This is a genomic window from Flavobacterium tagetis, assembly GCF_016735615.1.
In the GTDB taxonomy this organism is placed as follows: domain Bacteria; phylum Bacteroidota; class Bacteroidia; order Flavobacteriales; family Flavobacteriaceae; genus Flavobacterium; species Flavobacterium tagetis.
On the sequence record NZ_JAERSF010000002.1, the window covers coordinates 807,400 to 865,070 of the forward strand.

Genomic DNA, 57,671 nt, shown 5'->3' on the forward strand with positions numbered 1-57,671 from the left:
AAGTTTCCAAATCTACAATCGGAGACGATACGCAGTCTGAATTAAAACTTTTATCGCAAGAAGACCGAATTATAGAAATAGCCCAAATGTTATCGGGAGCAAATATCTCTGATTCAGCTTTAAATCATGCAAAAGAATTATTGAATTAATTATAGAAATGGAGAGTTTGAGTTTTTACGAAAATCAGTTTATAAAAGCAGATTCACTAATTTCTGAAGGAAATTCGGCAGATGCAAAAGAGCTTCTAGAAGAAATCTTGTCTCAATATCCTGATTTTGGGAAAGCTCACAATCATTTGGGTTGGATTTATTATAATAAATTGAGTGATTATGAAAGAGGAATATATCACTACAAATTGGCTATGAAGTTTGATTCTAAATATTCAGCTCCGTATTTAAATTATACTTATTTACTGATTGATATTGGGCGTTATGCTGAGGCAAAAGAGCATGTTAATTTTACATTGGTTACTTTAGAAAATGCTGATAATTCTTCTTATAACAGTGAATTAGGAAGAATGGCTGAATATGAGAACCAATATATTGAAGCCTATAAATTTTATAAAGAAGCCAAGAAAAATGCATTGAACCCAAATTTTATTGACAATATGAAGGCTAATATGAAAAGGGTTAAGGATAAAATGTCTATTTTTGAAAAATTAAAACTGAAATTGAAATAATACAAAAAAAATAATTGCAAGATGATTATAGAACCTAGAATGAGAGGATTTATTTGTTTGACTGCCCACCCAACGGGAGCTGAACAAAATGTAAAAAATCAAATCGAATACGTAAAATCTAAAGGAGAAATCGCTGGTGCTAAAAAAGTTTTAGTAATCGGTGCTTCTACAGGTTTCGGACTGGCTTCAAGAATTACTAGTGCTTTTGGTTCTGGTGCATCGACAATTGGGGTGTTTTTTGAAAAACCACCAGTTGAAGGAAAAACAGCTTCTCCGGGATGGTATAATTCTGCAGCATTCGAAAAAGAAGCTCATAAAGCAGGTTTATATGCAAAAAGTATCAATGGGGATGCCTTCTCAAACGAAATTAAGAGAGAAACTTTAGATTTAATCAAAGCTGATTTAGGCCAAGTGGATCTTGTAATTTATAGTTTAGCTTCTCCAGTGCGTACAAATCCAAATACAGGTGTTACGCACCGTTCAGTTTTAAAACCAATTGGGCAAACGTTTACAAACAAAACAGTTGATTTCCATTCAGGAAAAGTTTCTGATGTTTCTATTAGTCCTGCAAATGAAGAAGATATTGAAAATACTGTTGCAGTAATGGGAGGTGAAGACTGGGCAATGTGGATTGACGCTTTAAAAGCTGAAAATTTATTAGCTGAAGGAGCTACAACAGTTGCTTATTCTTATATCGGGCCAGCATTGACGGAAGCGGTTTACCGTAAAGGAACAATCGGTCGTGCAAAAGATCATTTAGAGGCTACTGCATTTACTATCGGTGATTCTTTAAAATCTATTGGAGGTAAAGCATATGTTTCTGTAAATAAAGCATTAGTTACACAAGCAAGTTCTGCAATTCCAGTAATTCCGTTATATATTTCTCTTTTATATAAAATCATGAGAGAAGAAGGAATTCACGAAGGTTGTATCGAGCAAATCCAGCGTTTATTCCAAGACAGATTATACAATGGTTCTGAAGTTCCTGTTGATGAAAAAGGAAGAATCAGAATCGATGACTGGGAAATGCGTGAAGATGTTCAGGAAAAAGTGGCTAAACTTTGGTTAGAAGCTACAACTGAAACATTGCCAGAAATTGGTGATTTAGCAGGATATAGAAATGATTTCTTAAACTTATTCGGATTTGAAGTTCCTGGTGTTGATTACAACGCAGATACTAACGAAGTTGTTGAGATTGAAAGCATCAAATAATACTAATTTACATAGTAAATCGAAAAACCATCAGCCAAAAGTTGATGGTTTTTTTGTGAATATACCATATCTTTGTTAAAATTTTACAACAATAAAAATATACCCTTTAATAACGCGCATTCTGCTATGATTTTTTCTTTAATTATACCCGTGTATAATCGTCCAGATGAAGTTGATGAGCTTTTGGAAAGTCTCTCAAAATCTGATTATAATGAAGCTTTTGAAATTGTTCTTGTCGAAGATGGATCCTCAATTCCATGTCGAGATGTGGTGATGAATTATCAAGGAAAATTAAATATTTCATATTATTTTAAAGAAAATTCAGGACCAGGAGATTCTAGAAATTTCGGAATGCAGAGGGCTAGAGGAGACTATTTTATCATTTTTGATTCAGATTGTATCATTCCATCGCAATATTTGACAGAAGTTCGTAAAGAATTAGATGCAAATTATGTAGACTGTTTCGGAGGGCCGGATAAGGCGCTTGATAGTTTTTCAGATATTCAAAAAGCTATCAATTTTGCGATGACTTCATTTCTTACAACTGGTGGAATTAGAGGGGGGTCTGAAAAAATCAATAAGTTCCAGCCACGTAGTTTTAATATGGGAATATCTAAAAAAGCTTTTGAAGCTTCAAAAGGTTTTGGAAATATTCATCCAGGAGAAGATCCAGATTTATCGATCCGTTTATGGAATCTGGGATTTGAAACCAGACTGTTTAAAGAAGCTTATGTGTATCATAAAAGAAGAATCGATTGGGAGAAATTCTCTATTCAGGTAAACAAATTTGGTATTGCAAGGCCTATTTTAAATAGTTGGTATCCAGAACATAATAAGTTAACTTTTTTCTTTCCGACATTTTTTATACTTGGATTATTATTAGCTTTTTTATTGTTAATTTTCAATATCGATATTTTATTACAATTATATTTCGTATATTTCGTTATAATTTTTCTTACATCGAGTATTCAGAATAAAAGCATCAAAATTGGATATCTGTCTGTAATAGCAGTCTGGAAACAGTTTTATGGTTACGGAACAGGATTTTTAAAATCATATGTAAAAGTGATTTTGTTAAAGAAAAAACCGCAGGAAGCTTTTCCGCGTATGTTTTTTAAATTATAAGAATGACAAAAGTTATTGGTCTTACAGGAGGAATTGGCAGCGGAAAAACTACTGTTGCAAACTATTTTGAAGAGATGGACGTTCCTGTTTATATCGCTGATGACGGTGCTAAAAGAGTAATGCAGTCAAAAAATATTCTTGCAGAAGTTAAATCTGCTTTTGGTGGCAATGTTTTTGATGGAGAAGTTTTAGATCGCGCCAAGTTAGCGCAGGTAGTTTTTAATGATAAAGAGCAATTGGCAAAATTGAATTCAATTGTACATCCAGCAGTAAAGCTCGATTTTGAAGAATGGGTGAAAGGACATAAAAATTATGAGTATGTAATTTATGAAGCTGCTATTTTGTTTGAAAGTGGTCGATATAAAGAATGCGACGTAATTATAACTGTTACTGCTCCAGAAGAAGTTAGAATTGATAGGGTTATAAAACGAGATAAAACTACCAGAGAACAAGTTTTAAGTAGAATGAAAATGCAGTGGGATGATGAAAAACGAATTTCTAAGAGCAATTTCGTGATTAATAACAATAATCTTAAAAATGCCAGAGAAGAAGTTGTTAAAATTCTTAAAATTTTAAATATAAAACAAAAACAGTCTTAAATGTTAATATTTGGTTAATGTATTATTTAGTATATTGTTAAAATATTAATTTTGTTTCGATGAATAAATTATTTTTTAGAATACTTGTTTTATTGATGAGTCTGTCTTTGATAGGGATAATTCTAGTGCAAGTGTTTTGGTTCAATTCTTCGTTCAAAAATAATGAAGAACAATTTAAATACCACGTTACTCAAGTAATTGGAAATGTTGCAGATAAACTGGAACAACAAGAAGAGTACAGTTTCTACGACAAATACAACCGTATTAAAGACAGTACGGGTAAAATTCCAAAAAAAGAAGATTTACTAGAAGTACTCTACGTACAGAGAAACACAAAAACGAATAAAACAATTGTTTATTCAAACACATTGACATCTGAAGATTATGATATCAATGGTTCGGTTTTTAACAAAAAATTCAGTAGTGAACGTTTTAAAAATTTCAGTTCAAAAAGGGTAACTGAAGTTTATAATAACAACACAGGAATTGATAATAATAGTTTAGGACAAAGCATTATTCCTGATCTTAGAAGTGAAAAATCAGGAAGTTTAGATATTTTAAATAAAGTTCAGCAACAGATTCAATATAAAGATATTGCTTCATTGACTCCAATAGAAGGGAGAATAACAAAAGACAAGCTTTATAAATTATTGAAAAAAGAGCTAGAAGAATATGGTGTAAAGACCAAATTTGAATTCGGAATATACAGTAGTGGAGTTCCAACAAAAATTAAATCTGATGGATTTCATTTTGATAAAGAATCTACTTATAATATTCCAATTTATACAGATAATGAAGGAAATAGCAGGTATGAATTATCAGTTACTTTTCCCCACAAAAAGAAATTTTTATTATCTGAATTATTAAGTATTACTATTTTATCAATAGTTTTTACATTAATTATTATAGTTGCATACACAAGCGCGTTAAATCAATTATTGCGTCAGAAGCATATTTCTGAAATCAAGACAGATTTTATAAATAACATGACGCATGAATTTAAAACTCCAATTGCAACAATAAATCTAGCATTAGATGCTATTAGAAGTCCGAAAGTTATTGAAGATAAAGAAAAAGTTTATCGTTATCTTCAAATGATTCGAGATGAAAATAAAAGAATGCACGCTCAGGTTGAGAATGTTCTTCGTATTTCAAAATTAGAAAAAAGAGAACTTGATATAACCAAAGAGCCAACTGTAGTGACAGATATAATTGACGATGCTATTGAGCATGTAAATCTTATTTTAGAAGACAGAAAAGGTAGTGTAGTAAGACACTACAACGCAGCAAGAACAACCTGTTTGATAAATGAAGTTCACTTTACAAACGTATTGGTTAATATTTTGGAAAACGCTATTAAATATTCGCCAGATGCGCCAGAGATCGAAATCTTTACTGAAAATATTAAAGATATGATTTTGATTAAAGTGAAAGATCATGGGGTGGGAATGAGTAAGATAGCTCAAAAACGAGTATTTGAGAAATTTTACAGAGAGCACACAGGTGATCTTCATAATGTAAAAGGACATGGTTTAGGGCTTGCTTACGTAAAAAGAATAGTAGAGGATCACAATGGTCAAGTATATGTAGAAAGCGAAAAAGGAAAAGGTAGCACCTTTATAATAAAAATACCATTAATAAATTAAAATATGGAAAATACTAACAAAAGAATACTTTTAGTAGAAGATGACCTAAATTTTGGGGCGGTTCTTAAAGATTATCTAATGTTAAATGACTTTGAAGTTACTTTAGCTAAAAACGGTATGGAAGGTTTCGAGAAATTCAAGAAGGATGTATATGATTTATGTATTCTTGACGTAATGATGCCTTATAAAGATGGTTACACTTTAGCCAAAGAAATTAGAGAGAAGAACAGTGAAGTGCCAATTATCTTTTTAACTGCAAAATCTATGAAAGAAGATGTATTAAAAGGTTATAAAGCCGGTGCAGACGACTATTTAAATAAACCTTTTGATTCAGAAGTTCTTTTAATGAAAATTAAAGCTATCATTCAAAGAAAATCAGCTGATACAAAAGCAGAACAAGTACAGTTTGAATTTAATATTGGTAAATTCCACTTAAATTCAAAATTGAGATTCCTTACTTTCCAAGATGAAGAGCCAATCAAATTGTCTCCAAAAGAGAACGAATTGCTTAAAATGTTAATTCTTCATGAAAATGATTTAATGCCAAGAGAATTAGCTTTAACTAAAATCTGGAGAGACGACAACTACTTTACTTCAAGAAGTATGGATGTTTACATTGCTAAATTGAGAAAATATCTAAAAGCAGATGAAGATGTTGAAATTTTAAACATTCACGGAGAAGGATTCAGATTAGTGATAAAAAGCAAAGTTTCTGAATAATTCATTCAGCAAAAAATATATAAGCCCTGAGAAATCAGGGCTTTTTTTATTCATTATGCTAAAGTAATTTTGGTATATTTTTTATGATTTAGTTTTGTTTTTAATTGTTTGATTTTAAATGTAATAGTGTTGGTTTTATAAGCTAAAAAAATATTGCTCAAATTTATTTTGAAGAATTTTCTTTAAATAAATTTGGAAAATCAAAAAAGTATTATGAATATTTGCACTCGAAAAATTTAATAACCCTTTAAAACGAAGAAATAGTGTTTGTACTTACATCGACATCTCAGAGCTTTACACCAAACGTATTTGGTGAAGCAATTCTTCGTGGCTTATTTCAATCTTAGAAATATACTTTTAGATATATAAAAAAGCCCGAAGACAATAAGTTTCGGGCTTTTTTATTCTAGACACTTCAAAACTTTCCCGAAAATCGATTTTAAAATTTATCCGTTAGGATAAAATGTTAAGCCTTTTTGGCTGTTAATTTAATGCACGATAATTTTTTTATGGAAAATTATGCGGTAGACGAGTATGCTTTATGTAGTCGTTTTAAAAGTAAAAGAAAAAAGAAAAGATTAGTAAAAGAAGATTTTGAAAAACAATTAATTCAGTTAAGAAAGCTTGAAGTTGAACTTTGGAAAAAACGCAGAAACTTACCATTAGTTCCTTTAGAAATTCCTTATCAAAAAGGCTGGCAACGCAATTTTAAATTAAGAGATGATGTTGCCAAATCGAGTGAAGCCTCATTTTACATAGAATTATTGGAAAAAATAAATACATGGCAGTTTTCTCCGGAAAAATCTTTTAAGAGAAAGAAAAAAAGAAAAAGAAAACATGTTTATGTTGAAAAAATCCAAACTGTAAAAGAGTTTTCAGAATGGGAATGGAAAAGTTCGAAACTCGAATTGACCGAAAAAGAAAAAGTACATTTTTACAAAAGAGAGCGCTGGTGCAGTAATTGCAAAAGATATAAAATTCATTATGTATTTAATGAGCCCTGGCGATATGTGCTTCGTGTTAGTCCTTATATGATAACACATACTAAGATGGTCGATTCAGATTTGGAAAGCGAAATTCAGCTTATTGATAATTACGTTGTTAATCATAATCTTAGAGATAAAATAAACAGATTATTGTACGGGAATTCTCGTAAATGGAGTTACTACGAAAAAGAAAATCCAAAAGAGATAAGCCCAATTAAAAATAAAAGTCTGCATGCTTTGTATGAGCAGTATGTAGATGAAATGATAGAAAATCATGGGAAATAAATTATCTGGAAAGGACCTGATCAAATTGGGTTTTCCAAAAAACAATTCAATAAATATAGCGTTAGGGCAAATAAACAGATATAGAAAAAGAGAAAAAAAAGAATCTATTTTAACAGAAGCAAAAGATGTGCTTTTAAATCCCGAAAAATATGAAGGAAACGGAACTTGGGGGAAAGTTGCCGAAGGTTTAATCAAACCAGTTCAAGTAAGAATGCATCAGCTTAAAAATACGAGAGCACCGTTTAAAATTTTTGGTGAAAACGAAATCGATGAACAGGCAAAATTTCAATTGTACGATTCGTTGAAACTGCCTGTTTCTGTAGCAGGAGCTTTAATGCCAGATGCGCATTCTGGTTACGGACTACCAATTGGAGGGGTTTTAGCTACTGATAATGCCGTGATTCCTTATGGAGTTGGTGTTGATATTGGTTGCAGGATGAGTCTATCAATTTTTGATTTGCCAGCTTCTCATTTCAAAGGAAGGGAACATCAATTGGAAGCTATTTTAAAAGATAATACCAAATTTGGAATGTACGAGACGCATGCTTCAAGAGTAGATCATGAAGTATTTTATAAAAGTGAATTCAAGGATATTCCGTTGTTAAAGAATCTTTTACCAAAGGCTTACAAACAGTTAGGAACTTCAGGAGGAGGAAACCATTTTGTAGAATTTGGAATTGCTAAAATTGATAATCCTGAAAACGATTGGAAGTTAGAAAAAGGAGAATACTTTGCGGTTCTTTCACACAGCGGTTCTCGCGGATTGGGAGCTAACATCGCAAAGCATTACACTTATTTGGCAACAAAACAATGTCCGTTACCAAAAAATGTACAGCATTTGGCTTGGCTAGATTTGAATACACATGATGGGCAAGAATATTGGTTGGCTATGAATTTAGCCGGTGAATATGCAAAAGCTTGCCATGATGATATTCACAGACGAATTGCTAAGGCTATTGGAAAAAGAGTAGTTGTAACGATTGAAAATCACCACAATTTTGCTTGGAAAGAAATGGTAAATGGTCAGGAATGTATTGTGCATAGAAAAGGAGCGACACCTGCAGGAGAAGGTCAATTAGGAATTATTCCAGGTTCGATGACAGCACCAGGTTTTATTGTAAAAGGAAAAGGAAATACGGAGAGTTTAAACTCAGCTTCACATGGTGCAGGACGCTTATTTTCGAGAGCTAAATGTAAAAGTAGTTTTACTCAAAGTCAGATTAACAAAGAATTGAAGATACATGATGTGGCTTTAATTGGTGGAAATATTGACGAGGCTCCAATGGCTTACAAAGACATCACAAAAGTAATGGCAAATCAAACCGATCTAGTTGAAGTTTTGGGAACTTTTACGCCGAAGATTGTTAGGATGGATCGTTAAAAGAGATTAAAGAAATGGAAAAAATAATTCAGATAACAGCGGGTCGCGGACCTGCAGAATGCACTTGGGTTGTAGCCCAAGTGCTTAAAAAAGTACTGGAAGAAGCCGAAGATCAGAATCTAGATGTGGTTTTGCTTCAAAGAGAGAAAGGAGAAGAGAACGGAACAATTGAAACCGCATCGATTTCTGTAAAAGGAAAAAATGCAGATCAATTTGTGAAATCTTGGATAGGAACCATTCAATGGATTGGCCAAAGTCAGTTTAGGAAAATGCACAAACGAAAAAACTGGTTTATTGGAATTTTTGAAATTGAACAACAGAAAAATACATCGCTTTCAGAAAGTGATATTCAATATCAGGCTATGAGAAGTTCTGGAGTTGGCGGTCAGCATGTCAATAAAGTGAGTTCGGCAATTCGGGCAACTCATATTCCGACTGGAATTGCGGTTGTTTCTATGGACAGCCGTTCTCAGCATCAAAACAAAAAACTGGCAACAGAAAGATTATTAAAAAAACTAGAAGACGAAAAATTAGTGCAGCTTAAAAATCACGTAGGAAAACAATGGGAAAATCAGCTCAATGTAGAACGTGGAAATCCAGTAAGAGTTTTTACAGGAAGTGATTTTAAGAAGAACAAAGTAGAGAAAAGCTACAAAGGAACTCGTCAGAAATTAAAAAACGATTTACGTAATGAAAACAACTGATAAATACCTTTTTCAAGCCTTGGATAATTATCCGTTTTGGCTTGAAGGAACAATTGAATCTTTGGATTATGCTTTTTCTTATGATGATAAAAACACGATGGTTTTATGTTTGTATGGGAGAATTCAAGCAGAGCAATTAATGAATTATGAAGAAGCTAAATCTTATTTTCAGCAAGCATTAGCAATTAATATCCATGCTCTTGAAGTATATCCGTATTATTTAAAGACATTGATTTTAAATGAAGATTTCGAAGAAGCTCATAAATTGATTGATTTTGCCTTAACGGTGAAAGGAATTAATAAATCTGAAATTTATATCAAGAAAGCTATTCTTTTAGAAGCGCAAAATGAATTTAAAAAGGCTTTGAAAGAAATAAAAAATGCGAAACTTCATTTGTTGCAATTTAATTATGAATCTGACATTACAGATGTTGAGAAACGAATTGATAATAAAATTGATTTGCTGAAAAAGAAGAAAAAGAAAAAAGATTCTAAAAAGAAATCGAAATGATTTTGATTAAAAAACGATGCTATTGTATTTTAATATAGCATCGTTTTTTTGTTTGTCACTGAATGATGTCCCTACGGGACACTTATGTTTATGTAATGTTTTAGCGTTACCAATCTTAAACTCCTAGCGGAGTTTTTTGTATAATTGCGTTATGGCTGTTGGATAAAGCAAATAGAAATGTCTCGGAGAGACTAAAGATGGTAGAAAAATAATTTTCAAGTGCAAAATGTCCCGTAGGGACTTTACAAAGTTATTTCCAATGCAATTCCAAAGCAAAACAAGTTTTTTCGCCTTTTGTAATGCTGAAAGTCGCGGTTGTATGATCGTCGTCTTCGCTTTCATGAATTACTACATTATCTTGTAATGAAAGCTCTTTCATGAAATTCATTTCGAAGCTTTTAACTTCTTGCTTCATGATTCTTTTTGGGTCGACATGATCCAGACACCATTCTAGGTATTTTACATTATTTACGTGATTTACAATGTCTAAATCGGATAAATAAACTGTTTTTTCGAAAACGGCTTCTTTTTCGTGATTGATATTGATTTTTGAGAAACCTTCTTCTGTGGCTCTATTTTCTGGAAACAATTCGAAATGTTCGTAAGGAAGTGCTAAGGCTTCAGGGCGGCGAGCTTGTGTATTGAAAACTGCCCAATACGTTTCGCAACCCACTATTTTTTTACCATTTACGTACATTTCAAGTGCACGGACCGAACGCGAATTTTCAAGACTATTAATCCATGTTTTTACAGTTATAATATCCTGCCATTTTGGTAAAGCATGAACTTCTACACGCATTCGGCTAAGAACCCAAGCTTGATGAAATTCCTGCATATCATAAAAGCTGATTCCTCCAACTTCTGAATGTGCAGCGGCGGTTAACTGTAAAATATTACACAAATCGGTATATTTTAGGAATCCGGTTGGCGTGCATTGCGTGAAATTGATTTCCCAGTCTTTGCTTAGAACTGAGGTGAAATTAGGAGATATTGGCATTTTTTAATTTTAGATTTTAGATTGTTGATTTTAGATTTTTCCTTCGGAAAGGAGAAGAAAGATGAAAGAAAAAAGACTTTATTTTAGAAGATTTTCTATGTAATTTATAATTTCTTTTCTATCTGTTGCGTAATCAAACCATTTGGTGTTTTCGTTTCGTTTGAACCATGTTAATTGTCTTTTGGAGAATCTTCGTGTGTTCTTTTTGATTTCTTCAATTGCAAATGGCAAAGTGAATTCTCCGTCAAAATAACTAAATAATTCTCGATAACCGACAGTTTGAAGTGCATTTAACTCTTTGTTAGGATAAAGCGCTTCAGCTTCTTTTAATAATCCTTCGTTCATCATCATGTCAACACGTTGGTTGATTCGACTGTAAATGATTTCTCTGTCAGCATCTAAACCAATTAAAATAGGAGTGAAGTCTCTATTGTTTTTTTTCTGATTTAAAAAAGAAGAATATGGTTTTTGAGAGCCAATGCAAACTTCTACAAAACGCATCATTCGCTGTGGGTTTTGTAAAGTCTGCGAATTTTCTATAGTTATTTTTTGATAATATTCTGGATCTAAATTTTTCAGTTGTTCTTGAAGATATTCGATTCCGTGTTTTTCGTAATTTGAATTTACTTCAGAACGAATACTTGGATCTATTTCTGGAAATTCGTCGAATCCCTTTAGAATAGCATCGACATATAATCCTGAGCCTCCGATAAGAATTACGTAATCATTGTTTTGAAATAATTCTTCGATTTTGGCTAAGGCTTCTTTTTCGTAATCGCCAACGGTATAATTCTCAAAAATAGATTTATTTTGGATGAAATGATGTTTGGCAGAATTGAGTTCTTCCTGATTTGGAACTGCAGTTCCTATGGTCATTTCTTTGAAAAACTGACGGCTGTCACAAGAAACGATTTCACATTTAAAATGTTGTGCCAAAGCAATACTCAAGGCAGTTTTGCCTATAGCTGTTGGTCCGACAATGGTAATTAGGTATTTCATAGTTTTTAGCCCAGATGGAAATGGAAACCCCGGACTTATATTTGTTGAATTTTTTTGGTGTAAAAGAGCGACCAACGGAAGCTCCTTTTATGCCTTAAAAAATTACAAATATAAGGAGGAGTTGGAATGTACAGCTGGATTAGCTTCTAAAATTAATTATTTGGCAATTCGGTTCCGCATTCATAACAATATTTTGCATTATCGAAATGGACTTGAGACTGACATTTTCTGCAAGTTTTTTTTCCGCTTACAGAATTGTTTCTTAGACTGCTTTTGGCAAATTCGGCAGTTACAATTCCGGTTGGAACGGCTATGATTCCGTAACCTAAAATCATTACAAAAGCAGCTATAAATTGGCCAAGTGGCGTTTGTGGTGAAATATCTCCGTAACCGACTGTTGTTAGGGTTACAATTGTCCAATAAATTCCCATTGGAATGCTTGTGAATCCTGATTCTCGACCTTCGACCAGATACATTATTGTGCCGATGATTACGGTGCTGATTAATACAAAATAAATGAATACTAAAATTTTTTCTTTACTGGCTTCTATGGCTTCTTTTAATTGCAGGGATTGATGGTTGATTTGTGGAATATGCAAAATTTTGAATAATCGAAGAAAACGCAATGCTCTTACGATTGATAAAATACTCGCACCTGGGAAGAAGATGGACAAATACATAGGTAAAACGGCAAGCAAATCGATGATTCCGTAAAAGCTGAAAATGTATTTAACGGGTTTTTGAATTGAGATAATTCTCAGTATATATTCGATGGTGAAAAATACTGTAATTATCCATTCACAGACTAATAATTGTTCGTGATATTTAGAACTGACGCCTTGCACTGTATCAAGCATTATCAAGAGAACGCTCAGTAAAATTAAACCCAGCAATACTAAATCGAACATTCGTCCTAAAATGGTATTGGTGCCATATAGAACAATTTTGACTTTTTCTCTGAAGATTTCGTATTGTGATTTTTTGTTTTTCATATCCTTAAAGATAATGAAAGTTTAGATTTGTTAAAAATGAAGTATTTTTAAAGACTTGCTTTTTCGGATATAACTCTGAATGATGTTCTTTACATCGCGATTATGCTGCATCGGGACTAGAATATTTTTTAAGATATCAATATTCGTGATTTGATAATTGAGATCGTAATAGGCATAACCTTTGTAAATTCCGTTTTCGATTAAAATAGCACTGCGTTCGTTTACATTTCTTCCTCTGTCTATTAGAACCATACTTTTGTTCTCAAAACTGTTTTCTGAAATAAATTGCTGTACTCTTAGATTGTAAACTTCTGGAGTAACTTCGCCAATGCAGGCACCGTCACATTCTTTGATTTTGTACTGAAAACACTCTTTTTTGGTCTGATATAAACCTGTTAGTTTTTGGCACAAATGGTATTTTGCTGTAATTTTAAAAAGCGCATTTTTACCTTCCTGTAATGAGGCATACGAGGTGATTTCTTTTTTACGTCCGTCTGCTTTCTCCAATTTCAAATTGATGTAACCGTTTGAATCTTTTTCTGCATATAATGCAAAAGGAAAAACCGTTTTCTTTTGCGAACGATTATAACGAGGACGATTGATTTTTACTTCCTGACTTTCTTTTAGAAGTGCAATTAATTCGCTTCCAGTTTCTTCGTAAGTAATAGTAAAAACTTCTGCTTGGATTCGTTTGCTTTTGGTTGTAACTCCCGTAAAATGCTGATTGACTCTTTTTTTGATGTTTTGGCTTTTACCAATGTATATCAAAGTGCCATCTTCTTTATAAATATAATAAACCCCAGTTTTGGCTGGCATTTGATTTAAAATATCTAAGAATTTTGGAGAGATTCCTTTTTCTACTTCTAGTTTTATGAAATCTTTTACGATCGTTTTTTCAACATCTTTTTCTAAAAGCATTTTGAAAAGTTTAGTCGTAGCCATAGCGTCTCCACTGGCACGATGTCTGTCGGCCATTGGAATTCCGAGTGAGCGAACTAGTTTTCCTAAACTGTAAGATGGTTGCTCTGGAATTAGTTTTTTTGCTAATTCTACTGTGCAAAGTGTTTTGGCTTCAAAATCGTAACCTAAACGTCTGAATTCTGTACGCAGAATTCTATAATCAAAAGAAGCGTTGTGAGCTACAATAACGCAATCTTGAGTGATTTCTATAATTCGTTTAGCAACTTCATAGAATTTTGGAGCAGAACGCAACATAGCATTATTAATTCCAGTCAGTTTTACTACGAAAGGCTGAATCGGAATTTCAGGATTGACAAGGCTGATGAATTGATCAACTACTTCATGCCCATCAAATTTGTAGATAGCGATTTCGGTAATTCCCTCTTCATTAAATTGCCCTCCGGTTGTTTCTATGTCTAATATCGCGTACAAATTCAGTATTCAGTGTTCAGATTCGATTGAAATCGAAATTAGTGTTCAGTTTTTCTGTAAAGACACAAGTGCGTCTTTACGATTGTGATTTGGAAAATTATCTTCCTCCAAAAATGCTGCTTCCAATGCGAACCATTGTACTTCCGCATTCTATTGCTAATGGATAATCTCCAGACATTCCCATTGAAATTGTAGAGATGTACTGCAGTGCGTCTTTACCATATCCCTCAATGCTTTTTAATGAATCAAAAATGGATTTTAAATGGGTAAATTCTTTTTTAATCTGGTTTTGGTCTTCTGTGAAGGTTGCCATTCCCATTAAACCTAAGATACGAATATTTTTCAACTCTTTAAACTCCGAAGAAGTTAAAAGTTCATTTAATTCATTTTCATCCAAACCAAATTTAGATTCTTCTTCAGCAATATGAATTTGAAGAAGACAATCTATAATTCTATTATTTTTTAAAGCTTGTTTATTTATTTCCTGTAATAATTTCAAACTGTCAACTCCTTGAATTAAAGTGACATACGGCGCCATAAATTTGACTTTATTTGACTGAACGTGACCAATCATATGCCATTGAATGTCTTTTGGCATTTGTTCCCACTTTTCAGTCATTTCCTGAATTTTGTTTTCTCCAAAAATGCGTTGGCCAGCTTCGTAAGCCTGCATCAAATCTGAGACAGGCTTTGTTTTTGAAACGGCAACAAGAGTTACATGTTCAGGTAAACTTGCTTTAATTGTATTTAAGTTCGATTGAATCGACATGGTATTTCTTTTTATAAAAACTGCTTCGAGATTTTCTCTGCTTTTTTGCTTTCGCTGTAATCGTAAAAACCTTCTCCAGATTTTACTCCAAGTTTACCAGCTCTAACCATATTTACTAAAAGTGGACAAGGAGCATATTTAGGATTTTTGAATCCGTCGTACATTACATTCAGAATCGCAAGACAAACGTCAAGACCAATAAAATCAGCTAATTGTAATGGTCCCATTGGGTGTCCCATACCTAATTTCATTACGGTATCAATTTCGTAAACTCCAGCAACGCCATTGTATAGCGTTTCAATAGCTTCGTTTAACATTGGCATTAAAATTCTGTTTGCCACAAAACCTGGATAATCGTTTACTTCAACAGGAACTTTACCTAATTTTTCAGATAAAGTCATGATGATTTTAGTTACTTCATCACTTGTATTGTATCCGCGAATGATTTCAACCAATTTCATAATCGGCACTGGATTCATAAAGTGCATTCCAATAACACGTTCAGGATGTGCCACAACAGCTCCAATTTGTGTAATTGAGATTGAAGATGTATTAGTTGCTAAAATCGTGTTATGAGAACAATATTCGTTTAATTGTTTGAAAATATTTAGTTTTAATTCAACGTTTTCAGTAGCCGCTTCAACTACTAAATCAACGCCAACTACACCGTCTTTTAAATCTGTATAAGTAATAATGTTAGTAATAGTTTTAGTAACATCTTCTTGAGTTATCGTTCCTTTAGACAACATACGGTCTAAGTTGGCAGCAATAGTTGACATTCCTTTGTCTAAAGATTTTTCAGAAACGTCGATTAATTTTACGGTAAATCCGCTTTGCGCAAAAGTATGAGCAATTCCGTTACCCATTGTTCCTGCTCCAATTACAGCTATTGTTTTCATTTTATGCTAGATATTTTTTTATGATTTAGCCACGAATTCACCAAATAATTCGTGAATTCGTGGCTATTTATTTTGATTTACTTTTTTAACTATTTATTGAAACAATCAATAATTTGATAAGCCACGCGTAATGCGTCTGTTGCCTGCTCAAGTGTTACAACTGGAGTTGTGTCATTGTTAATTGCATCTGCAAACGAATTTAACTCATCTAAAATTGCATTGTTTTGCTCTACATCTGGATTTGTGAAATAGATTTGTTTTTTCACGCCTTCAGCATTTTGAAGGATCATATCAAAATCTCCAGGAACTTCTGGCGCATCTTTCATGCGAACTACTTCGCATTTTTTCTCTAAAAAATCAACAGAAATGTAAGCGTCTTTTTGAAAGAAACGTGATTTACGCATATTTTTTAAAGAAATTCTGCTTGCTGTTAAATTTGCAACACAGCCATTTTCGAATTCTATTCTAGCATTGGCGATATCTGGTGTGTCGCTAATTACAGATACACCGCTTGCGTGAATGTCTTTTACTTTTGAATTAACGACGCTTAAAATAGCATCAATATCATGAATCATTAAATCTAAAACCACAGGAACGTCTGTACCACGCGGATTAAATTCTGCCAAACGATGCGTTTCTATAAACATCGGATTTTCGATCATGTTTTTTGTAGCAATAAAAGCAGGATTAAAACGCTCTACGTGACCAACTTGCCCTTTTACATTATATTCTTTGGCTAAAGCAATAATTTCTTCAGCTTCTTCTACCGTATTGGCAATTGGTTTTTCTATAAAGATATGTTTTCCAGATTTGATTGCAACCTTTGCACATTTGTAGTGTGAAAGTGTTGGAGTTACAATGTCAATCACGTCGACAGCGTGAATGAGTTTTGCAATTGTGCTGAAGTTTTTATAGCCAAACTCTTTTGAGATTCTTTCGGCATTTTCTTGATTTTCGTCGTAAAATCCAACTAATTCGTATTTGTCAGATTGTTGTAATAAGCGTAAATGTATTTTACCAAGATGACCAGCACCTAAAACTCCTACTTTTAACATGAGAATGTATTTTAAACAAAAATATAATTTATTTGTTTACCGTGAAAATGAATTTAGCGAATTGTGAGTTGTAAAATGTGAATTGTAAAATGGGAGTTTGGAATTATATCATTCGGCTTTTTACATTTCACATTTCACTTTTTACTTTTAACCTTCGACTTATTAATTTAATATTTAATAATCAATATTTGAAATCCTGTTTTGTTTCTTATTTTTGCGAAAATAAAACCTACCTATTTTGAAAGATACTGCCAAACATCAAGGACTTCGTAATCAATTAGTAACTACTTTAGAGCAAAAAGGAATTACTGATAAAGCGGTGCTGGATGCGATAAAAAAAATCCCGAGACACCTTTTTTTAAATTCAAGTTTTGAAGATTATGCTTATCAAGATAAGGCTTTTCCTATTGGAGCTGGGCAAACTATTTCGCAGCCATATACAGTTGCTTTTCAGTCACAGTTATTAGAAGTAAAAAGAGATCACAAAATTCTTGAAATCGGAACAGGTTCTGGTTACCAGACTGCTGTTTTGTTTATGCTTGGAGCAAAAGTGTATACAGTTGAAAGACAAAGTGAATTATTTAAAACAACATCGAATCTTTTTCCGAAATTAAACATTCGTCCAAAACATGTTACTTTTGGAGATGGATATAAAGGACTTCCAAATTTTGCGCCGTTTGACAGTATTATAGTGACAGCGGGTGCGCCTTTTATTCCACAACCATTGATGGCTCAACTGAAAATTGGAGGAAGGCTGGTTATTCCGCTGGGAGAAGATGTTCAGATTATGACTTTATTGATAAGGAAAAACGAAACTCAATTTGAAAAACATGAGTTTGGAGAATTTCGATTTGTTCCTTTATTAGAAGATAAAAATTAAAAGAAAGCCCGTTTTAAAACGGGCTTTTTTTATTGCGTAAGAATTGAAATATATCTTTCCAGACTTTCTTTTCCTTTTTGAGCTATAAACAGAAAAAAATCGTCTTTGTCTTTTTTGGTTTGAGCAATTTCTAAAGACTGATAATATTGCATTCGAGTTTCATAATCACCTTTAATGTTAGCAATAGGATAACCTTTTTGCATTAGTATTAAGTTCATAATTAATCTAGAAGTCCTTCCGTTTCCATCAATAAATGGATGAATTGTAACTAATCGTTCATGCATTTCAGCAGCAAGAATAATGGGGTGTAATTTATTTTTATTGATTTCATACCAAATAAAATATTCTTCCATTTCCTGTGGAACCATTAAAGGCTGTGGAGGCATGTGGCTGCTTCCTTGAATCATAACCTGAACTTTTCTGTAACGTCCGGCATCTTCTGGGATTATTCCACGTAAGATTAAATTATGTATGGATAAAAGATCACGTTCGTTTAAAGAATTGCTTTTGCTCATTAGCTCTTTTATAAAACCAATAGCTTCCTGATGATTAATGGCTTCAAGATGTTCGCGCATGCTTTTTCCAGAAATTGTCAAGCCTTCATTGATAACCATATCAGTTTCACGAAGTGTCATGGTGTTTCCTTCAATCCTATTACTCTCAAAAGTATATTCTAGTTCTAATGCTTGTTTTATTTTAAAGCTGTCATATTGACGATAAGAATCTAATTTTTCTTTTAGAGCATCAATTTCTTTAAGAATTTTTTCTAGTGAAGTTGATAGTTTAAGATTCGAAACTGTTTTATTGTATTTAATTTCGTCTTCAGCAACTTTTAATGCTTTCAAGGCAAGATCATCATCACCAATTTCGTAAAGAATCTTTTCTTTAAGCCAGGCAATCATTAAGGTTTCATAATCAATTTCTAAAAGTTGAGAAAGCTTAATTATTTGATCCTTTGTAGGTTTTCTTGTTCCTGATTCAAATTTGCTTATCAAAGCTTGGTCAATTCCGGCTAACTGTGCTAATTCACGTGTTTTTAAACCTTTCTGTTCTCTAGCATTTTTTAGTAAAGATTTCATTTAATGAAAATTTTAGTCTTGACAAATTTAGTCATTTTTTAAACCAAAAGAAAAGCGATATTTAAATATCGCTTTTTTCTATATTATTATTTTGGAGGCAGGGAGCCGTCTTTTCTCATTTCTTTGACAACTGCTTGCATTATGGCATCGACTGTTTGCCCTAAGTCTGTAACATATTGTGATTCTGTTGTTCCTGTCCAGATTAATTTATTTTGTTTTAATGAAAAAACATTGGTTTCTACCATATAAGAAGTGGTTTCCTGATAGTAGCCTGGATCGTAGAAATTTGGAGAATACATTCCGTACCAATTTCCGAATCCATAACCGTACATTCCAGTATACATTCCGTCAAAACCTCCATAATACATTCCAGTGTATGTGCCAGGAACATAATTGACTTCTTTTTCTTTGCTTACTAAGCGCATACTAATTACACCATCAAAATTTTCATCTTGTAGAATCTTAAGTTTTTGTTCTTGAGATAATTGTGTTGTTGCGTTTAAGTATTGATATGAAGTTTTAAATATTGGATTGCCTGCTGCAATTCTGTTTTCTGTAATTCGTCTTGAAGCTTCATCCTTGACCAAAGCTACAACCAAAACTTTCTTAAATTGTTCCTGAGTGATTGTTACATCAGGATCTCTCCAGCTATTTACAATAGAAGTATTACTGCCACAACTTGAAAACGCCGCAATAGCGAAAAACAAAACGAAGTACTTTTTCATATTTTACAGTTATATTATTTTGTAATAAAAATAACAATAAAATATTATAAATGTGTCATTTAGAGAAAATTAAATTTGGTTTTAATTGTAAGCTTTTTTAATACGATCTAAATCACGTTTTGTATCTTGTTCTTTTAGGGATTCACGCTTGTCATAATTCTTTTTCCCTTTGCACAATCCGATTTGTAATTTGGCTAAACCTTTTTCGTTTGTAAATAATTTTAAAGGAATAATAGTTAGACCCTTTGCCTGAACACTTTTATGAAGTGTTTTTAACTCTTTTTTATTTAAAAGTAATTTTCTTTCACTTCTTGATTTATGATTGAATTGGTTTCCAAAAGAATACTCTTCAATATAAGTATTAATGGCAAAAAGCTCCATGCCGCTAAATTCACAAAAGCTTTCTGTAATATTCGCTTTTCCTAAACGTATAGATTTTATTTCTGTGCCCGCTAAAACAATTCCAGCAGTATATGTATCGATTATTTCGTAATCGAATCGGGCTCTTTTGTTTAATATATTGACTGATTTTATCATGGTTGCAAATGTAAGACAAAATTGAAAAAAATGTGGCAGTTAAAGATAATTAAAGTTTTTTTTTAATCTATGATTTAAATCAGTCTTGAGCAAAAAGCTTAGGCATAAGTTTGTCCTGTAATTAAAAAAAAACGAAATAAAATGAAAAAGATTGTAACATTAGTGAGTATGGTATTAATCGGTTTAACTGCTAAAGCTCAAGATTCGTCTCAAGGGTTAAAAGGTGCTTGGTTTGCAACTTCTCAATTTGGTTACCAGCAAACTAAAACTGGAGATGTAAAAGGAACTAATCTATCTGTGCTTCCAATTGTAGGAACATTTATTACGCCATCTGTAGCAGTAGGTGCGGGAATAGGATATATTAACATTAAATCAGAAGGTTACGATGGAGTTAGCTCAGATCTGAAAACACTAGGAAATACAGGTTTGATTGTTATTCAGCCATTAGCTAGAAAATACTGGAACGTAGCAGGTTCTTTATATTTCTTCGGACAAGCCGCGATACCAGTTATTACTGGAAAAGAAAAAGAAAGCAACTTAAAAGTAAATCAAGTTGGGGTGTCTGTATCAGGAGGTTTTGATTATTTTGTAACTAAGAATTTCTCAGTTGAGTTTTCTTATGATTTGGCAAACTTTACTTCTACAACTCTAAAACCAGAGAATGGAGAAAAAACAACTGTCACAAATTTTGGATTAGCTCATGTGGCAAATGTTGATTCTTATTACAATACAGCATTAGGTGGAAGTGCTCCAAACTTAACAACTCCAATTTCTGTTGGATTTAAATTCATTTTCTAATTTATTCTTTATTTGATTAACGTAAAATTCTTTTAGTAATTTTGCAAAAAAAGAAGACCGTACTTTTTTTAGAGTACGGTCTTTTTATTTATAATTTAAAAAGTAGAAAATGCAAAATCAATCTAAAGATCCTCTTCACGGAATCACGCTTCAAAAAATTGTCGAAACTTTAGTAGATTATTATGGTTTTGATACTTTAGGGGAATTGATTCCAGTTAAATGCTTTAATTCAAATCCGAGTGTGAAATCAAGTCTTACTTTCTTAAGAAAAACAGATTGGGCACGCAAAAAAGTCGAGGAACTTTATATCAAAACCCTTCCTAAGCTGAGATGATTTTTATAATTTATAAGAAATCATAACTCCACCACGGTAAGGTAACCATTCACCACTTTTATTCCAATTAACTGTTTTTTCATATCTTCCTGGAGTGCCATCGTTATAATATCCGTGATAAAATCCTTGGTGCCATCCGCCGCCTACAAAAAAATCAAGCAAAAACTTATCATTCAATTTTAGGTTATAACCAACTGTAGCTCCAATTCTATAACCAAAACCATCTTCATAATGATTGCTGTCCCAGTAATTCCATTTTTGTATTTCGTATTTATCGGCTCCTATATGTGCTCCTGCATAAAAGCCATTGTATTTTTCTTTAAAATGGTAGCGAACTTCTGGAGTAACGGTAATAAATTTCATTGGGTTTTGTCCATTAAAAGATTCCCAAAAAGAAGCCATTACATCAGCACTAAATGTAGTTTTTTCTCCAATGCTAGTTTCTATTCCAATATTTGGAACTAATAATAAAGCTGTAGCTCCATTAAATTTTACAAATGTCTGACTTTGTAATTGCATACAAAATAAAAGAACAATTAAGGCGGGTATTTTTTTCATAAAAATGTTTTGATTCAAAACAGCTTTTTTAGCTGATTTCGAGCGCAAATATAGCTTATAATGCTAGAGAACAATTGTATATAAGATTATTTTAACAAGAATAAAAATCTATTTTTCTAATAATGAGTAAATTACCTTATCTATAAATTTTCCGTCCCAAAATTCTACTTCTTTTAGATGAGCTTCTTTAACAAAGCCACATTTTTGTAATACCTTTTCAGAAGCATAGTTTTCGGGATCAATTACGGCTTCAATTGAATGAAGTTTTAAAGATTCAAAGCCATATTTAATCAGTTGGTTTACTGCTTCTGTTACAATTCCTTTTCCATGATGATTGGGTGAAAGAATGTAGCCAATTTCAGCGCGGTAATTTTCTGGTTGCATTCTGTAATAGCCAATAATTCCGATTAATTTCGAATCATTTTTAAATCGGACACTCCAGTTTATCCCTTCATTAGTATCAATCTTTTCATCAATCATTTTAATAAGTTCCATGGCATCCTCGTGGTTTTTTGCCAGGGGCCTCGGAATATATTTCATATTTTCAGGATTAGAACGCAAGTCAAAGACTTCCTGTACATCTTTATCTGTTAGCCTATCTAAAATTAAGCGTTCTGTTTCTATTATTGGAAAAGGAGTAAAATTGAAATCTAACATTTTGGTCTATTTATAATATTGTAATACTAAATTTTGTACTGAAATCTTTGTTTTCATCCAAAATCAAAATCCCTTCTTTTTTATACAAATCGCCTGAGTTTTCATCAGTATCAGAATAACCAAGCCAAGGCTCAATGCAGATAAATGGTGCGTTTTCTTTAGTCCAAATACCTAAACTTGGAAAATCATTGTAAGTAACCTTTAAATACGGTTTTGTATTATTCAGAATAGTTAATGATTTTGATTCTAATGTTTTAAAGATTAAAGCATCATTTTTAAACAGCTCATAGTTCAAAGGCACTAAATTGTTCTTTGTTTCTAAAGTTTTAGTCTTAGATGAAATCAAATCATTTTCAAGAAGATAATATTTTAAATTTTCCTCTTTTTCAAATAGAAACGCATAATTTTCAAATTGGTCAGGAAGCGCAATTGCAGGATGTGCACCAATAGAAAAAGGCATTTTTTCGCTTCCGTTGTTAATTACTTTGTATTCGAGTTCTAATGAGCTTTCGTTAATCGTATAAATAAGCTGTAGTTCAAATTCAAAAGGATATTTTCGTAATGTTTCTTCAGATGATTTAAGAGAGAAGACAGCTTTATTTTCAGTTTTTTCAATCAATTCAAAATCCATGTCACGAGCAAAACCATGACGTGGAAGATGATATTCTTTTCCATGGATTGTATAGGTATTATTTTTTAAAGTTCCCACAATTGGAAAAAGAACTGGTGAATGCTTACCCCAAAAATCTGGATTGCCTTCCCAGATATATTCATTGTTTTGATTGTCTTTTATAGAAAATAATTCAGCTCCAGCATGTTTAATGGAAGCTTTTAATATAGAATTTGAAATAGTTGTAGTCACGATATTGAATCTAAAATGAATATTCTTTTTATAGATGTAAATATATTTTATAAAATTTAGTTTTTTAAGAAAATGGCTTAAATTATTTTATTGGTAAAATTTTGCTAAAATTGAATTTATGTTTTGAATTATCTCTGTAAATAGCTTTTTTTTTCATTAATTTGCTACATAAACAGCTAAAAAATATGAAAAAGCAATCTGCAAAAGCCATTTTAACCGCGGCTTTATTTTTTGGGATTTCTTCAGTTTGGGCGCAGCAAACTCCGTCAGCACCAGCAGCAAATCCAGTAAACAATTACAATTATCATGATGCCTTTGGACCTCATTTTTACACTAAAAATGCAACTTCAACTCGTACTGCGAGCGGTGAGCCAGGAGTAGAATATTGGCAGAATAGAGCCGATTATCAGATTACGGCAAAATTAAACGGAACTACAAACGAGATTGTAGGGACAGATGAAATTACATATACTAATAATAGCCCTAATAAATTATCGTTTCTTTGGCTGAATTTAGATCAAAACTTATTTAAAGAAGATTCTAGAGGAAATGCTGTTGTGCCATTAACTGGTAGCCGTAACGGAGCCCAAGGCCAAGTTTTTGATGGCGGTAATAAAATTAAATCTGTAAAAGTAATTTCTGGAGGAAAAAACAAAACAGAAGTTGAAGCAAAATATATCGTTACAGATACCAGAATGCAGATTTTTCTTCCACAAGAATTGGCTGCAAAAGGAGGATCTGTAAAAGTTAAAATTGAATTCTCTTTTATTGCACCATTTGAAGGATCAGATAGAATGGGAGTTTTAGAAACGAAGAACGGAAAAATCTTTACTATTGCACAATGGTATCCACGTATGTGTGTGTACGATGATGTGAGAGGATGGAATACAGCTCCTTATTTAGGTGCTTCTGAGTTTTATTTGGAATACGGTGATTTTGATGTGAAATTAACTGTTCCAGGGAATCACTTTGTAGTAGCTTCTGGGGAATTATTAAATGGTCAAGAAGTGCTTTCTGCAGATCATTTCAAAAAATATAAAGATGCCGCAAACAGTGATAAAACGGTAACAATTCGTTCTGAGCAAGAAGTAAATTCAGCTTCAAATGCAAATGCAGGAACGGAAAAAACATGGCATTATAAAATCAAAAATGCACGTGATTTCTCTTGGGCATCATCTCCAGCTTTCATTTTAGATGGAGCAAAAATTAATCTTCCAAGCGGTAAAAAATCATTAGCATTATCTGCTTATCCTGTTGAAAGTGCAGGACAAGGTGCTTACGGGCGCTCTACAGAATATGTAAAAGCATCAATCGAACATTATTCAAAACAATGGTTCGAATATCCTTATCCAGCAGCTACAAACGTTGCAGGGAATGAAGGAGGGATGGAATATCCTGGAATTGTTTTCTGTGGATGGAAATCTAAAGGACAAGATCTTTGGGGAGTTACAGATCACGAATTTGGTCATATCTGGTTCCCAATGATTGTAGGTTCAAACGAAAGGCTATTTGCATGGATGGATGAAGGATTTAATACTTTCATTAACTCATTAAGTACTGCTGCATTTAATAATGGTGAATATAAAGAAGAACCAACAAATTTGCATGATATGGCAGAACCGTTTACTAGACCTGATTTAGAAACGATTATGAGTTCTCCTGATAACATGAAGGAAGCTAATATTGGTATGTTATGCTACTTTAAACCAAGTGCAGGTTTAGTGATTTTAAGAGAGCAAATTTTAGGCAAAGAACGTTTTGATACTGCTTTTAGAACTTATATTCAGCGTTGGGCTTACAAACATCCACAGCCAGATGATTTCTTTAGATCTATGGAAAATGTGGCAGGAGAAGACTTAAGCTGGTTCTGGAGAAGCTGGTATGTAAACAACTGGCGTTTTGATCAAGGCGTTAATTCTGTGAAATATGTAAAAAATGATCCAGCTAAAGGTGCGGTAATCACGGTTGAAAATTTTGATAAAATGCCAATGCCAATTGTTTTAGATGTAAAAACAAAAAGCGGAAAAGTGACAAGGGTTAATTTACCAGTAGAAATTTGGCAAAGAAACAATTCTTGGTCTTTCAAACATAATTCGACTGAAGAAATCGAAAGTATCACTTTAGATCCAGATCATGCTTTTCCAGACAATAATACGTCTAATAATGTTTGGACAGCGGGAAAAGGTAAGATAGAAAAAGATCTTATTTTAGATCCTTTTGTTGGTAGCTATGTTACGTCAAAATCGCCTTTGACAATTGAATTGACAGAGAAAAATAGTGTTTTAAATGCAGAACTTCCAAACTATCCTAAGTTTGCATTAGAGCCTGTTGCAAACGAAAAAGATACTTTCGAATCTGCGAGAGCTGGTTTAAAACTTAAATTTAATGAAGCAAAAACTGGTTTCGATTTGATACTTACAGGAAATGGGCAAGTGATTCCGTTTACAAAAAAATAATATTTTAAAAATATAATGGATTAAAAACCCGATAATTAGAAATAATTATCGGGTTTTGTTCTTTTGTATATTCACAAAACGTAAAAAAAATGTTAGAATTTTAATTTTTTGTTTTGTAAATTAAAAAAAGATGTACTTTTGCACCGATGAATAAAATAAGTTTACATATAACTTCTTTGTCACGGACAAACTCACCGATTACTTCTCCCGAAGTACGGACACTAGCTCTATAGTGTTCACTGAGTTTTATAGCCGTATATTTATTCATACCCATTTTTCATTTTGAAATCACATAATTTGTCCATTGGACAAACATATCCTAAAACTATTTATTTTTTTGTGAATTTTCTTAATCAATATTTTGATTTTGAGAATGTTACTTCTTTTATGCTTAATTTTATTGGATTCAATTCTGGATTTCAAGCGAATCAATATGCTTTAATTTTTAACTCTAACTTCAATAATTGAAATGAAGATCTCTATTGTTGTTACCCAGGAAGAACACTTCAAATACGCGCAAGAAATCTGCGATACGATAGAATCATCTGCCTTATTAAGAGGCACGGGGATTGCTAAAAGAACTCCTGAGTACATTCAGAAAAAAATGGCAAACGGTGATGCAATGATTGCTTTGGCTGATGGAAAGTTTGCAGGTTTTTGTTACATAGAAAGCTGGCAGCACGGAAAGTTTGTTGCGCATTCTGGATTAATTGTACATCCAGATTATAGAAGTCATGGTTTGGCAAAAAAGATAAAATCGAAAGTTTTTGATTATTCTTTGAAAAGATTTCCAGATGCTAAAATATTTGGAATTACAACTGGTTTGGCTGTAATGAAAATAAATTCTGAACTAGGTTATAAACCAGTTCCTTTCTCTGAACTTACAACCGATCCAAGTTTCTGGGCAGGCTGTAAAACCTGTACTAACTTCCCGATTTTACAAAGCAAAGAAAATAAAATGTGCCTTTGTACAGGAATGTTATACGACCCAAAAGAAAAACAAAAAACACCACCAAGACATCCTTTTAACGAGGCTGTTTTAAACAGACTTAAAAAGATCAAACAGGCATTATTTTTAAACAAAATCTTGTCATTGTTTGTCTAAGTCAAATGAATTAGAAAAAATCTCAAACTGCTACATACGAAAGTATTAGCCAAAATTATAAAAAATGAAAAAAGTAGTATTAGCTTATAGCGGAGGATTAGATACCTCGTATTGTTTGAAATATTTAAAAAATGAAAAAGGATACGAAGTTCATACTGTTCTTGTTGATACAGGAGGATTTTCTGCTGAAGAATTAACAGCTATTGAAAAAAGAGCTTATGAGTTAGGAAGCGCACAACACGCCAACTTAACCATTTTAGATAAATATTACGATAAAGCTATCAAATACTTGATTTTCGGAAACGTATTAAAAAACAATACATATCCATTATCAGTAAGCGCAGAGCGTGTTTTTCAAGCAATTGAAGCTATAAAATATGCGAAAAAAGTAGGAGCTACTGCAATCGCTCACGGAAGTACTGGTGCAGGAAACGACCAAATTCGTTTTGATTTGATTTTCCAGACTATTGCTCCAGAAATCGAAATTATTACTCCAATTAGAGATTTAAAATTATCAAGACAAGAAGAAGTAGATTATTTAGCTCAAAACGGAGTTCACTACTCTTGGGAAAAAGCACAATATTCTATTAATAAAGGGCTTTGGGGAACAAGTGTTGGAGGAAAAGAAACTTTAACTTCAAGTCAGCCATTGCCAAGTGAAGCATATCCTTCGCAATTACAAAAAGAAGGTGAAGAAAAAGTAACCCTTCATTTTGAGCAGGGAGAATTAGTTGGACTAAACGGAAAAACTGATAAACCATCAAATAATATCGTGGCTCTTGAAAAATTGGCAAGTGCTTATGCAATTGGTAGAGATATTCACGTAGGAGATACGATTATCGGAATTAAAGGTAGAGTTGGTTTTGAAGCTGCTGCGCCATTAATTATCATCAAAGCGCACCATTTGTTAGAGAAACACACTCTTGGAAAATGGCAACAATACTGGAAAGAACAATTAGGAAACTGGTACGGAATGTTATTCCACGAAGGTCAGTTCTTAGATCCAGTAATGAGAAACATCGAAACTTTCTTGCAAGACACACAAAAAACAGTAAACGGAACGGTAACAGTTTCATTAAAACCATATCATTTCTCACTTGACGGAATTGAATCTGAAAATGATTTAATGAACACAGGTTTCGGTCAATACGGAGAAATGAACAATGCCTGGACATCTGACGATGCAAAAGGATTTATCAAGATTTTAGGAAATGCACAAAACATATTCTCATCTGTAAACAAATTAGATCATGATTAATGTCGGAATTATTGGTGGTTCGGGCTATACGGCTGGAGAACTCATCAGAATTTTAATGTATCACCCAAAAGTAAACATTGATTTTGTTTACAGCACCACAAACGCCGGAAAACCACTTTCTGTAGCACACCAAGATTTGATGGGTGATATCGAAATGAATTTCACAGCTGAAATCAATCCAAATGTGAATGTTGTTTTCTTATGTTTAGGTCACGGAAAATCGATTTCATTTTTGAAAGAAAATCATTTTGCGAGTCATACTAAAATCATTGATTTAGGAAATGATTTCAGATTGAATAAAGATGCACATTTTGAAGGAAAAGATTTCGTTTACGGATTGCCTGAAATCAATAAAGCAGAAATCAAAAAGACAAATTATATTGCAAATCCAGGCTGTTTTGCAACGGCTATTCAATTGGCATTATTGCCTTTAGCAAAACATAATTTGCTGAATAATGATGTTCATATTAATGCTACAACCGGAAGTACAGGAGCAGGAGTAAGTCTTTCAGAAACTTCTCATTTCAGTTGGAGAAACAATAATATGTCACATTATAAAGCTTTTGAACACCAACATTTGGGAGAAATCGGAGAAAGTTTAGTTCAGCTGCAGGATGATTTTGACAGCGAATTGCTTTTTATTCCGAATAGAGGAGATTTTCCAAGAGGAATTTTTGCAACGTTATATACATTATGTGATGATAGTTTGGAGCAATTGGTTGCTAAATACGAAGATTTCTACAAAGATGAACCTTTCGTAACTATTACCACAACAAACATCAACATGAAACAAGTGGTGCAAACGAATAAATGTATCATTAGTTTATTGAAAAAAGGAAACCGGGTTCTCATAACATCAATTATCGATAACTTAACCAAAGGTGCTTCAGGACAAGCAATTCAAAACATGAATTTAATGTTCGGTTTAGAAGAAACCACAGGTTTACATTTGAAACCAAGCGGATTTTAATAATAGTTGATAGTTGTTGGTTTATAGTTGATGGAAACATCACATAAGACCATCAACCAACAACAATCAACCAACAACTAAAAAGAAAAAATGAACTTATTCAACGTTTACCCATTATACGACATAACTCCAGTAAAAGCAGTAGATTGTACAATTATTGACGACAAAGGAGTAGAATATTTAGATTTATACAGTGGACATGGTGTGATTTCTATCGGGCACACTCAGCCAGATTATGTTGCAAAACTTAAAAATCAGATTGATAATTTAGGTTTTTATTCAAATGCCATTCAAAATCCTTTGCAGGTGGAATTGGCACAGAAATTAGGAAAACTTTCTGGTTTAGAAGATTACGAATTGTTTTTATGCAGTTCTGGTGCTGAAGCAAATGAAAATGCTTTGAAATTAGCTTCTTTCCACAACGGAAAATCAAGAGTTGTGGCTTTTGATAATTCTTTCCACGGAAGAACTTCTGCAGCTGTTGCCGTTACAGATAACAAAAAAATTGTTGCACCATTAAACGCGCAGCAAGAAGTTACTTTTTTACCTCTAAACCAAATTGAATTAGTTGAAGCTGAATTGGCTAAAGGGGATGTTACAGCAGTAATTATCGAAGGAATTCAGGGCGTTGGAGGTTTAGATCAAGGAACAACTGAGTTTTTTCAGGCTTTAGAAAAAGCATGTAAAAAACACGATGTTGTTTTGATTTTAGACGAAGTACAATCAGGATACGGAAGAAGCGGGAAATTCTTCGCTTTCCAACATCACGGAATCAACGCTGATATTATTTCAGTTGCAAAAGGAATGGGGAATGGTTTTCCAGTAGGAGCGATTTTAATTTCTCCAAAATTCGAGGCAAGTTTCGGATTATTAGGAACCACTTTCGGCGGAAGCCATTTATCTTGTGCAGCAGGAATTGCAGTTTTGGATGTAATTGAAAAACTTGATTTACAGAAAAATGTAAATGAAGTTTATGAATATTTCTTAGAAAAAATCAAAGAAGTTGACGGAATCAAACAAGTAAAAGGAAAAGGATTAATGCTTGGAGTTGAATTTGATTTTGATGTAGCAGCTTTAAGAAAGAAATTAATCATCGAAAAACACATTTTTACAGGAAGCGCCAACAATAAAAATCTATTAAGAATTTTACCGCCGCTTACAGTGAAAAAAGCTGATATTGATACGTTTGTAAAAGCTTTAAAAGAAAGTTTAGAAGAATTAAAAAACTAATTCTCAATCAATATTAAACCTGACGGGTTTAGAAAATCCGCCAGGTTTAAAATATAAGTTTCTATTACTAAAAGAAACAACCAAAAAACAACCAACCAACTACAAATTATGAATCCATTATCAATTGAAAAACGAAATCTCGTTCTGCGGACCATGGCAAAACTGGTCGAACAGGAGCGGAATCAGATTATTTTAACCAATCAGGAAGATCTTGCTGATTACGACGGCTCAGATTTAGCGATGGAAGAACGCTTAAAAGTAGATGATAAAAAAGTAGATGAGATGATTTTATCATTAAACCAATTAGCTTCTCAGGAAGATCCCGTTGGCGTTGAGCGTTTTCATTTTACTCATGATAATGGAATAAAAGTAGTCAATAAAACAGCCGCTTTTGGAACGATTTTAATTATTTATGAATCTCGTCCAGATGTTACAATCGAAGCGGGCGGAATTGCTTTTAAATCAGGAAATAAGATTTTATTAAAAGGAGGAAAAGAGTCTTTAAAATCAAACTTGAAAATCGTAAGTCTTTGGCATAAAGCTTTAGAAGAAAACGGAGTTTCAAATGATTGGGTGGAATATCTCAATTACAACCGAACAGAAACTCAGGCATTTTTAGAAAAACCAACTCAAAAAGTTGATTTAATTGTTCCTAGAGGCGGAGAAAAGCTAATTGAGTTTGTAAAAGCACACGCAACTTGCCCAGTAATCGTAAGCGGACGAGGAAACAATTTTGTTTACGTTCATGAAAAAGCAGATACAGATTTGGCTTTAAAAGTAATTTTAAATGCTAAAACAGCTAAGATATCAGCTTGTAATGCTTTGGATAAAGTTTTAATAGATTCTAAACTTCCCAATTTTGAAGGTTTTACTGCAATGCTGATTGAAGAGTTAATAGAATCAAAAGTTGAAGTTATAGTAGATAAATCATTAGAGAATTTCGAAAATACCAAAACTATCGTAAACGAGGATATTTGGTACGAAGAGTTTTTAGATTATAAAATTGTGATTGGAACCATCGATTCTCAAGATCACGCAATCGATATGATTAATAAATATTGTGGAGGACATTCTGCAGCAATTATTACGAGAGATAATGAAGTCGCACAGCAGTTTATGGAATCGATCGATGCTGCAGCTGTTTACCAAAATGCTTCAACCCGTTTCACAGACGGCGGACAATTTGGTTTAGGAGGAGAATTAGCAATAAGCACTGATAAACTCCATCAAAGAGGCCCAATCGGTCTTCAGCATTTGGTAACCAATAAATGGTATGTTTACGGGGAAGGACAAATCAGATAATTAGATAATATGTCAATTAGATAATTAAACAATTGCGCCCCTAATAGATTTAAAAAAAACTTAGTGCCTTAGCGCCTTCGTGGCAAAAACAAAAGACATGGCAAAAAAAAGGATTTTATTAAAAATAGGAAGTAATACTTTAACCAAAGAAACCAATCATATTTCGCGGGGAAAGATTGAAGACCTCGGAATACAGATTGCAGCTTTAAATGACGAATATGAGTTTATCATAGTAAGTTCAGGAGCAATTGCAGCAGCAAAGCAGTTTGTAAAATTGGATAATCAGGATAAAGATGTTTTTGTAAAACAGGCTTTAGCTTCAATTGGACAGCCTCATTTAATGCGGATTTACAATGAAAATTTCAAAGATTTAGGATTAAATACCTCACAGTGTTTACTTTCTTATTCTGATTTCGAAAAAGAACAGACCAAAAAGAATATTGTAAATACCATTAATGTATTGGTTAAAAACAATTACATTCCGATTATCAATGAAAATGATACCGTTGCAACAGATGAGATTCGATTTGGAGATAATGATAAATTAGCAGCTTTAACAGCGGTTCTTTTAAATGTTGATATTCTGATAATAGCCACTAATACAAATGGAATTTATACGAAAGATTCTATTCACGATGAAAATCCAGAAACAATCAAATTGGTAAATGATTTGAAGTCTTTAGAAAAGGAAATCGGAGAATCGAAATCATCACACGGAACAGGAGGAATGCAGTCCAAAATAGAAGCGGCTGCAATTTCAAAAGCAGCGAATATCGAAACCTGGATTGTCAATGGATTAAATGATAATTTTATTTTAAAGGCATTAAAAGACGAAATTCCGTTTACTAAAATAATCTAATGAGTCAATTAGAAAATTAGTTAATTAGATAATGCACAATTATCAGATTTTCTAATTATCACATTATCTAAATTAATAAAGAAAACAAATGAACTATATCTCAATAAAAGACATCAACTCATTATCAAAATGGGTAAGACAAGCGATTAAAATCAAAAAGAATCCGCTTAAAAATCAAAGTTTAGGAAAGAATAAAACCCTTGGAATGTTATTTTTCAATCCGAGTTTAAGAACGCGTTTGAGTACTCAGAAAGCGGCATTAAATCTAGGAATGAACGTCATGGTAATGAATTTTACCAACGAAGGATGGACGTTAGAATTCGAAGATGGAGCAGTAATGAATTCTGGCGCTTCAGAACATATTAAAGAAGCTGCAGAAGTAGTTTCTCAATACTGTGATATTATTGCAATCCGTGCTTTTGCTGGTTTGGTTGATAAAGAGAAAGATTACCAAGAAACTGTTATTTCAGGATTTTTGAAATACGCTACAGTGCCAATTGTAAACATGGAAAGTGCTATTCGTCATCCGTTGCAGTCGTTAGCAGATGCGATTACAATGGAAGAATTCAAGCCTAGACACAAAGATAAACCAAAGGTAGTTCTTTCATGGGCGCCGCATCCAAAAGCGTTGCCTCAGGCAGTTGCCAATTCATTCGTAGAAATGATGCAGATGCAGAAAGATATGGATTTTGTAATCACGCATCCAGAAGGTTATGAATTAAGTCCAGAAATTACAAAAGACTGTACAATCGAATACGATCAAAACAAAGCTTTCGAAAATGCCGATTTCGTTTACGTAAAAAACTGGAGCAACTTCAACGATTACGGAAAAGTAACCAACAGCGATCCTAACTGGACCGTTACAGCTGAAAAAATGGCATTAACCAACAACGGAAAATTCATGCACTGTCTTCCCGTTCGTCGTAATGTAATTGTAAGTGACGAAGTTTTAGACGGAGAAAATTCAATCGTAATCGAACAAGCGAATAATAGAACGTATTCAGCACAATTAGTTTTACAAAAGATTCTTAAGAAGATATAATTTTTAAAGTTGCTAAGATTCTAAGCTACTAAGATGCTAAGAAACTTTGCGCAAAAAAAACTTAGTATCTTAGAATCTCAGAACCTTAGAATCTTATGAAAGTATCAGTAATCAAAATAGGTGGAAACATCATCGACAATCCAGCAGAATTAGAACAATTCTTAACCGATTTTTCTAAAATTGAAGGCTATAAAGTTTTAGTTCATGGCGGTGGAAAATCGGCTACAAAAATGGCGCAGAGTATTGGATTAGTTCCGCAGATGATTGACGGACGTCGAATTACAGATGCACCAATGCTTGATGTTGTCGTAATGATTTATGCAGGACAAATCAACAAACATATTGTAGCGCAATTGCAGGCAAAAGACAATAATGCAATTGGTTTTTCTGGGGCTGACGGAAATTTAATTCAGTCGACAAAAAGAAATCATCCAACAATTGATTACGGATTTGTAGGCGATGTAAAACAAGTTAATACCAAATTACTGGCGACTTTATTAGAAGCTGGAGTTGTTCCTGTTTTCTGTGCGATTACACACGACAAAAACGGGCAATTACTAAACACAAATGCTGATACCATTGCAAGTGAATTATCAATTGCATTATCGGAGGTTTTTGACGTTACGCTGACTTACTGTTTTGAAAAACAAGGTGTTTTAATGGATTCAGAAGATGATTCTTCTGTAATAACAGAAATCAACGAAGCATTATACAATAAACTAAAAGAAGAAAAAGTAATCCATTCTGGAATGATTCCAAAACTAGATAACTGCTTTAATAGTTTATCAAGAGGCGTGCAGAAAATCAAAATTGGACATCACAGAATGCTTCAAAATTCAGATATTCAGCATACAACGATTACGTTGTAAAGATATAGCCACGAATTGCACGAATTGACACTAATTTTTTTCTGCTAAAAAAAAAGAAAATAATTTTAAATGGACATCAAAAAGTCTATTTTGATTTTAAATCTGTTACAAAAAGATAATTTGTGAAAATTCGTGCAATTAGTGGCAAAAAAAGAGAACTGCGCAGTACTTTTAAATATTAATTTAAGAAATTTGCGCAAATTAATTTTCTGGCTAAGATTGGTAAAGTCATGCTTAAAAAACTTAGAATCTCAGTCCCGATAGCTATCGGGATAGCCTCAGAACCTAACAAAAATGAAAAATATAGATACGCTTACCCAAGAAGCAATTAGTTTATTAAAAAGCCTAATCGAAACCCCTTCGTTTTCAAGTGAAGAAGATCAAACGGCCCTTTTAATCGAAAATTGGTTCAATCAGAATGAAATTCCATTCAAGAGAGAAAACAACAATGTGTGGGCTTTCAATAAATATTTCGACGAAAACAAACCAACACTTTTACTAAACTCACATCACGACACGGTAAGACCGAATCAAGCTTACACCAACGATCCGTTTAAAGCAATTGAAAAAGACGGTAAATTATTCGGTTTAGGAAGTAATGATGCAGGAGGTTGTTTAGTTTCATTATTAGCGACTTTTGTACATTTCTACGAAAATCAAAACCTTTCTCACAATATTGTAATTGTAGCTTCTGCAGAGGAGGAAAGTAGCGGGAAAAATGGTTTAAACAGCGTTTTAAAGCATTTGCCAGAATTAGATTGCGCTATTGTAGGTGAGCCAACTTTGATGCAATTGGCAGTTGCAGAAAAAGGTCTTTTAGTTTTAGATGTAAAAGTAAAAGGAACAGCAAGCCACGCAGCACATCAAAACGATGATAACGCTTTATACAAATCAATTCCGGTAATGGAATGGTTTAAAAACTATAAATTCGACAAAATCTCAGACGTTTTAGGTCCCGTAAAAATGACCGTAACACAAATAAATGCTGGAAAACAACATAATGTTGTGCCATCAGAATGTGATTTAGTTGTTGACATTCGTGTAACAGACCGCTATACCAATGCTGAAATTCTAGAAGTGGTTAAAGCAAACGTAAACGCCGAAGTAACACCAAGATCGATGCACTTAAACGCTTCGTCTATTCCAGTTGCGCATGGTTTGGTTCAGGCAGGAATCGCTTTAGGAAGAACAACTTACGGCTCGCCAACACTTTCAGATCAGTCGGTTTTAAGCTGTCAGTCTTTAAAATTAGGGCCAGGAGAAACATTACGTTCGCATTCAGCAGACGAATTTATTTTTGTAAATGAAATTGTAGAAGGAGTCGACCTGTATATCAAAATACTAACCGATTTCTTTAAATTATAAGAAAAGAAAAACCGCCACGAATTCACGAATTATTTTTTTACTATCGAAATGAAATAGTAATTCGGATTAATTTGAAAAAAATAATCGCAAAGATTTGAAAAAAATAATTTGTGAATTCGTGGCGAAAAAAATACAACCTATGAAACTTTGGGAAAAAGGAATACCAACAGATAAACAAATTGAGCAATTCACAGTAGGAAACGATCGTGAACTGGATTTAGTTTTAGCAAAATACGATGCTTTAGGTTCAATCGCGCACGCTAAAATGCTTGGACAAATTGGTTTATTAACTCAGGAAGAAACAACTTCTTTAGTTGATGCATTAAACGAAATCATCGCAGATATCGTAGTTGGAAATTTCGAAATAGAAGACAGTTTTGAAGATGTGCATTCTAAAATTGAATATCTTTTAACTGTAAAACTGGGCGATGCAGGAAAGAAAATCCACACCGCACGTTCTCGTAACGATCAAGTTTTAGTAGATGTTCATTTGTATTTAAAAGACGAATTAAAAGCAATAAAAGAGCAAGTAAAAACTTTGTTTGACTTGTTGATGGAATCGGCAGAAAAACATCAAAACGTTTTATTGCCAGGTTATACGCATTTACAAATCGCTATGCCATCTTCTTTCGGGATGTGGTTTTCTGCTTATGCTGAAAGTTTAATTGATGATATTACAATGTTGAACGCTGCTTCAAAAATTGTAGATCAGAATCCGTTAGGGTCCGCAGCTGGTTATGGAAGTTCGTTTCCAATCAACAGAACTTTTACAACTCAGGAGTTAGGTTTCGAAACTTTGAAATATAATGCCGTTGCTGCACAAATGAGCCGTGGAAAAGCAGAGAAAATGGTTACTTTTGCAATGACTAGCGTTGCGGGAACGTTATCAAAATTCGCAATGGACGTTTGTCTGTATATGAGCCAGAATTTCGACTTTATTGGTCTTCCGGCGCATCTTACAACAGGTTCTAGTATTATGCCTCATAAAAAGAACCCTGATGTTTTTGAATTAATCAGAGGAAAATGCAATAAGATTCAGGCGCTTCCATACGAAATCACTTTAATTACAAATAATCTTCCAAGCGGATACCACAGAGATTTACAGCTTTTGAAAGAAGGTTTGTTTCCAGCGATTCAAAACTTAAAAGCTTGTTTAGATATTGCGATATTTTCAATAAAGGATATTACGGTAAAAGACCATATTTTAGAAGATAAAAAATATGATTATTTGTTTACAGTAGATACTTTAAACGAAATGGTTGTTGCAGGAATGCCGTTTAGAGATGCGTACAAAGCTGTTGCTGAACAATTAGAAGCAGGAACTTATAAATCTCCAAAAGAGACAAAACACACGCACGAAGGAAGTATCAATAATTTATGCCTTGATGCTATAAAAGATAAAATGAAAGCAGCTTTTTAGTTTTTTGTGAAATGTAAAAAGTAAGGTGTAAAATGTAAAAAGGTCATTGATTTGTTTCAATGACCTTTTTTTATGGAATTTAGTTTTTCACTAATTTAAATGTTTTACTTCTTTTATCTATCTGAACTTTGCAGACATAAATGCCTTTTGCAAGATTTCCGACGTTTAATTCTAATTTTTCGTCTGGAGAAACATTTTGGGAATGTGAATATACTTTTGATCCATTAGAAGAAAACAGATTCACTTCAGCCAAACCATTATCGGAGCTTGAAAAATCAATATTTAACAGTCGATTTATAACTGATGGATAATATTTTAAATCCAAATTATTTATATTGTTATTAAGTCCTAAATTATTGCAACTTGTAGAAAGAACGCCTTGAGCAGTAACCTGAAGCGTTGCACCAGCTCCGCACGAAGCATTTGAAATATACCCTGCAACATTACCAATTGGAAGAACGCTATAAGTGTACGAAGGTTTTGTTACTGCCGTTCCCGAATTTGCAGGGGCATTCAAACAATCTGTAAAAGCAATTCCAATTGTTCCGCCATCAGTGCTTATATAATTTTTAAAAGCAGTACCGATTTTAGCAAAGTCAGTTCCTTCTACATAACAAGTTGTATTGTTGCTTCCACCACCTAAACCAATTGCAAGTGAACCAGAAACAGAAGTGTTATAATAGCAATTTAAGATATGAAGTTCTGCATTTCTAGCTCTTGGCATTCGCTCTTTGCAGCCTTCAGCCCAATAACAGTTTTTAAAAGTAATGCTGTAATGTCCATCAGATGGTGCGTCTGTTTTAGAAGAGCCCACCAAATCAGAAAAACGATGATCATCGGCTCCGCCAGAACCTCCAGCTTTTGGCGCTTTAAGATAAATGAATTTGCACCAAGAAACTGTTATGTTATCTGCAGCGCCTTTATTGTCAAAATTCCCGTCCATTCCGTCTTGAAATTCGCAATGATCAACCCAGAGATTAGTAGCTTCTGAAGTAAGATTGTCACGTCCGTCTACATCATAAGCACCAGGACCTTCAAAAATTAAATTTCTTATGATAATGTTATTAGAACCAGGTTTTAAACTTAAAATTCCTGAACCAGCGGCTGTTTGATCCAGATTAACCAATCGCGCACCAGGAAGGCCAATTACTGTTTTATCATTTACTTGCAGACTGGTGTATGTACAATTTATAGTTCCCGAAACTAATATAACTTGCGGACTAGTTAATTTCAATTTTGCTGTTAAATCGGCTAGAGTAGTTACTGTAACTGGAGTTGCACTTCCTCCGCCAGTTGCAGAAGCTCCAAATCCTTCAGGTGCACTCATAAAATAATTTTGAGCAAACAGAAAGGAGCAAGGCAAAAGCAATGCTAATAATATAAGTTTTGTTTTCATTTTTTTAAGTGTGGTTTTTTGTGGTTTATCAATCAATGTAATCGATTGCACAAAAGTAAAAGAATTAAAATAATTTCAAATTAATTTATTGAATATTTATGCTTTAAGGTTTTGATTTTTAGATTTATAAATGTTGTTTTTACACTTTTGAATACAAAATGATCGATCACTAATATTACATAAAAAAGGAAAGGTTTGATAGTAAAAGCAGAAAATTCATGCTAAATATATATATTTGATGTGCCAGTTTAAATTACACCAATGGAAAAATTCAAAGAACAGTCTGCTTTTCATCTTTGTGAAAAAGGTTTAATTACAGAGAATCAGCTCGAAGAAGTAAAAAACTATCGAAGTCTGAATATCTTTTCGCTAAACGCAGAATTAAAGTTATTTCTTTATTTATCAGTATTGCTGTTTACTTCAGGAATCGGAATTTTGATTTATGAAAATATCGATAGTATAGGACATATTGCGATTCTATTATTGCTTTTAATTGTTATTGCAGTGTGCTTTTTTTATTGTTTTAAGTATTCTAAAGGCTTTCAGAAAGAAGAAATAACTTTTGAGCATCCCGTTTTAGAATATTTAGTTTTGGCAGGCAATATCTTGACTTGTATTTTCATAGGATATCTTCAGTTTCAGTATAAACCTTTTGGTGAACATTACGGATTAGCCACTTTGGTTCCAACTGTAGTAAGTTTCTTTTGTGCTTATTATTTTGATAATAGAAGTGTTTTGACCATTGCCATTACAGGTTTGGCGGCGTATGTGGGACTTTCGGTTACGCCTCAAGATATTTTTAATGACAGTAATAATTTGTATGCAAGCCAAAGTTTGAGCTATTCTGCAGTTATGTTAGGAGTTTTATTGGTCTTATGGACAATCTACAGTAGCCGAATTTCACTCAAAACCCATTTTGGCTTGGTTTTTATCACTTTTGCATTGCATATAATAAGTGTTGCTACAATCAGTAATCTGACAAGTTATGACACCTTAAATTGGATGATTTTTGCTCTAATTTTAGGAGGTTCAACTTATTATTTTTATAAGGTCAGTTATCAATTTAAAGCAATGTCTTTGTATGTTTTTATGATTATTTATGCTTACATCGGAGGAAATATTGTTTTGTTTAGAGTTTTTGAAAACGTTGATTTCTCTGATATTTGGGAGTTACTTATTTTCTTGTTGCCAGCTTATTTTGTTGGCTCAATTATAATGTTCATTAAACTAATTAAAAACTTCCATAAAGAAATCGCAGAATGATAGTATACAACAAACAATTATTGGATAATGAAGTTTTAGCTGATGAAGCGGATGCTTTATATAAAGGAGGTTTTATTAGTAAAGAGCAAAAGAAATTTATAGAAAAAGAACTTCCGGTTTTAAAAAGCCAGAATAATATTCTCGTTAGGATAGGTTTCTTTTTGCTTGGCTGTTTATTATTTGGTTCTATATGTGGCGCAATTTCTTTATTTGGATTAAGCGGTGAAGATACATTTTTTCAAATCTGCTGTTATATTTTTGCCATAGTTGGGTTTGGAGGAACAGAACTACTTGCAAATCAGGGATATCATAATCACGGCTTGGATGATGCTTTTATATTGAATGCGCTTTTATGTTTAGGTGCAGCAGTAGCAATAACAACAGAAGGTTACGAAACAGTGATTGCTTTTTTTGTGGCAGTTGGATCGCTTTTTATGTTTCTAAGGTATTTGCATGTGTTATCAATGCTTGTATTCTGTCTTTCTGCAACAGCGTTTTTGTTTTTCGGAATGTTTGAGTTTGGAGATGTCGGTAAAGCTATTTTGCCATTTGTAGCAATGATTTTTGCTGGAGTTTTTTATTTTTTGATTAAAAAGTTGATGAATCGTTTAAACGAAAGCTATTACTATAGTGGACTATTATTGGCCAATAGTTTTTGTTTGGTTTTATTTTATCTTTCTTGTAATTATTTGGTTGTTAGAGAGCTTTCAGCTGAACTTTTGGGAACTGAAGTAAAACCTGGAACAGATATTCCGTTTGCGTATTTCTTTTACGCATTTACTTTTGTAGTTCCTGTGCTTTATTTGATTCAAGCTTTAAAAACAAAAGACAGAATAATGCTTTGGCTGAGTTTTTTGGCGATTGCATTTTCAATTTATACCATTCGATTTTATCATTCGGTTTTACCAATAGAAGTTGCGCTTACACTTGGAGGTGTAGTCTTATTTGGAATTGCTTATTTTTCAATTAGAAAATTAAAAGAAAAAGAAAGCGGCCTGACTTTTAAACCAGATAGAATAAATCATTCAGATAGCTTATTAAATGCAGAAGCTTTAGTTGTAGCTTCAATTTTCGGTATGAAACCAGAAGTCAAAACAGATTCTCCAATGGAATTTGGAGGAGGAGGTTTTAGCGGTGGAGGCTCTGACGGAAGCTTTTAAGTTTAATTATGAGTTGTGAATTATGAATTATGAGTTGAGCGCTAATTTGAATTAAAATTGGACTTGGCGTAAAAATTAAAAGCCTGGAATTATACAAATAATTTCAGGCTTTTAATTTTTAAAATTTGTTGTATTCTAAGCTAAGTAATTAACTCATAATTCATATCTCATAATTCATAATTTATAACTTAGATCTTGCTTTTCAATGCTTCAGCATCAATATCACTGTGCGAAACATCGTAAACTGCTTTTCCGTTTTTGATTAAAATCAACTGTGGAGATTCGTGATATACTCCAAATTTGCTCGCAATTTCATTTGAAATATCCCTGTGTGCTATTAGATCTAAAAAATACGCATCAACAACTCCTTCAAGATCATATTCTCTTTCAAATTGTTTCAAAGCCATACGGCTGATACTACATCTTGTGCTATGCTTGAAAATTACAACAGGTCTTTCTTGAGAAATGGCTTCGATTTCCATTAATTGAAGCATATCTGTTAATTCTGTCCAGTTTACTTTACTTTTTTGAGCTTCTGAGTTCTCTGAACTTCCGAAGATTGAATTTAAAAAACTCATATTTGGCTTGTTTTATGACTTTTTGACATTTTAAATCGGGAAAAATCTGATTTTCACTGTCGTTTTGTCTGTTTCTGTACTATGGAATATAATTTGTCTATTTCAATGCAAAGTTAAATTATTTGGGTTAAAAAAGTACCTCAATAAATCGTAACTTTAATCTTATAAAATGTCAAACAAATTAAATCAATCAAAATCGTAAAAATATGAATATAAATAAGTTTACTATTAAATCGCAAGAAGCCATTCAGTTGTCGCAACAATTAGCGCAGCGAAATGGCCAGCAGCAAATTGAAAATGAACACATTTTCAAAGCCATTTTTGAAGTTGATGAAAACGTAGCGCCGTTTATTTTGAAAAAATTGAATGTAAACGTGCCTTTGTTTCTTCAAATTTTGGACAGTACAATTCAGAGTTTTCCAAAAGTTTCAGGAGGAGATGTAATGCTTTCTAGGGACGCAAACAAAGCTTTGAATGAAGCTGAAATCATTGCACAAAAAATGAACGACGAATATGTTTCGATCGAGCATTTAATTTTAGCCATTTTTGACTCAAAAAGTAAAGTTTCTCAGATTTTAAAAGATCAGGGAGTTACAGGAAAAGGTTTGAAAGCGGCTATTGAAGAATTAAGAAAAGGCGAAAGAGTAACTTCGGCTTCAGCGGAAGAAACCTATAATTCGCTTAATAAATTCGCTAAAAACTTAAACGAATTAGCACGTACAGGAAAACTAGATCCAGTTATTGGGCGTGATGAAGAAATTCGTCGTGTATTGCAGATTCTAACTCGTAGAACCAAAAACAATCCAATGCTTATTGGTGAACCTGGAGTTGGTAAAACCGCAATTGCAGAAGGTTTAGCGCATAGAATTGTGGACGGAGACGTTCCAGAAAACTTAAAAGATAAAATCGTTTTCTCTCTAGATATGGGAGCTTTGATTGCCGGAGCGAAATACAAAGGAGAATTTGAAGAACGTTTAAAATCGGTTGTAAAAGAAGTTACGGCTGCAGACGGTGATATTGTTTTGTTTATCGATGAGATTCATACGCTTGTAGGAGCGGGTGGAGGTGAAGGCGCAATGGACGCTGCTAATATCTTGAAACCAGCTTTAGCGCGTGGAGAATTGAGAGCGATTGGTGCTACCACTTTAGATGAATATCAAAAATATTTTGAAAAGGATAAAGCGCTTGAAAGACGTTTCCAAAAAGTTCTTATTGACGAACCAGATACCGAAAGTGCTATTTCAATTTTGCGTGGTATCAAAGAAAAATACGAAACGCACCATAAAGTTCAGATTAAAGACGAAGCGATTATTGCTGCGGTTGAACTTTCACAAAGATATATTACGAATCGTTTCTTACCAGATAAGGCGATTGACTTAATGGACGAAGCAGCTTCTAAACTGCGTATGGAAATCAATTCAAAACCTGAAGAATTAGATGTTTTGGATCGTAAAATCATGCAGCTTGAAATTGAAATTGAAGCTATTAAACGTGAGAAAGAAGAAAGCAAACTGAAAATTTTAGGTATGGAATTGGCCAACCTGAAAGAAGAACGCAACGAAATCTATGCAAAATGGAAACAGGAAAAAGATATCGTTGACGGAATTCAGGCTGTAAAACACGAAATTGAAGACTTTAAATACGAAGCAGAACGTGCAGAGCGTGATGGAGATTATGGTAAAGTAGCCGAAATCCGTTACGGAAAAATAAAAGAAGCACAGGAACGTCAGGAAACTTTGCAAAAACAATTGCTTGAATTCCAATCTGGAAATTCTTTAATCAAAGAAGAAGTAACCAGAGAAGATATTGCAGAAGTTGTGGCAAAATGGACGGGAATTCCAGTAACGAAAATGCTTCAGACAGAAAGAGAAAAACTATTACATCTTGAAGATGAATTGCACAAACGTGTAGTAGGTCAAGAAGAAGCGATAGAAGCGGTGAGTGATGCTGTTCGTAGAAGCCGTGCTGGTTTGCAGGATATGAAAAAACCTGTTGGATCATTCTTATTCTTAGGAACAACCGGAGTTGGTAAAACAGAGCTGGCAAAAGCTTTGGCAGAATATCTTTTTGATGATGAAAACGCCATGACTCGTATCGATATGAGCGAATACCAAGAACGTCACAGTGTGAGCCGTTTAGTTGGTGCACCTCCAGGATATGTTGGGTACGATGAAGGTGGTCAATTGACAGAAGCTGTTCGTAGAAAACCATATTCTGTAGTGTTGTTAGACGAGATCGAAAAAGCGCATCCGGATACTTTCAATATTTTATTGCAAGTTCTAGATGAAGGGCGTTTGACAGACAATAAAGGACGTTTGGCTGATTTTAGAAATACAATTATTATTATGACCTCAAATATGGGAAGTAATATTATTCAGGAGAAATTTGAAAACCTAAAAGGAAGTGTTGAAGCAGCAACAGAAGCTGCTAAAAACGAAGTTCTAGGATTGTTAAAACAAACTGTTCGCCCTGAGTTTATCAACCGTATCGATGAAATTGTCATGTTTACACCGCTTACGGTAGAGAACATCTCAAGAATTGTAAACTTACAGTTAAAGAGTGTTACCAAAATGTTGGCTCTGCAAGGCATCACAATGGATGCAACTCCAGAAGCTATTGCTTACTTGGCAGACAAAGGCTACGATCCGCATTTTGGAGCAAGACCTGTGAAACGTGTGGTTCAGAGAGAAGTTTTAAATCAATTGTCAAAAGAGATTTTGGCAGGAAACATTACAACAGACAGCATCATTTTGTTAGATGCTTTCGATGGCAAGCTGGTTTTTAGAAACCAGACAGTTAAATAATTATTTTTTTTAGTTAATCTTGGAAAAGCATCAGTGTTAAAAAGCTGATGCTTTTTTTGTTAATATTTAATCGGTTTTAATCTTTCTTAGCCCTTATTTTATGTAAGAAATAGCATATATTTGATTCGCAACTATTAAATCAAATATATGAAAAGAAACCAAAGAACATTTTTAATTCTAGTTCTTGCCAGTTTTTCATTTGTAACTCATTCTTACGCGCAAGAAAGCATTGTTGTTACTGGAGGAAAAGGTACAGGATCTGGTGGCGCTGCAAGTTATTCAGTTGGGCAAATTGCCGATATACAATTGAAGGGAAGTGGCGGTTCTGCACAGCAAGGCATTCAGCAAGCTTACGAAATAGCCACTTTAAGCAATGACAAATTCGATGAAATTAGTTTAGTCATGACGGCTTTTCCAAATCCTGTTGTTGATGAACTAAATCTTATTGTTGAGAACAATAAATTTGAAAACTTGTCTTATAATTTATTTGATATTAATGGGCGAATATTATCAAAAGCGTTCAATATCACTTCATCAGAAACAAAGGTGTCTATGCAAGGATTGGCGCAGGGAGTTTATTTTCTAGCAGTGAATAACAATTCTAAAACAATCAAAACTTTTAAAATCATTAAAAAATAAAATTCTAAACAGCAGAAAGATATATGAGAAAAATTACTCTAGCATTTTTATTATTAAGTTCTTTTACAATCTTATTCGCGCAAGCGCCACAGAAAATGAATTATCAATCTGTAATTCGTAAAACAGATGGAACGTTACTTTCAAATACCGTAGTGGGTATAAAAACCAGTATTTTGTTAGGTTCTGCTACAGGAACAGCATCTTATGTAGAAACACAGACAGCAACAACAAACACTAACGGATTGGCAACTATAGAAATAGGAGGAGGAACACCCGTTACAGGAACTTTCTCTGGAATAGATTGGGGGGCTGGCTCTCATTTCGTTAAAACAGAAATTGACCCAGCAGGAGGAACCAATTATACAATTAGTGGTACAAGCCAGCTTTTAAGTGTTCCTTATGCTTTATATGCAGGAAGTACTCAGAACAAGGGAAAGACAAGCATCGTAATAACAGGTGATATTACTGATACTGAAGCAGTAGCAAAAATAGAAGCTGAGTTTGGGCCTGGTACTGAAAATATTTATGTGTTAGGAACAACAAACTTGACTACTCTAGATTTAAGCATTCTAAAAAATGTGGTAAATTTAAATATAAGTGAAAATGTAAATTTAAGTTCTATAAACTTTAGTAATCTTGTTGAAATCTATAATAAGTTAAATATAGAGAATAACGATCAGTTAACTTTGGTGTCATTCCCGGTTCTAAAGATAGTTCATGGTTTTGATACAGCGATTATAAGTAATCCAGCTTTAACATCTATTTCGATGCCATTATTAACAACTTCTAAAGGAATATTTTTTAGAGGAAATCATGTACTTAGTTCTATTGATTTACCATTGCTGTCCAAAGTTCATAATGGTGAAGCAAGTCTTAATTTTAATGAGAATGCACTTTCGAGCTCACAGGTTAATTTAATTTTAAATAGATTGCTAAATGTTGCTCCATTTTCGGGAAGTTATATTAATTTGATAGATCAAAATCCTCCAGCTCCTCCTACAGGACAAGGCATTATTGATAAAGCAACCTTAATTAGTAGGGGACAGAATGTAAGGACTGATTAATTTTGAATAATCAATTGTGGTAAAGCATCAGTTTTTAGCTGATGCTTTTTTTGTGCCCAAAATTTTGAAACTTTTAGTCTAATTCATATAACGAGATATCTTCAAAAAAGAATCAATTTTAAATAAATAAAATCAGCAAATTATTAATTTAAAATTCAAAATCATGAACAATATTTTCAGAGGATTATTAGCAGGATATGGAGCTAAGAAGTTAGGCGGAGGCTGTTTCGGAACTATTATAGTTTTTATTATTCTTTGGGTTCTTTTAGGGCAATGCAACTAAAAATACAATACAGAAAATTACGAATAAAAAACACAAATTTTGATGCAATATTATTGGGAAGATTAAGTCAAAATGTCTAGATTCGCATCACTAAAAAAATAAATTTTTAAAAAATGGGTTCAGGTTTTTTCGCATTATTAGATGATATCGCAGCAATTATGGATGATGTTGCAGTAATGAGTAAAGTTGCTGCAAAAAAAACAGCAGGAATTTTGGGTGACGATTTAGCGGTAAATGCCGAAAAAGCTTCAGGATTTGCTTCGTCAAGAGAGTTGCCAGTTTTATGGGCAATCAGTAAAGGTTCTCTATTAAATAAAATCATTATTCTTCCAATCGCGTTTTTGTTAAGTGCATTTTTTCCAATTGCAATTATGGTAATTTTAGTTTTGGGAGGATTGTTTTTAGCTTATGAAGGAGCCGAAAAAATTTATGAGTTTATTGTTCCTCACAAACATGAAGAATCTGAAGGAATAACTGACGAAGTGCTTACTGAAGAAGAGATTTTGGTAATTGAAAAAGACAAAGTAAAATCGGCAATCGTAACCGATTTTATTCTTTCTGTAGAGATCGTAATCATAGCACTTGGAACCGTAATCGGGAAACCATTAGTGTCGCAGATTGTTACAGTATCTATTATTGCCTTAATCGCAACCATTGGAGTTTACGGCATCGTAGCACTTATTGTTCGCATGGATGAAGTAGGTTTCAAAATGATTCAGCATAGCAAGAAAGAAAAAAGTCTTTTAAAAAGTATAGGAAACATACTGGTTCAGGCGCTTCCTAAAGTAATTAAAGCTCTAACTGTTATCGGGACAATTGCCTTAATCTTAGTTGCAGGCGGATTATTCGTTCATAACATTGAATTCTTTCACCACCTTCTGCCAAACTTTCCTTCAATTATAAAAGAATTTGCAATCGGACTTATAATTGGTTTTATTGTTTTAGGAATTGTAAATCTCTTCAAAAAGATTTTTCAAAAGAAAAAAGCTTAATTTAGTTTAAAAATATAGTAACGAAACATCAGTTAACGCTGATGTTTTTTTTGTTTTTATAAGCAGATCAATTCATTTAAAAGAGAGTCCTGTCCCGCTATCCACTATATTTTTTGTTGTGAACCCCACAACAAAAAGATGCCGTTTCTATCGGGGCTACTCTGGAGTTTTTTTGTTTTTATAAGAAATAACGGTATTTTTTAAATATTTTTTTATTAAATAAGTTGTTGAATTTGAAAAGATTAATTGCTGATCTAATTTTTTTAACATTTTTGTTAAGCAACCTTTACAATTAAGCTGCGTCTTCATAGTAATTAACAATTAATTATTATTTTATATGAAAAGTTTTAGATTAAAAACAGCTTTAGTAGTATTATTTTTATCAATTGGATTTGTTTCATGCAGTAATGACGACGACAAAGACACTCCAGCTCCAACAACAAAAGCAGCTTTAGTAACTGAAATCAAAGGACCAGAAACAGGAAAAGTAAATGATGAGCTAAGCTACGATGTGACTTACACAGTAGATAATGCTTGTGCAGAATTTGATAAAATCTCAGAAGTGACAATTGGATCTGTAAAAGGTTTGCAGGTAATTGCTAAATATCCATCTCAGGTTTGTACACAGCAAGTGCCAGAACCAAAAAAGACTGTTTACAAATTTAAGTCTGCAACAAAAGGAACTTTCGAAATTAAATTCAAAAAATCAGAAACAGAATTCCTTACTCAAAAAGTAGTTATCGAATAACAAAAGCTTAGTTGAATTTTTTTAGGTTGATAAGCCATTTTGCTCAGTTCTCAATTGATGTAAAATGGCTTTTTTAATTTTGAAATAAGGATACAATTCTATTAGTTGTTATATAAAAGTTATCAACTTTGCCATTCCTTTAAAAAGTATTATTTTTGCACTCTAAATTTTATGTCATGCCGAAAAGAAAATATAAAATATCAGTAATTCAGTTAAATCTGAATGATGTTGCCGAAAATAATCTTAAAAAATGTATTAGCTGGGTAAGAGACGCTGCAAGTCAAGGTGCAGAAGTTATCTTATTACCTGAATTATATAGCAGTCATTATTTTTGTCAAAGTGAAGATGTAGAGAATTTTGCATTAGCAGAACCGCTTTACAGCACTTCATTTATTGCGTTTAGTGAATTGGCAAAAGAATTAGGAGTTGTAATTATTGTTCCTTTCTTTGAGAAAAGAATGGCTGGAATCTATCATAACAGTGCTTATATTATTGATACTGATGGAACTGAAGCTGGTCTATATCGTAAAATGCATATTCCGGACGATCCTCATTTCTATGAAAAATTCTATTTCACTCCAGGTGACTTAGGTTTCCAAGCGATTGAAACTAAAAAAGGAACTGTTGGAACTTTAATCTGCTGGGATCAATGGTATCCAGAAGCAGCTCGTATTACAGCGCTTAAAGGAGCAGAAGTTTTATTCTACCCAACAGCAATTGGATGGCATCCAAAAGAAAAAGAGCAATACGGAGAGAATCAGTATGGTGCTTGGATGAATGTAATGAAAGGTCATGCTGTTGCGAATGGCGTTTTCGTTGCAGCGGCGAACAGAATCGGTCTTGAAAAATATCTTGAAGGAACAGAAGGAATTCAATTTTGGGGAGCTTCTTTCATTGCTGGACCGCAAGGAGAAATTTTAGCTCAGGCTTCACACGATAAGGAAGAAATCTTAATTGCTGAGGTTGATTTAGATTTACAAGAAAATGTTCGTCAAAACTGGCCGTTTTTTAGAGACAGAAGAATTGATGCTTTTGGGGATATTACAAAAAGAGCAATCGATAAATAATTTTGATTTATCTAAAATATAAAAAGGGCAAAATATTAAATTTTGCCCTTTTCTGTTTTTAGCTTTATATATATTACTTCACTTGGAAAGTAACTCTTCTCACGATTTGACGTGCCTCTTTAGAATTTTTGTTAACAGAAGTATCTTCTCCATTAGCAATTACATTCAATCTTGATGCATCAATACCTGCATTTACAGCTACTTTTTTAACAGCTTCAGCTCGTTTTCTTGATAATTCAACATTGTAGTTTGAATTTCCAATTTCATCAGCATATCCAATAATGTCAGCCGATTTTCCAGGATTGTTTTTCATGTATTTCACTAAGAAATCTACGCCTGATAAAGATGCGTTTGTTGGTTTAGACGAATTGAAATCGAAGTAAACATTTACATAACCACCGTTGATTAATTCTTCAACTGTATTGTTTGTAGCAGTTCCAGCACCTTTCTTTTCGTAATTTTTATCTAAATAGCTTTCTAACTCATCTGGAACACCGTTTTGATTCGTATCGATAGATTGCCCTTTTGTATTAACAGCAACTCCTGCAATAGAATTTGGCTCTAAATCGTATAAATCAGCAACTCCGTCTTTATCTGAATCGATAAGACCAGTTTCGATTAAATCCACTCTTTGTTCCAATTCACTAATTCTGTCTTCTTCACCAACCCAGTCAGCATGTTTTTCGTTTTTACCTAAGTAGAAAGTCAAACCAACAGATGCGTTTAGTAAAACTCCGTCAAAAGAACCAGTCGTTGTATTGCCCATTCCGTCAAAGTTCCAGTTTTGTCTTCCGTTTACAATTCCTGTAAGATCTCCAGTTAACGCTACTCTGTTACTTAATCTAATCTGTCCAGTTAAACCTGCAATACCGTGAGCCATATAATCCTGACCTCCAAATCCAGTTTCTGTGCTAATTTGAGAAACCCCGAAACCACCATGGGCTAAAAGACCAATTGTGTTTGTCCAAGTTTCAAAATTTAAAGCACGTCCCACATTGATAACCCCTTGTAAACTTGCTCTAACGTAACGGCTTTCAAAATCGGGAGTATCTTTTTTCTCTTTAAATTGGTCGTAACCAACATCTAATTTTACCCCAAACTTTGGACTAAACATATATCTTACACCTAAATCTCCGTGAAAAAAGTTTAATGATTCTGTAGTATAACCTGGAGTCATTGTTCTGGTTGGTTTGTTAACCCCGCCATTCAGTTCGATCGACCATTTGTTGAATTCTTGATCTACGTTAGGTTTTGTAGAAGTGGTAGCCATATTTTGAGCGCCTGCAGCAAATGATAGTAATAATAAGGATACTGATACTAATTTCTTTTTCATGATATCAAAAATTAAATTGTTTTTATTTTAAACTCTGAAACAAAATTATAAGTCGAATTCTAGAATGTGTTGTATATACCCTTACATAATTCCCATATTTTAGCTTTTAATTGTGTAAATCCGTTAAAATAACTACAATAGAATGCATAAAAAAAGGACAAAATTCACATTTTGTCCTTTTGGCTATCCTAAAAAAGAGTTATTATTTTAAATCAGGCTGATAAATTTTAACAGATCCGTCTCCTTCGCTGCTTACTACTAACAAGCTTCTTTTTGTAGGGCTTTTTGTGGCCGGAATAAAAAGAATGCCTTCAGGAGCATCACCTGTTTTTACTGTTTGTAAATATTGAGGCGCAGTTGGATTTGTAGCATCATAAACCATAAAAGCATCTGATCTTTCTAAACCAACAAATAAAATGTTTTGACTTCCCATTTTTGCGGCAACTACAGCTTCTGGTTCAGAACCTTTATCGTCACTTCTTTTATCGTCGTATGTACCTAATTCATTTGTTTTTTTATCAACATCATTTTTGCTGTCAAAAACGATTTTTCCTGTATTTCCATTCCAGATAGAAAAAGATCTTCCTCCAAAACTTACCATTTGATCTAAATCTCCATCTCCGTCAGTGTCTCCCATGTCTGCAACAAGATTTAATCTTCCTAAATTGGTGTCTAATTTTAAAGTAGCGGCATCTGGAAAAGCTGTTGCATCTAGTGTCATGCTTTTCATACGCTTCACATCAGTGTAAGCATTGTATTCTCTAGCGTCACCTTCATTAGCAGTTACAAAATAAGGTGTATTATTTACAGTAAAATGGCTAATAGCATCTGGCATATAAAGGCCTTTTACTTTCCAAGGGTTAAAAGCAATTTTATTGTCACTATCGCTTACATCAATTGCATTTTCAGCAGTGTTGTAATCTTTTAATCCTAGTGGATAAATAGCAGTTATGGTTTTAGAAGTTAAGTCAACTTTTGCAACACCATTATTTTCTTGTAAAGTAACCCAAGCAGTTTTAGAATCATCAGAAATTGTAATGTATTCAGGTTCTATATCTTGAGCAAAACTAGTTTTAGCAAATTTTGAAATTCTGAAACCATCTTTTTTCAACGCTTCTGCTTGACCAGCAAATGAAGCAAAATCTAAAGTTGTTACATTATAAGAGCTAGTCTCAATAATAGAAACGGTTCCGTTTGGATCTTGTGTATAATCTGTATTTGGCTCACCTTCATTAGCAGTCATAATAAATTTCCCGTCTGGAGAAAAAGTAATCATATCTGGCAATGCACCAACTGTTACTTGTTTGATTAAGCTATAATCTGAAGTATTAAAAATAACTACTTTTCCGTTTCCTTGTTTGTTTGCAGTAGATTCTAATGCAACAGCCAATTTTCCATCAAAAACAGAAACGCTGTTTGCAGCACCTTCGTAAGCAACTAGATCAATTTTTCCGATTTTAAGTGGTTTTGTTGGATCAGTAATATCAATGATGTCAATTTGGTTGACACCGCTGTTGTTCACTGTAAAAAGTCTTTTTGTTTTTTCGCAGTAAGCAGAAATTTCAGCAGCAGCTTCTCCACCAATTGTAATAGATCCAATTTCTTTGAAAGTTCCTGGGTTTTCGTTTACAACAACTTCTGGTTCGCCGTTTGAATTTTCATCATTGTTACAGCTCGCTAATATAAATAGAGCTGCTAATAATGAGAGAGATAAATTTTTCATGTGTTAGTTTTTAGTTTTGGCAAAAGTAATTCTGAGCTCTCTGTTAAATATTAAGTGTGTATTATTTAATCTTTAACTTAAATTTTGCAGGATAATTTTTGTGAAATTATCAGGAATTTTAATCAAATGTTTTATAATCCTAACGAATGCTTATCTTTGCACTTTCTAAATTAGAACCTATTTATGTCAACAAATAATAGAAGATTTCCAGCAGAATGGGAAAAACAGCAAGGAATTGTATTGTGCTTTCCGCATAATGGTAACGACTGGCCGGGAAAATACGAAGCAGTTCAATGGGCTTTTGTAGAGTTTATAAAAAAAGTAGCCACTTTTGAAACCGTTTTCTTGGTTGTAGCCGATGAAAAACTGAAAGAGAAAGTTGCTGATATGCTTGAAAGAGCTCGTGTAAATCTTAAAAACATTTCTTATATCATTCATAAAACCAACAGAAGCTGGATGCGTGACTCTGGACCAATTATTGTAAAAAATGGTTCTAAAAGAGAAGCTTTGAATTTCAATTTCAACGGTTGGGCGAAATATAAAAATTATCAATTAGATAAATTTGTTCCGGGTAAAGTAGCTGATTTTATTGACGTTCCGCTAACTCAGGTTATGTACAAAGGAAAACCTGTAATTGTTGAAGGCGGCGCGATTGATGTAAACGGAAGAGGAACTTTATTGACTTCTGAAGAATGCTTAATGCATCCAACAATTCAAGTAAGAAATCCTGGTTTTACGAAAGAAGATTACGAAGCTGTTTTTAAAGAGTATCTTGGAGTAACCAATGTAATTTGGTTAGGAGATGGAATAGAAGGTGATGATACTCACGGTCACATCGATGATTTGTGCCGATTTGTAAATGAAGATACTATTGTAACGATTGTTGAAACAGATAAAAACGATTCAAATTACAAACCTTTGCAGGATAATTTGAAACGTCTTCAAAACGCAAAATTAGAAAACGGAAAATCTCCAGTAATTGTGGCGCTTCCAATGCCAAAACGTGTAGATTTTGAAGATTTAAGATTACCGGCTAGTTATGCTAATTTCTTAATTTTGAATAATTGTGTTTTAGTGCCAACATTTAACGATAGCAATGATCGCGTAGCATTGAATATCTTAGCAGAATGTTTTCCTGATAGAGAAGTTATCGGAATCAGCTGTATTGATTTTATCTGGGGATTCGGAACTTTGCATTGTTTAAGTCAGCAGATTCCTGCATAAAAATAGTAGCAACAGATTACAAAATAATCGTTTTGATTTTTTTGATCTGTGATAAAATTACCAGATATTCAGAGACTTTCTTATATTATTTGAGCTGTCACCAAAAGTGGTAGCTTTTTTTTGTTGTATATTTAACAGACGGATTTGCCGTGTGTCTCGACATCCTTCTTATATTCGTATGTTCAACAATGCAGAAATGCAGATTTAATTTTATATGAAGAAAATATTTTTTATCCTTTCCGTGCTTTCTTCCGGAGCTCTTTTTTCGCAGTCTGATTCATATAAAAAAAATGAACTTACATTTGCGACCTACAATGTAAGTATGGAATCTGATAATTATTCTCCAAAAGGCGCAATGGGAAAATCAGAGCAGATATTGATTAAGCAGCTTAGTTCAGGAAATAATACTCAGATTAGAAATATTGCCCAGATTATTCAGACCGTTAGGCCGGACGTTATTCTGTTAAACGAATTTGATTATATTAAAGACCCTGAACTTGGTGTAAAGGCATTTGTGAAAAATTATTTGAATGTGAGCCAAGGTGGAGCAACGGCAATTGATTATCCTTACTACTATTATTCGACAGTGAATACCGGCCAGCCAAGTCCTTACGATTTGAACAATGATGGAAAGTTGGATAATTTTGGAAATGATGCATGGGCGTTTGGCATGTATCCTGGGCAATATGGGATGATGCTTTTATCTAAATATCCTATTGATGTTAAGTCGGTTCGTACTTTTCAGCATTTTAAATGGAAAGATATGCCAGAAGCATTAATTACCAAAAAAGCCGATGGATCTGATTGGTATAGCAAGAAAGCATGGAAGGAATTTCCATTATCTTCGAAATCTCACTGGGATGTTCCTGTAGAAATTGGGAATAAAACAGTTCATGTTTTAGTCAGTCATCCAACTCCTCCTACTTTTGATGGTGATGAAGATCGAAATGGAAAAAGAAATCATGATGAAATCAGATTCTGGAGAGATTATATTTCAGACAATTCGGCTTCGTACATTTATGATGATAAAGGTGTAAAAGGTGGTTTGTCTCAAAATTCTCGATTTGTTATATTAGGCGATCAAAACGCTTCACCAGTTGAGGGAGATGCTATAAGAGAAGGAATAAAATCTTTAGTTGAGAGTCCGAAAATTAATAGCGACTTTACGCCTGCGAGTAAAGGTGGTGCTGAATTTAGTCCTGAAAATCCTTTTGGAATTAATCATACTGCCTTTTGGAGAATGCGCGCTGATTATGTATTGCCATCCAGACTTGGTTTTAAGATTGTTAACAGTGGTGTGTTCTGGCCTGCAAAGGGAGAGCCAATGTCAGAATTCGTTGAAAAACGTGAATCAAGTTCAGATCATCGTTTGGTTTGGATTAAAGTGATTTTAGAATAAATAACTTTTCCTTTCAATTTTAGTTTAATGTAAAGCATAAAAAAACCTTGGCATTGCCAAGGTTTTTTATTTTCTATATCTCTTCAGACTGATCTGCTCTTCATTGTCTAGTAAAAGGAGGTAATAACTGGCTTGAAACTTCTCCAAAACCAATTCTTACTTCGTTATTTTCACAGAAACCGCGAATAATTACAGTATCATTATCTTCAATAAATTTACGTTCACTTCCGTCACTTAGTTTAAGCGGATTTTTTCCTCCCCAAGTTAATTCCAACATAGAACCAAAACTATCTGGAGTTGGGCCAGAAATAGTTCCAGAACCCATCATATCGCCAGAATTTACACGACATCCGTTTGAGGTATGGTGTGTTAATTGTTGAGCCATAGACCAATACATATATTTAAAGTTAGATCTTGAAATCACAGTTTCTTCTTGATCTTCTGGTTGTAAAGAAACTTCTAAGTGAATATCAAAAGCTTTTTTACCTTTCGTCTGTAAATAAGGAAGCGGTGACGGATCTTGTTTTGGACCTTTTGTTCTAAAAGGCTCCAAAGCATCCATAGTCACAATCCAAGGTGAAATTGAAGTGGCAAAGTTTTTTGCTAAGAATGGTCCAAGAGGCACGTATTCCCATTTCTGTATATCGCGTGCACTCCAGTCATTTAGTAATACCATTCCGAAAATATAGTCTTCAGCTTCATAAGTTGAAATATTTTCTCCCATTACATTCACATCTGTAGTAATAAAAGCAGTTTCCAATTCAAAATCTACTAAACGTGAAGCTCCAAAAACAGGAGTATCGTGTCCAGCAGGTAAAGTTTGACCCATTGGTCTGTGAACCGGAATTCCAGATGGCACAATTGTAGAACTTCTTCCGTGGTATCCAACTGGAATATGAAGCCAGTTTGGCAATAAAGCATTTTCTGGATCGCGGAACATTTTTCCTACGTTTGTGGCATGCTCTCTACTTGAATAAAAGTCAGTATAATCACCAATTAAAACTGGCAATTGCATTTCTACATCTTCGATTTTAAATATAACAATATCGCGATGTTTTGTTGAATCTCTTAACTGCGGGTTGGTCTCGTCGAAAATCTCAGCGATGCGATTTCGAACCAAACGCCATGTTTTTTTTCCATCAGAAATAAAATCATTTAGCGTATCCTGCATAAACATATCATCGGTTAATTCTATTCCTTCAAAATAATTTAATTGCTGCAAAGCCCCTAAATCTATGGCATAATCGCCAATTCTCGTTCCTACAGTAACGACATTTTCTTTGGTAAGAAATACACCGAAAGGAATATTCTGAATAGGGAAGTCGCTATTTTGTGGCACTTCTAACCATGATTTTCTACTGGTATCGTTGGCGGTTATTGGCATGTTTAATGTTAATTGTTTGTTGAAAAATTACATGTCAAATATATCATAATCTAGCTGTTTGGCAAACGTTTTTTTGTATTTTTGCGTGAAATTAACGAAAAACAAAAAAATGCAACGCGACGAACAAATTTTTGATCTTATCCAAGAGGAGAAAGAAAGACAAATTCACGGATTAGAGCTTATTGCTTCTGAGAATTTTGTAAGTGATGAAGTAATGGCAGCAGCAGGGTCTGTTTTAACTAATAAATATGCTGAGGGATATCCTGGCAAAAGATACTACGGCGGTTGCGAAGTAGTTGATGTTATTGAGCAGATTGCTATTGACAGAGCGAAAGAATTATTTGGAGCTGAATATGCAAACGTACAGCCTCACTCAGGTTCTCAAGCAAATACATCTGTTTACCATGCTTGTTTAAATCCTGGTGATACTATTTTAGGTTTCGATTTGTCTCACGGAGGTCACTTAACTCACGGTTCTCCAGTAAACTTCTCAGGACGTCTATATCGTCCAGTATTCTACGGTGTAGATGCTGAAACGGGTCGTTTAGATTATGATAAAATTCAAGAAATTGCAACTAAAGAACAACCAAAATTAATTATCGCTGGAGCTTCTGCTTATTCTCGTGATATGGATTTTGCTCGTTTCAGACAAATTGCTGACAGCGTAGGAGCAATCTTATTTGCTGATATTTCTCACCCAGCTGGTCTTATTGCAAAAGGATTAATGAACGATCCAATTCCACATTGTCATATTGTTTCTACAACAACTCATAAAACATTAAGAGGGCCACGTGGAGGTTTGATTTTAATGGGGAAAGATTTCCCAAATCCACAAGGATTAACAACTCCAAAAGGAGAAATCAGAATGATGTCTTCATTATTAGACTTAGCTGTTTTTCCTGGAAACCAAGGAGGACCTTTAATGCACATTATCGCTGCTAAAGCGGTTGCTTTTGGTGAAGCATTAAAAGATGATTTCTTTACTTATGCAATGCAGTTAAAAAAGAATGCAAATGCAATGGCTGATGCTTTCGTAAAAAGAGGTTACAACATTATCTCTGGCGGAACAGACAACCACATGATGCTTATTGACTTAAGAAACAAAGGTATTTCTGGAAAAGAAGCTGAAAATGCATTAGTAAAAGCTGAAATTACAGTAAACAAAAACATGGTTCCTTTTGACGATAAATCTCCATTTATCACTTCAGGTATTCGTGTTGGAACAGCTGCAATCACAACTCGTGGTTTAGTTGAAAAAGATATGGAAACTATTGTAGCGCTTATCGATAAAGTATTAACTAATCATACAAATGAGGAGGTTATCGAAGAAGTTGCTGAAGAAGTAAACGAATTAATG

General features: G+C 33.4%; 55 protein-coding genes (2 of these 55 only partly in view). 36 read left to right on the forward strand and 19 right to left on the reverse strand.

The window, feature by feature from the left end; all coding sequences use genetic code 11:
• The 11 genes from recN to JI750_RS11045 all read left to right on the forward strand — a co-directional run.
• Positions 1–149, forward strand: the 3' end of a protein-coding gene (gene recN, locus JI750_RS10995) for a DNA repair protein RecN (RefSeq protein ID WP_202001481.1). The gene continues 1,504 nt to the left of window position 1, outside the view; only the last 149 of its 1,653 coding nucleotides appear in the window; the start codon falls outside the window, past its left edge; it ends in the stop codon at positions 147–149.
• An 8-nt stretch (positions 150–157) separates the two neighbouring features.
• Complete coding sequence (locus tag JI750_RS11000; RefSeq protein ID WP_202001484.1) at positions 158–679, forward strand: tetratricopeptide repeat protein; 522 nt, start codon at positions 158–160, stop codon at positions 677–679.
• A gap of 21 nt (positions 680–700) precedes the next feature.
• Complete coding sequence (gene fabV / locus JI750_RS11005; protein ID WP_202001486.1) at positions 701–1,891, forward strand: enoyl-ACP reductase FabV; 1,191 nt, start codon at positions 701–703, stop codon at positions 1,889–1,891.
• A 126-nt stretch (positions 1,892–2,017) separates the two neighbouring features.
• The gene (locus JI750_RS11010; protein ID WP_202001489.1) at positions 2,018–3,016 is read left to right on the forward strand and encodes a glycosyltransferase family 2 protein; all 999 of its coding nucleotides are present in this window, start codon (positions 2,018–2,020) and stop codon (positions 3,014–3,016) included.
• A 2-nt stretch (positions 3,017–3,018) separates the two neighbouring features.
• Positions 3,019–3,615, forward strand: a complete 597-nt coding sequence (coaE, locus tag JI750_RS11015; RefSeq protein WP_202001491.1) for a dephospho-CoA kinase — start codon at positions 3,019–3,021, stop codon at positions 3,613–3,615.
• Positions 3,616–3,674: 59 nt separating this feature from the next.
• A complete protein-coding gene (locus JI750_RS11020) occupies positions 3,675–5,261 on the forward strand; it encodes a sensor histidine kinase (RefSeq protein WP_202001493.1) in 1,587 nt (528 codons plus the stop codon).
• Positions 5,262–5,264: 3 nt separating this feature from the next.
• On the forward strand, positions 5,265–5,981 hold the full coding sequence (locus JI750_RS11025; RefSeq protein WP_095927693.1) for a response regulator transcription factor: 717 nt from the start codon (positions 5,265–5,267) through the stop codon (positions 5,979–5,981).
• A gap of 491 nt (positions 5,982–6,472) precedes the next feature.
• On the forward strand, positions 6,473–7,252 hold the full coding sequence (locus tag JI750_RS11030) for a hypothetical protein (protein ID WP_202001494.1): 780 nt from the start codon (positions 6,473–6,475) through the stop codon (positions 7,250–7,252).
• Positions 7,242–8,633, forward strand: a complete 1,392-nt coding sequence (locus JI750_RS11035) for an RtcB family protein (RefSeq protein WP_202001496.1) — start codon at positions 7,242–7,244, stop codon at positions 8,631–8,633. The genes JI750_RS11030 and JI750_RS11035 overlap by 11 nt, the downstream gene beginning before the upstream one ends.
• Before the next feature lie 14 nt (positions 8,634–8,647).
• A complete protein-coding gene (prfH, locus tag JI750_RS11040; protein ID WP_202001498.1) occupies positions 8,648–9,337 on the forward strand; it encodes a peptide chain release factor H in 690 nt (229 codons plus the stop codon).
• The gene (locus tag JI750_RS11045; protein WP_202001500.1) at positions 9,324–9,848 is read left to right on the forward strand and encodes a hypothetical protein; all 525 of its coding nucleotides are present in this window, start codon (positions 9,324–9,326) and stop codon (positions 9,846–9,848) included. Before prfH ends, JI750_RS11045 begins: the two co-directional genes overlap by 14 nt.
• Positions 9,849–10,098: 250 nt before the next feature.
• Here JI750_RS11045 and JI750_RS11050 read toward each other — a convergent pair whose 3' ends face one another.
• The 7 genes from JI750_RS11050 to JI750_RS11080 all read right to left on the reverse strand — a co-directional run bounded on the left by JI750_RS11050 (position 10,099) and on the right by JI750_RS11080 (position 16,951).
• Positions 10,099–10,845: an acyl-[acyl-carrier-protein] thioesterase gene (locus JI750_RS11050; protein ID WP_202001502.1), complete on the reverse strand. Its 747-nt coding sequence runs from the start codon at positions 10,843–10,845 to the stop codon at positions 10,099–10,101.
• A gap of 78 nt (positions 10,846–10,923) precedes the next feature.
• A complete protein-coding gene (gene miaA / locus JI750_RS11055) occupies positions 10,924–11,844 on the reverse strand; it encodes a tRNA (adenosine(37)-N6)-dimethylallyltransferase MiaA (protein WP_202001504.1) in 921 nt (306 codons plus the stop codon).
• 152 nt (positions 11,845–11,996) lie between these two features.
• Positions 11,997–12,836 carry an ion transporter gene (locus JI750_RS11060; RefSeq protein ID WP_202001506.1) on the reverse strand — a complete coding sequence of 280 codons (840 nt, stop codon included), beginning with the start codon at positions 12,834–12,836 and terminating at the stop codon, positions 11,997–11,999.
• A gap of 30 nt (positions 12,837–12,866) precedes the next feature.
• Entirely contained in the window at positions 12,867–14,228 is a 1,362-nt protein-coding gene (locus JI750_RS11065; RefSeq protein WP_202001507.1) for an exonuclease domain-containing protein, read from the reverse strand.
• Positions 14,229–14,325: 97 nt separating this feature from the next.
• Entirely contained in the window at positions 14,326–14,997 is a 672-nt protein-coding gene (locus JI750_RS11070) for a YggS family pyridoxal phosphate-dependent enzyme (RefSeq protein WP_202001510.1), read from the reverse strand.
• 11 nt (positions 14,998–15,008) lie between these two features.
• Complete coding sequence (locus JI750_RS11075) at positions 15,009–15,896, reverse strand: 3-hydroxyacyl-CoA dehydrogenase family protein (protein WP_202001513.1); 888 nt, start codon at positions 15,894–15,896, stop codon at positions 15,009–15,011.
• Positions 15,897–15,985: 89 nt separating this feature from the next.
• Positions 15,986–16,951 (reverse strand): Gfo/Idh/MocA family protein, encoded by a 966-nt coding sequence (locus tag JI750_RS11080; protein ID WP_202001516.1) that lies wholly within the window; start codon positions 16,949–16,951, stop codon positions 15,986–15,988.
• A 238-nt stretch (positions 16,952–17,189) separates the two neighbouring features.
• On the opposite strand from JI750_RS11080, the gene JI750_RS11085 reads away from it, so the two are divergent.
• The gene (locus tag JI750_RS11085; protein ID WP_202001518.1) at positions 17,190–17,831 is read left to right on the forward strand and encodes a protein-L-isoaspartate(D-aspartate) O-methyltransferase; all 642 of its coding nucleotides are present in this window, start codon (positions 17,190–17,192) and stop codon (positions 17,829–17,831) included.
• A 29-nt stretch (positions 17,832–17,860) separates the two neighbouring features.
• Here the strand turns inward: JI750_RS11085 and JI750_RS11090 are convergent, their stop codons facing one another.
• The 3 genes from JI750_RS11090 to smpB form a co-directional block, all read right to left on the reverse strand.
• Complete coding sequence (locus JI750_RS11090) at positions 17,861–18,910, reverse strand: Fic family protein (protein WP_202001520.1); 1,050 nt, start codon at positions 18,908–18,910, stop codon at positions 17,861–17,863.
• 86 nt (positions 18,911–18,996) lie between these two features.
• On the reverse strand, positions 18,997–19,635 hold the full coding sequence (locus tag JI750_RS11095; protein WP_202001522.1) for a hypothetical protein: 639 nt from the start codon (positions 19,633–19,635) through the stop codon (positions 18,997–18,999).
• 81 nt (positions 19,636–19,716) lie between these two features.
• Entirely contained in the window at positions 19,717–20,172 is a 456-nt protein-coding gene (gene smpB, locus JI750_RS11100) for an SsrA-binding protein SmpB (protein WP_095927676.1), read from the reverse strand.
• A gap of 141 nt (positions 20,173–20,313) precedes the next feature.
• Here smpB and JI750_RS11105 point away from each other — a divergent pair, with 141 nt between their 5' ends.
• Both JI750_RS11105 and JI750_RS11110 read left to right on the forward strand, forming a co-directional pair.
• Positions 20,314–20,970, forward strand: coding sequence for an outer membrane beta-barrel protein (locus JI750_RS11105; RefSeq protein WP_202001524.1), 657 nt, complete (start codon positions 20,314–20,316; stop codon positions 20,968–20,970).
• Positions 20,971–21,079: 109 nt separating this feature from the next.
• Entirely contained in the window at positions 21,080–21,304 is a 225-nt protein-coding gene (locus JI750_RS11110) for a VF530 family protein (protein ID WP_202001526.1), read from the forward strand.
• A gap of 3 nt (positions 21,305–21,307) precedes the next feature.
• On the opposite strand, the gene JI750_RS11115 is transcribed toward JI750_RS11110, so the two are convergent.
• The 3 genes from JI750_RS11115 to JI750_RS11125 form a co-directional block, all read right to left on the reverse strand.
• Positions 21,308–21,862, reverse strand: coding sequence for a DUF3575 domain-containing protein (locus JI750_RS11115; RefSeq protein ID WP_202001528.1), 555 nt, complete (start codon positions 21,860–21,862; stop codon positions 21,308–21,310).
• A 108-nt stretch (positions 21,863–21,970) separates the two neighbouring features.
• Positions 21,971–22,519: a GNAT family N-acetyltransferase gene (locus JI750_RS11120; protein ID WP_202001530.1), complete on the reverse strand. Its 549-nt coding sequence runs from the start codon at positions 22,517–22,519 to the stop codon at positions 21,971–21,973.
• A 10-nt stretch (positions 22,520–22,529) separates the two neighbouring features.
• Positions 22,530–23,381: an aldose 1-epimerase family protein gene (locus tag JI750_RS11125; protein WP_202001532.1), complete on the reverse strand. Its 852-nt coding sequence runs from the start codon at positions 23,379–23,381 to the stop codon at positions 22,530–22,532.
• Positions 23,382–23,566: 185 nt separating this feature from the next.
• On the opposite strand from JI750_RS11125, the gene JI750_RS11130 reads away from it, so the two are divergent.
• Positions 23,567–25,837, forward strand: coding sequence for a M1 family metallopeptidase (locus JI750_RS11130; protein WP_202001535.1), 2,271 nt, complete (start codon positions 23,567–23,569; stop codon positions 25,835–25,837).
• Positions 25,838–25,937: 100 nt separating this feature from the next.
• On the opposite strand, the gene JI750_RS11135 is transcribed toward JI750_RS11130, so the two are convergent.
• Complete coding sequence (locus JI750_RS11135; protein ID WP_202001537.1) at positions 25,938–26,105, reverse strand: hypothetical protein; 168 nt, start codon at positions 26,103–26,105, stop codon at positions 25,938–25,940.
• 201 nt (positions 26,106–26,306) lie between these two features.
• Between JI750_RS11135 and JI750_RS11140 the strand changes: the two genes are divergently transcribed.
• From JI750_RS11140 to argH, 10 genes are all read left to right on the forward strand, one after another.
• Positions 26,307–26,942, forward strand: coding sequence for a GNAT family N-acetyltransferase (locus JI750_RS11140; protein ID WP_202001541.1), 636 nt, complete (start codon positions 26,307–26,309; stop codon positions 26,940–26,942).
• A 64-nt stretch (positions 26,943–27,006) separates the two neighbouring features.
• Positions 27,007–28,200, forward strand: a complete 1,194-nt coding sequence (locus JI750_RS11145) for an argininosuccinate synthase (RefSeq protein ID WP_073409232.1) — start codon at positions 27,007–27,009, stop codon at positions 28,198–28,200.
• Positions 28,193–29,170 carry an N-acetyl-gamma-glutamyl-phosphate reductase gene (gene argC / locus JI750_RS11150; RefSeq protein WP_202001544.1) on the forward strand — a complete coding sequence of 326 codons (978 nt, stop codon included), beginning with the start codon at positions 28,193–28,195 and terminating at the stop codon, positions 29,168–29,170. The genes JI750_RS11145 and argC overlap by 8 nt, the downstream gene beginning before the upstream one ends.
• Positions 29,171–29,260: 90 nt before the next feature.
• Positions 29,261–30,400 (forward strand): aspartate aminotransferase family protein, encoded by a 1,140-nt coding sequence (locus JI750_RS11155; RefSeq protein WP_202001547.1) that lies wholly within the window; start codon positions 29,261–29,263, stop codon positions 30,398–30,400.
• 108 nt (positions 30,401–30,508) lie between these two features.
• Positions 30,509–31,702 (forward strand): glutamate-5-semialdehyde dehydrogenase, encoded by a 1,194-nt coding sequence (locus JI750_RS11160; RefSeq protein ID WP_236673015.1) that lies wholly within the window; start codon positions 30,509–30,511, stop codon positions 31,700–31,702.
• Between the two features lie 97 nt (positions 31,703–31,799).
• Entirely contained in the window at positions 31,800–32,561 is a 762-nt protein-coding gene (proB, locus tag JI750_RS11165; RefSeq protein WP_111291171.1) for a glutamate 5-kinase, read from the forward strand.
• A gap of 88 nt (positions 32,562–32,649) precedes the next feature.
• Positions 32,650–33,603, forward strand: coding sequence for an N-acetylornithine carbamoyltransferase (locus JI750_RS11170; protein ID WP_202001550.1), 954 nt, complete (start codon positions 32,650–32,652; stop codon positions 33,601–33,603).
• 95 nt (positions 33,604–33,698) lie between these two features.
• Complete coding sequence (argB, locus tag JI750_RS11175; protein WP_202001553.1) at positions 33,699–34,472, forward strand: acetylglutamate kinase; 774 nt, start codon at positions 33,699–33,701, stop codon at positions 34,470–34,472.
• A gap of 294 nt (positions 34,473–34,766) precedes the next feature.
• Positions 34,767–35,837, forward strand: a complete 1,071-nt coding sequence (locus JI750_RS11180) for a M20 family metallo-hydrolase (protein ID WP_202001556.1) — start codon at positions 34,767–34,769, stop codon at positions 35,835–35,837.
• A gap of 139 nt (positions 35,838–35,976) precedes the next feature.
• Positions 35,977–37,257 carry an argininosuccinate lyase gene (gene argH / locus JI750_RS11185; protein WP_202001559.1) on the forward strand — a complete coding sequence of 427 codons (1,281 nt, stop codon included), beginning with the start codon at positions 35,977–35,979 and terminating at the stop codon, positions 37,255–37,257.
• A 79-nt stretch (positions 37,258–37,336) separates the two neighbouring features.
• Here argH and JI750_RS11190 read toward each other — a convergent pair whose 3' ends face one another.
• Positions 37,337–38,653 carry a pectate lyase family protein gene (locus JI750_RS11190; protein ID WP_202001563.1) on the reverse strand — a complete coding sequence of 439 codons (1,317 nt, stop codon included), beginning with the start codon at positions 38,651–38,653 and terminating at the stop codon, positions 37,337–37,339.
• A gap of 261 nt (positions 38,654–38,914) precedes the next feature.
• On the opposite strand from JI750_RS11190, the gene JI750_RS11195 reads away from it, so the two are divergent.
• Both JI750_RS11195 and JI750_RS11200 read left to right on the forward strand, forming a co-directional pair.
• Entirely contained in the window at positions 38,915–39,916 is a 1,002-nt protein-coding gene (locus tag JI750_RS11195) for a DUF2157 domain-containing protein (protein WP_202001566.1), read from the forward strand.
• Positions 39,913–41,076: a hypothetical protein gene (locus tag JI750_RS11200; RefSeq protein WP_202001569.1), complete on the forward strand. Its 1,164-nt coding sequence runs from the start codon at positions 39,913–39,915 to the stop codon at positions 41,074–41,076. The genes JI750_RS11195 and JI750_RS11200 overlap by 4 nt, the downstream gene beginning before the upstream one ends.
• A 188-nt stretch (positions 41,077–41,264) precedes the next feature.
• Here the strand turns inward: JI750_RS11200 and ytxJ are convergent, their stop codons facing one another.
• The gene (gene ytxJ, locus JI750_RS11205) at positions 41,265–41,654 is read right to left on the reverse strand and encodes a bacillithiol system redox-active protein YtxJ (RefSeq protein ID WP_202001572.1); all 390 of its coding nucleotides are present in this window, start codon (positions 41,652–41,654) and stop codon (positions 41,265–41,267) included.
• Between the two features lie 206 nt (positions 41,655–41,860).
• On the opposite strand from ytxJ, the gene clpB reads away from it, so the two are divergent.
• The 6 genes from clpB to JI750_RS11235 all read left to right on the forward strand — a co-directional run bounded on the left by clpB (position 41,861) and on the right by JI750_RS11235 (position 49,251).
• Positions 41,861–44,458 (forward strand): ATP-dependent chaperone ClpB, encoded by a 2,598-nt coding sequence (clpB, locus tag JI750_RS11210; RefSeq protein WP_202001576.1) that lies wholly within the window; start codon positions 41,861–41,863, stop codon positions 44,456–44,458.
• A gap of 147 nt (positions 44,459–44,605) precedes the next feature.
• Positions 44,606–45,097: a T9SS type A sorting domain-containing protein gene (locus tag JI750_RS11215; protein WP_202001578.1), complete on the forward strand. Its 492-nt coding sequence runs from the start codon at positions 44,606–44,608 to the stop codon at positions 45,095–45,097.
• Between the two features lie 23 nt (positions 45,098–45,120).
• Entirely contained in the window at positions 45,121–46,161 is a 1,041-nt protein-coding gene (locus JI750_RS11220) for a DUF8740 domain-containing protein (RefSeq protein ID WP_202001581.1), read from the forward strand.
• A gap of 396 nt (positions 46,162–46,557) precedes the next feature.
• Positions 46,558–47,436, forward strand: coding sequence for a DUF808 domain-containing protein (locus JI750_RS11225; RefSeq protein ID WP_202001584.1), 879 nt, complete (start codon positions 46,558–46,560; stop codon positions 47,434–47,436).
• 337 nt (positions 47,437–47,773) lie between these two features.
• Positions 47,774–48,184 (forward strand): hypothetical protein, encoded by a 411-nt coding sequence (locus JI750_RS11230; RefSeq protein ID WP_202001586.1) that lies wholly within the window; start codon positions 47,774–47,776, stop codon positions 48,182–48,184.
• Positions 48,185–48,360: 176 nt separating this feature from the next.
• Entirely contained in the window at positions 48,361–49,251 is an 891-nt protein-coding gene (locus JI750_RS11235; protein WP_111423443.1) for a carbon-nitrogen hydrolase, read from the forward strand.
• A gap of 73 nt (positions 49,252–49,324) precedes the next feature.
• On the opposite strand, the gene JI750_RS11240 is transcribed toward JI750_RS11235, so the two are convergent.
• Both JI750_RS11240 and JI750_RS11245 read right to left on the reverse strand, forming a co-directional pair.
• Complete coding sequence (locus tag JI750_RS11240) at positions 49,325–50,584, reverse strand: OmpA family protein (protein ID WP_202001588.1); 1,260 nt, start codon at positions 50,582–50,584, stop codon at positions 49,325–49,327.
• Positions 50,585–50,786: 202 nt separating this feature from the next.
• A complete protein-coding gene (locus tag JI750_RS11245) occupies positions 50,787–52,307 on the reverse strand; it encodes a choice-of-anchor I family protein (protein WP_202001590.1) in 1,521 nt (506 codons plus the stop codon).
• 183 nt (positions 52,308–52,490) lie between these two features.
• Here JI750_RS11245 and JI750_RS11250 point away from each other — a divergent pair, with 183 nt between their 5' ends.
• On the forward strand, positions 52,491–53,531 hold the full coding sequence (locus JI750_RS11250; protein ID WP_202001592.1) for an agmatine deiminase family protein: 1,041 nt from the start codon (positions 52,491–52,493) through the stop codon (positions 53,529–53,531).
• Positions 53,532–53,745: 214 nt separating this feature from the next.
• Complete coding sequence (locus tag JI750_RS11255) at positions 53,746–54,930, forward strand: endonuclease/exonuclease/phosphatase family protein (RefSeq protein WP_202001594.1); 1,185 nt, start codon at positions 53,746–53,748, stop codon at positions 54,928–54,930.
• Between the two features lie 100 nt (positions 54,931–55,030).
• On the opposite strand, the gene fahA is transcribed toward JI750_RS11255, so the two are convergent.
• On the reverse strand, positions 55,031–56,314 hold the full coding sequence (gene fahA, locus JI750_RS11260; protein ID WP_202001596.1) for a fumarylacetoacetase: 1,284 nt from the start codon (positions 56,312–56,314) through the stop codon (positions 55,031–55,033).
• Positions 56,315–56,423: 109 nt separating this feature from the next.
• Here fahA and glyA point away from each other — a divergent pair, with 109 nt between their 5' ends.
• On the forward strand, positions 56,424–57,671 hold the 5' portion of the coding sequence (gene glyA, locus JI750_RS11265) for a serine hydroxymethyltransferase (RefSeq protein WP_202001598.1). It continues 27 nt past the right edge of the window; only the first 1,248 of its 1,275 coding nucleotides appear in the window; it begins with the start codon at positions 56,424–56,426; the stop codon falls past the right edge of the window.

Bases quoted from the DNA above. Each gene is read 5' to 3' on its own strand.
- JI750_RS11060 (WP_202001506.1), bottom strand. From the start codon at position 12,836: ATGAAAAACAAAAAATCACAATACGAAATCTTCAGAGAAAAAGTCAAA.
- JI750_RS11095 (WP_202001522.1), bottom strand. From the start codon at position 19,635: ATGAAAAAGTACTTCGTTTTGTTTTTCGCTATTGCGGCGTTTTCAAGT.
- JI750_RS11160 (WP_236673015.1), top strand. From the start codon at position 30,509: ATGAATCCATTATCAATTGAAAAACGAAATCTCGTTCTGCGGACCATG.
- JI750_RS11200 (WP_202001569.1), top strand. From the start codon at position 39,913: ATGATAGTATACAACAAACAATTATTGGATAATGAAGTTTTAGCTGAT.
- JI750_RS11215 (WP_202001578.1), top strand. From the start codon at position 44,606: ATGAAAAGAAACCAAAGAACATTTTTAATTCTAGTTCTTGCCAGTTTT.
- clpB (WP_202001576.1), top strand. From the start codon at position 41,861: ATGAATATAAATAAGTTTACTATTAAATCGCAAGAAGCCATTCAGTTG.
- JI750_RS11155 (WP_202001547.1), top strand. From the start codon at position 29,261: ATGAACTTATTCAACGTTTACCCATTATACGACATAACTCCAGTAAAA.
- fabV (WP_202001486.1), top strand. From the start codon at position 701: ATGATTATAGAACCTAGAATGAGAGGATTTATTTGTTTGACTGCCCAC.
- JI750_RS11050 (WP_202001502.1), bottom strand. From the start codon at position 10,845: ATGCCAATATCTCCTAATTTCACCTCAGTTCTAAGCAAAGACTGGGAA.
- argB (WP_202001553.1), top strand. From the start codon at position 33,699: ATGAAAGTATCAGTAATCAAAATAGGTGGAAACATCATCGACAATCCA.
- JI750_RS11110 (WP_202001526.1), top strand. From the start codon at position 21,080: ATGCAAAATCAATCTAAAGATCCTCTTCACGGAATCACGCTTCAAAAA.
- JI750_RS11235 (WP_111423443.1), top strand. From the start codon at position 48,361: ATGCCGAAAAGAAAATATAAAATATCAGTAATTCAGTTAAATCTGAAT.
- JI750_RS11030 (WP_202001494.1), top strand. From the start codon at position 6,473: ATGCACGATAATTTTTTTATGGAAAATTATGCGGTAGACGAGTATGCT.
- ytxJ (WP_202001572.1), bottom strand. From the start codon at position 41,654: ATGAGTTTTTTAAATTCAATCTTCGGAAGTTCAGAGAACTCAGAAGCT.
- JI750_RS11195 (WP_202001566.1), top strand. From the start codon at position 38,915: ATGGAAAAATTCAAAGAACAGTCTGCTTTTCATCTTTGTGAAAAAGGT.
- smpB (WP_095927676.1), bottom strand. From the start codon at position 20,172: ATGATAAAATCAGTCAATATATTAAACAAAAGAGCCCGATTCGATTAC.
- argC (WP_202001544.1), top strand. From the start codon at position 28,193: ATGATTAATGTCGGAATTATTGGTGGTTCGGGCTATACGGCTGGAGAA.
- JI750_RS11035 (WP_202001496.1), top strand. From the start codon at position 7,242: ATGGGAAATAAATTATCTGGAAAGGACCTGATCAAATTGGGTTTTCCA.
- JI750_RS11115 (WP_202001528.1), bottom strand. From the start codon at position 21,862: ATGAAAAAAATACCCGCCTTAATTGTTCTTTTATTTTGTATGCAATTA.
- JI750_RS11190 (WP_202001563.1), bottom strand. From the start codon at position 38,653: ATGAAAACAAAACTTATATTATTAGCATTGCTTTTGCCTTGCTCCTTT.
- miaA (WP_202001504.1), bottom strand. From the start codon at position 11,844: ATGAAATACCTAATTACCATTGTCGGACCAACAGCTATAGGCAAAACT.
- prfH (WP_202001498.1), top strand. From the start codon at position 8,648: ATGGAAAAAATAATTCAGATAACAGCGGGTCGCGGACCTGCAGAATGC.
- JI750_RS11075 (WP_202001513.1), bottom strand. From the start codon at position 15,896: ATGAAAACAATAGCTGTAATTGGAGCAGGAACAATGGGTAACGGAATT.
- JI750_RS11010 (WP_202001489.1), top strand. From the start codon at position 2,018: ATGATTTTTTCTTTAATTATACCCGTGTATAATCGTCCAGATGAAGTT.
- JI750_RS11245 (WP_202001590.1), bottom strand. From the start codon at position 52,307: ATGAAAAATTTATCTCTCTCATTATTAGCAGCTCTATTTATATTAGCG.
- JI750_RS11250 (WP_202001592.1), top strand. From the start codon at position 52,491: ATGTCAACAAATAATAGAAGATTTCCAGCAGAATGGGAAAAACAGCAA.
- JI750_RS11225 (WP_202001584.1), top strand. From the start codon at position 46,558: ATGGGTTCAGGTTTTTTCGCATTATTAGATGATATCGCAGCAATTATG.
- JI750_RS11255 (WP_202001594.1), top strand. From the start codon at position 53,746: ATGAAGAAAATATTTTTTATCCTTTCCGTGCTTTCTTCCGGAGCTCTT.
- JI750_RS11220 (WP_202001581.1), top strand. From the start codon at position 45,121: ATGAGAAAAATTACTCTAGCATTTTTATTATTAAGTTCTTTTACAATC.
- argH (WP_202001559.1), top strand. From the start codon at position 35,977: ATGAAACTTTGGGAAAAAGGAATACCAACAGATAAACAAATTGAGCAA.
- JI750_RS11020 (WP_202001493.1), top strand. From the start codon at position 3,675: ATGAATAAATTATTTTTTAGAATACTTGTTTTATTGATGAGTCTGTCT.
- JI750_RS11230 (WP_202001586.1), top strand. From the start codon at position 47,774: ATGAAAAGTTTTAGATTAAAAACAGCTTTAGTAGTATTATTTTTATCA.
- JI750_RS11135 (WP_202001537.1), bottom strand. From the start codon at position 26,105: ATGAATAAATATACGGCTATAAAACTCAGTGAACACTATAGAGCTAGT.
- coaE (WP_202001491.1), top strand. From the start codon at position 3,019: ATGACAAAAGTTATTGGTCTTACAGGAGGAATTGGCAGCGGAAAAACT.
- JI750_RS11130 (WP_202001535.1), top strand. From the start codon at position 23,567: ATGAAAAAGCAATCTGCAAAAGCCATTTTAACCGCGGCTTTATTTTTT.
- JI750_RS11045 (WP_202001500.1), top strand. From the start codon at position 9,324: ATGAAAACAACTGATAAATACCTTTTTCAAGCCTTGGATAATTATCCG.
- JI750_RS11180 (WP_202001556.1), top strand. From the start codon at position 34,767: ATGAAAAATATAGATACGCTTACCCAAGAAGCAATTAGTTTATTAAAA.
- JI750_RS11120 (WP_202001530.1), bottom strand. From the start codon at position 22,519: ATGTTAGATTTCAATTTTACTCCTTTTCCAATAATAGAAACAGAACGC.
- JI750_RS11105 (WP_202001524.1), top strand. From the start codon at position 20,314: ATGAAAAAGATTGTAACATTAGTGAGTATGGTATTAATCGGTTTAACT.
- fahA (WP_202001596.1), bottom strand. From the start codon at position 56,314: ATGCCAATAACCGCCAACGATACCAGTAGAAAATCATGGTTAGAAGTG.
- JI750_RS11145 (WP_073409232.1), top strand. From the start codon at position 27,007: ATGAAAAAAGTAGTATTAGCTTATAGCGGAGGATTAGATACCTCGTAT.
- JI750_RS11170 (WP_202001550.1), top strand. From the start codon at position 32,650: ATGAACTATATCTCAATAAAAGACATCAACTCATTATCAAAATGGGTA.
- proB (WP_111291171.1), top strand. From the start codon at position 31,800: ATGGCAAAAAAAAGGATTTTATTAAAAATAGGAAGTAATACTTTAACC.
- JI750_RS11025 (WP_095927693.1), top strand. From the start codon at position 5,265: ATGGAAAATACTAACAAAAGAATACTTTTAGTAGAAGATGACCTAAAT.
- JI750_RS11090 (WP_202001520.1), bottom strand. From the start codon at position 18,910: ATGAAATCTTTACTAAAAAATGCTAGAGAACAGAAAGGTTTAAAAACA.
- JI750_RS11080 (WP_202001516.1), bottom strand. From the start codon at position 16,951: ATGTTAAAAGTAGGAGTTTTAGGTGCTGGTCATCTTGGTAAAATACAT.
- JI750_RS11070 (WP_202001510.1), bottom strand. From the start codon at position 14,997: ATGTCGATTCAATCGAACTTAAATACAATTAAAGCAAGTTTACCTGAA.
- JI750_RS11140 (WP_202001541.1), top strand. From the start codon at position 26,307: ATGAAGATCTCTATTGTTGTTACCCAGGAAGAACACTTCAAATACGCG.
- JI750_RS11240 (WP_202001588.1), bottom strand. From the start codon at position 50,584: ATGAAAAAGAAATTAGTATCAGTATCCTTATTATTACTATCATTTGCT.
- JI750_RS11000 (WP_202001484.1), top strand. From the start codon at position 158: ATGGAGAGTTTGAGTTTTTACGAAAATCAGTTTATAAAAGCAGATTCA.